The sequence below is a fragment of the Rhodococcus sp. OK611 genome (genome assembly GCF_003050885.1).
In the GTDB taxonomy this organism is placed as follows: Bacteria; Actinomycetota; Actinomycetes; order Mycobacteriales; family Mycobacteriaceae; genus Rhodococcus_G; species Rhodococcus_G oryzae.
Map to the genome: position 1 here is coordinate 57,205 of NZ_QAOZ01000012.1, position 55,973 is coordinate 113,177.

Annotated in this window: 55 protein-coding genes and 1 riboswitch (2 of these 56 only partly in view); of the genes, 29 read left to right on the top strand and 26 right to left on the bottom strand. The window is 69.0% G+C overall.

The features are described from left to right. Window positions 1-347, top strand: the 3' portion of a protein-coding gene (locus tag C8K38_RS16210) for a D-arabinono-1,4-lactone oxidase (RefSeq protein ID WP_097212470.1). The gene continues 967 nt to the left of window position 1, outside the view; only the last 347 of its 1,314 coding nucleotides appear in the window; its start codon lies off the left edge, out of view; the stop codon is at window positions 345-347. A gap of 59 nt (window positions 348-406) precedes the next feature. On the opposite strand, the gene C8K38_RS16215 is transcribed toward C8K38_RS16210, so the two are convergent. From C8K38_RS16215 to C8K38_RS27730, 5 genes are read right to left on the bottom strand one after another with little or no spacing between them, the layout of a single operon-like run. After that, window positions 407-1,369 carry an adenosine deaminase gene (locus tag C8K38_RS16215; protein WP_097212471.1) on the bottom strand — a complete coding sequence of 321 codons (963 nt, stop codon included), beginning with the start codon at window positions 1,367-1,369 and terminating at the stop codon, window positions 407-409. Between the two features lie 39 nt (window positions 1,370-1,408). After that, complete coding sequence (locus tag C8K38_RS16220) at window positions 1,409-2,764, bottom strand: DUF1254 domain-containing protein (RefSeq protein WP_306455736.1); 1,356 nt, start codon at window positions 2,762-2,764, stop codon at window positions 1,409-1,411. A 2-nt stretch (window positions 2,765-2,766) separates the two neighbouring features. Next, window positions 2,767-3,528 (bottom strand): crotonase/enoyl-CoA hydratase family protein, encoded by a 762-nt coding sequence (locus C8K38_RS16225; protein WP_097212609.1) that lies wholly within the window; start codon window positions 3,526-3,528, stop codon window positions 2,767-2,769. Window positions 3,529-3,575: 47 nt separating this feature from the next. Further along, the gene (locus C8K38_RS16230) at window positions 3,576-4,397 is read right to left on the bottom strand and encodes an enoyl-CoA hydratase/isomerase family protein (RefSeq protein WP_097212472.1); all 822 of its coding nucleotides are present in this window, start codon (window positions 4,395-4,397) and stop codon (window positions 3,576-3,578) included. A gap of 33 nt (window positions 4,398-4,430) precedes the next feature. Further along, window positions 4,431-4,562, bottom strand: coding sequence for a hypothetical protein (locus C8K38_RS27730; protein WP_257017532.1), 132 nt, complete (start codon window positions 4,560-4,562; stop codon window positions 4,431-4,433). A 12-nt stretch (window positions 4,563-4,574) separates the two neighbouring features. On the opposite strand from C8K38_RS27730, the gene C8K38_RS27210 reads away from it, so the two are divergent. Genes C8K38_RS27210 through C8K38_RS16240 form a run of 3 tightly spaced genes read left to right on the top strand, consistent with a single transcriptional unit; the run spans window position 4,575 to window position 6,124 of the window. Continuing rightward, the gene (locus tag C8K38_RS27210; protein WP_179800601.1) at window positions 4,575-4,727 is read left to right on the top strand and encodes a hypothetical protein; all 153 of its coding nucleotides are present in this window, start codon (window positions 4,575-4,577) and stop codon (window positions 4,725-4,727) included. Between the two features lie 45 nt (window positions 4,728-4,772). Next, a complete protein-coding gene (locus C8K38_RS16235) occupies window positions 4,773-5,156 on the top strand; it encodes a MerR family transcriptional regulator (RefSeq protein WP_097212473.1) in 384 nt (127 codons plus the stop codon). Next, window positions 5,153-6,124: an aldo/keto reductase gene (locus tag C8K38_RS16240; protein ID WP_097212474.1), complete on the top strand. Its 972-nt coding sequence runs from the start codon at window positions 5,153-5,155 to the stop codon at window positions 6,122-6,124. The genes C8K38_RS16235 and C8K38_RS16240 overlap by 4 nt, the downstream gene beginning before the upstream one ends. Before the next feature lie 387 nt (window positions 6,125-6,511). On the opposite strand, the gene C8K38_RS16245 is transcribed toward C8K38_RS16240, so the two are convergent. Continuing rightward, window positions 6,512-7,978: an MFS transporter gene (locus C8K38_RS16245; protein WP_097212475.1), complete on the bottom strand. Its 1,467-nt coding sequence runs from the start codon at window positions 7,976-7,978 to the stop codon at window positions 6,512-6,514. A gap of 1 nt (window position 7,979) precedes the next feature. Beyond that, window positions 7,980-8,588, bottom strand: a complete 609-nt coding sequence (locus tag C8K38_RS16250) for a PadR family transcriptional regulator (RefSeq protein WP_097212610.1) — start codon at window positions 8,586-8,588, stop codon at window positions 7,980-7,982. Between the two features lie 115 nt (window positions 8,589-8,703). Here C8K38_RS16250 and C8K38_RS27735 point away from each other — a divergent pair, with 115 nt between their 5' ends. The 3 genes from C8K38_RS27735 to C8K38_RS16265 are packed head-to-tail and all read left to right on the top strand — an operon-like array spanning window position 8,704 to window position 11,118. Further along, complete coding sequence (locus C8K38_RS27735) at window positions 8,704-9,543, top strand: phosphatase PAP2 family protein (RefSeq protein ID WP_257017533.1); 840 nt, start codon at window positions 8,704-8,706, stop codon at window positions 9,541-9,543. Further along, window positions 9,494-10,042 carry a GNAT family N-acetyltransferase gene (locus C8K38_RS16260; protein ID WP_257017534.1) on the top strand — a complete coding sequence of 183 codons (549 nt, stop codon included), beginning with the start codon at window positions 9,494-9,496 and terminating at the stop codon, window positions 10,040-10,042. Before C8K38_RS27735 ends, C8K38_RS16260 begins: the two co-directional genes overlap by 50 nt. Before the next feature lie 32 nt (window positions 10,043-10,074). After that, on the top strand, window positions 10,075-11,118 hold the full coding sequence (locus C8K38_RS16265) for a glutathione S-transferase family protein (RefSeq protein ID WP_097212478.1): 1,044 nt from the start codon (window positions 10,075-10,077) through the stop codon (window positions 11,116-11,118). Here C8K38_RS16265 and C8K38_RS16270 read toward each other — a convergent pair. Together C8K38_RS16270 and C8K38_RS16275 are read right to left on the bottom strand one after the other, a co-directional pair. After that, window positions 11,088-11,501, bottom strand: coding sequence for a VOC family protein (locus tag C8K38_RS16270; protein WP_097212479.1), 414 nt, complete (start codon window positions 11,499-11,501; stop codon window positions 11,088-11,090). The genes C8K38_RS16265 and C8K38_RS16270 overlap by 31 nt on opposite strands. Continuing rightward, window positions 11,498-12,346 (bottom strand): AraC family transcriptional regulator, encoded by an 849-nt coding sequence (locus tag C8K38_RS16275; RefSeq protein WP_097212480.1) that lies wholly within the window; start codon window positions 12,344-12,346, stop codon window positions 11,498-11,500. Before C8K38_RS16275 ends, C8K38_RS16270 begins: the two co-directional genes overlap by 4 nt. 132 nt (window positions 12,347-12,478) lie before the next feature. Here C8K38_RS16275 and C8K38_RS16280 point away from each other — a divergent pair, with 132 nt between their 5' ends. From C8K38_RS16280 to C8K38_RS16290, 3 genes are all read left to right on the top strand, one after another. After that, window positions 12,479-13,156, top strand: a complete 678-nt coding sequence (locus C8K38_RS16280) for a hypothetical protein (protein WP_097212611.1) — start codon at window positions 12,479-12,481, stop codon at window positions 13,154-13,156. Between the two features lie 23 nt (window positions 13,157-13,179). Next, on the top strand, window positions 13,180-13,671 hold the full coding sequence (locus C8K38_RS16285; protein ID WP_097212481.1) for a DUF6153 family protein: 492 nt from the start codon (window positions 13,180-13,182) through the stop codon (window positions 13,669-13,671). A 66-nt stretch (window positions 13,672-13,737) separates the two neighbouring features. Beyond that, complete coding sequence (locus C8K38_RS16290; RefSeq protein WP_097212482.1) at window positions 13,738-14,361, top strand: DUF305 domain-containing protein; 624 nt, start codon at window positions 13,738-13,740, stop codon at window positions 14,359-14,361. Window positions 14,362-14,425: 64 nt separating this feature from the next. Here C8K38_RS16290 and C8K38_RS16295 read toward each other — a convergent pair whose 3' ends face one another. After that, window positions 14,426-16,312 (bottom strand): HNH endonuclease signature motif containing protein, encoded by a 1,887-nt coding sequence (locus C8K38_RS16295; RefSeq protein ID WP_179800602.1) that lies wholly within the window; start codon window positions 16,310-16,312, stop codon window positions 14,426-14,428. Between the two features lie 115 nt (window positions 16,313-16,427). Here C8K38_RS16295 and ccsB point away from each other — a divergent pair, with 115 nt between their 5' ends. After that, the gene (gene ccsB / locus C8K38_RS16300; protein ID WP_097212484.1) at window positions 16,428-17,402 is read left to right on the top strand and encodes a c-type cytochrome biogenesis protein CcsB; all 975 of its coding nucleotides are present in this window, start codon (window positions 16,428-16,430) and stop codon (window positions 17,400-17,402) included. On the opposite strand, the gene C8K38_RS16305 is transcribed toward ccsB, so the two are convergent. Further along, on the bottom strand, window positions 17,399-18,577 hold the full coding sequence (locus C8K38_RS16305; RefSeq protein WP_179800603.1) for a YbfB/YjiJ family MFS transporter: 1,179 nt from the start codon (window positions 18,575-18,577) through the stop codon (window positions 17,399-17,401). The two genes, ccsB and C8K38_RS16305, sit on opposite strands and share 4 nt — an antisense overlap. Window positions 18,578-18,689: 112 nt before the next feature. On the opposite strand from C8K38_RS16305, the gene C8K38_RS16310 reads away from it, so the two are divergent. The 6 genes from C8K38_RS16310 to C8K38_RS16335 all read left to right on the top strand — a co-directional run bounded on the left by C8K38_RS16310 (window position 18,690) and on the right by C8K38_RS16335 (window position 29,837). Further along, window positions 18,690-19,547 (top strand): LLM class F420-dependent oxidoreductase, encoded by an 858-nt coding sequence (locus tag C8K38_RS16310; RefSeq protein ID WP_097212486.1) that lies wholly within the window; start codon window positions 18,690-18,692, stop codon window positions 19,545-19,547. Between the two features lie 72 nt (window positions 19,548-19,619). Beyond that, window positions 19,620-20,573 (top strand): ABC transporter ATP-binding protein, encoded by a 954-nt coding sequence (locus C8K38_RS16315; protein ID WP_097212487.1) that lies wholly within the window; start codon window positions 19,620-19,622, stop codon window positions 20,571-20,573. Next, complete coding sequence (locus tag C8K38_RS16320; RefSeq protein ID WP_097212488.1) at window positions 20,570-21,331, top strand: ABC transporter permease; 762 nt, start codon at window positions 20,570-20,572, stop codon at window positions 21,329-21,331. Before C8K38_RS16315 ends, C8K38_RS16320 begins: the two co-directional genes overlap by 4 nt. Window positions 21,332-21,375: 44 nt before the next feature. Then, window positions 21,376-25,203: an ABC transporter ATP-binding protein gene (locus C8K38_RS16325; RefSeq protein ID WP_097212489.1), complete on the top strand. Its 3,828-nt coding sequence runs from the start codon at window positions 21,376-21,378 to the stop codon at window positions 25,201-25,203. Between the two features lie 109 nt (window positions 25,204-25,312). Beyond that, complete coding sequence (locus tag C8K38_RS16330; RefSeq protein ID WP_097212490.1) at window positions 25,313-29,113, top strand: multifunctional oxoglutarate decarboxylase/oxoglutarate dehydrogenase thiamine pyrophosphate-binding subunit/dihydrolipoyllysine-residue succinyltransferase subunit; 3,801 nt, start codon at window positions 25,313-25,315, stop codon at window positions 29,111-29,113. A 22-nt stretch (window positions 29,114-29,135) separates the two neighbouring features. Continuing rightward, window positions 29,136-29,837 (top strand): AAA family ATPase, encoded by a 702-nt coding sequence (locus C8K38_RS16335; protein ID WP_097212612.1) that lies wholly within the window; start codon window positions 29,136-29,138, stop codon window positions 29,835-29,837. On the opposite strand, the gene C8K38_RS27740 is transcribed toward C8K38_RS16335, so the two are convergent. Both C8K38_RS27740 and C8K38_RS16345 read right to left on the bottom strand, forming a co-directional pair. Then, on the bottom strand, window positions 29,796-30,815 hold the full coding sequence (locus C8K38_RS27740; RefSeq protein ID WP_257017535.1) for a hypothetical protein: 1,020 nt from the start codon (window positions 30,813-30,815) through the stop codon (window positions 29,796-29,798). The genes C8K38_RS16335 and C8K38_RS27740 overlap by 42 nt on opposite strands. Window positions 30,816-30,927: 112 nt before the next feature. Then, window positions 30,928-31,536, bottom strand: coding sequence for a TetR/AcrR family transcriptional regulator (locus C8K38_RS16345; protein WP_097212613.1), 609 nt, complete (start codon window positions 31,534-31,536; stop codon window positions 30,928-30,930). A gap of 71 nt (window positions 31,537-31,607) precedes the next feature. On the opposite strand from C8K38_RS16345, the gene C8K38_RS16350 reads away from it, so the two are divergent. From C8K38_RS16350 to C8K38_RS16360, 3 genes are read left to right on the top strand one after another with little or no spacing between them, the layout of a single operon-like run. Beyond that, window positions 31,608-33,218, top strand: coding sequence for a flavin-containing monooxygenase (locus C8K38_RS16350; protein ID WP_097212491.1), 1,611 nt, complete (start codon window positions 31,608-31,610; stop codon window positions 33,216-33,218). Next, on the top strand, window positions 33,215-34,045 hold the full coding sequence (locus C8K38_RS16355) for an SDR family NAD(P)-dependent oxidoreductase (RefSeq protein WP_097212492.1): 831 nt from the start codon (window positions 33,215-33,217) through the stop codon (window positions 34,043-34,045). The genes C8K38_RS16350 and C8K38_RS16355 overlap by 4 nt, the downstream gene beginning before the upstream one ends. Before the next feature lie 7 nt (window positions 34,046-34,052). Beyond that, a complete protein-coding gene (locus C8K38_RS16360; protein ID WP_373560266.1) occupies window positions 34,053-34,952 on the top strand; it encodes an alpha/beta hydrolase in 900 nt (299 codons plus the stop codon). An 87-nt stretch (window positions 34,953-35,039) separates the two neighbouring features. Here the strand turns inward: C8K38_RS16360 and C8K38_RS16365 are convergent, their stop codons facing one another. Further along, window positions 35,040-36,977 (bottom strand): vWA domain-containing protein, encoded by a 1,938-nt coding sequence (locus tag C8K38_RS16365; RefSeq protein WP_097212493.1) that lies wholly within the window; start codon window positions 36,975-36,977, stop codon window positions 35,040-35,042. Between the two features lie 154 nt (window positions 36,978-37,131). Further along, a complete protein-coding gene (locus C8K38_RS16370) occupies window positions 37,132-37,710 on the bottom strand; it encodes a glycine betaine ABC transporter substrate-binding protein (RefSeq protein WP_108168840.1) in 579 nt (192 codons plus the stop codon). 90 nt (window positions 37,711-37,800) lie between these two features. Beyond that, window positions 37,801-37,891, top strand: a riboswitch (SAM riboswitch). 111 nt (window positions 37,892-38,002) lie between these two features. On the opposite strand from C8K38_RS16370, the gene C8K38_RS16380 reads away from it, so the two are divergent. Genes C8K38_RS16380 through C8K38_RS16395 form a run of 4 tightly spaced genes read left to right on the top strand, consistent with a single transcriptional unit; the run spans window position 38,003 to window position 41,484 of the window. Then, complete coding sequence (locus tag C8K38_RS16380) at window positions 38,003-38,956, top strand: ABC transporter substrate-binding protein (RefSeq protein ID WP_097212496.1); 954 nt, start codon at window positions 38,003-38,005, stop codon at window positions 38,954-38,956. Between the two features lie 10 nt (window positions 38,957-38,966). Further along, the gene (locus tag C8K38_RS16385) at window positions 38,967-40,112 is read left to right on the top strand and encodes an ABC transporter ATP-binding protein (RefSeq protein WP_097212497.1); all 1,146 of its coding nucleotides are present in this window, start codon (window positions 38,967-38,969) and stop codon (window positions 40,110-40,112) included. Next, entirely contained in the window at window positions 40,112-40,804 is a 693-nt protein-coding gene (locus tag C8K38_RS16390) for an ABC transporter permease (RefSeq protein WP_097212498.1), read from the top strand. Before C8K38_RS16385 ends, C8K38_RS16390 begins: the two co-directional genes overlap by 1 nt. Continuing rightward, complete coding sequence (locus tag C8K38_RS16395; RefSeq protein ID WP_097212499.1) at window positions 40,801-41,484, top strand: ABC transporter permease; 684 nt, start codon at window positions 40,801-40,803, stop codon at window positions 41,482-41,484. The genes C8K38_RS16390 and C8K38_RS16395 overlap by 4 nt, the downstream gene beginning before the upstream one ends. Window positions 41,485-41,581: 97 nt before the next feature. On the opposite strand, the gene C8K38_RS16400 is transcribed toward C8K38_RS16395, so the two are convergent. The 4 genes from C8K38_RS16400 to C8K38_RS16415 all read right to left on the bottom strand — a co-directional run bounded on the left by C8K38_RS16400 (window position 41,582) and on the right by C8K38_RS16415 (window position 44,915). Beyond that, a complete protein-coding gene (locus C8K38_RS16400) occupies window positions 41,582-42,778 on the bottom strand; it encodes an NAD(P)-dependent malic enzyme (RefSeq protein ID WP_097212500.1) in 1,197 nt (398 codons plus the stop codon). A 335-nt stretch (window positions 42,779-43,113) separates the two neighbouring features. Next, window positions 43,114-43,428, bottom strand: coding sequence for a hypothetical protein (locus C8K38_RS16405; RefSeq protein WP_257017537.1), 315 nt, complete (start codon window positions 43,426-43,428; stop codon window positions 43,114-43,116). Between the two features lie 4 nt (window positions 43,429-43,432). Further along, window positions 43,433-44,047 carry a MarC family protein gene (locus C8K38_RS16410; protein ID WP_077042423.1) on the bottom strand — a complete coding sequence of 205 codons (615 nt, stop codon included), beginning with the start codon at window positions 44,045-44,047 and terminating at the stop codon, window positions 43,433-43,435. A 13-nt stretch (window positions 44,048-44,060) separates the two neighbouring features. Next, window positions 44,061-44,915 carry a PHP domain-containing protein gene (locus C8K38_RS16415; protein WP_097212501.1) on the bottom strand — a complete coding sequence of 285 codons (855 nt, stop codon included), beginning with the start codon at window positions 44,913-44,915 and terminating at the stop codon, window positions 44,061-44,063. A 120-nt stretch (window positions 44,916-45,035) separates the two neighbouring features. On the opposite strand from C8K38_RS16415, the gene corA reads away from it, so the two are divergent. After that, window positions 45,036-46,109 carry a magnesium/cobalt transporter CorA gene (gene corA, locus C8K38_RS16420; protein ID WP_097212502.1) on the top strand — a complete coding sequence of 358 codons (1,074 nt, stop codon included), beginning with the start codon at window positions 45,036-45,038 and terminating at the stop codon, window positions 46,107-46,109. Here corA and C8K38_RS16425 read toward each other — a convergent pair whose 3' ends face one another. Together C8K38_RS16425 and C8K38_RS16430 are read right to left on the bottom strand one after the other, a co-directional pair. After that, window positions 46,110-46,697: a suppressor of fused domain protein gene (locus C8K38_RS16425; RefSeq protein ID WP_097212503.1), complete on the bottom strand. Its 588-nt coding sequence runs from the start codon at window positions 46,695-46,697 to the stop codon at window positions 46,110-46,112. A 36-nt stretch (window positions 46,698-46,733) separates the two neighbouring features. After that, on the bottom strand, window positions 46,734-48,140 hold the full coding sequence (locus C8K38_RS16430; RefSeq protein ID WP_257017538.1) for a cellulase family glycosylhydrolase: 1,407 nt from the start codon (window positions 48,138-48,140) through the stop codon (window positions 46,734-46,736). Between the two features lie 83 nt (window positions 48,141-48,223). On the opposite strand from C8K38_RS16430, the gene C8K38_RS16435 reads away from it, so the two are divergent. Then, the gene (locus C8K38_RS16435) at window positions 48,224-48,847 is read left to right on the top strand and encodes a hypothetical protein (protein ID WP_097212504.1); all 624 of its coding nucleotides are present in this window, start codon (window positions 48,224-48,226) and stop codon (window positions 48,845-48,847) included. On the opposite strand, the gene C8K38_RS16440 is transcribed toward C8K38_RS16435, so the two are convergent. The 3 genes from C8K38_RS16440 to C8K38_RS16450 form a co-directional block, all read right to left on the bottom strand. Beyond that, window positions 48,831-49,958 (bottom strand): winged helix DNA-binding domain-containing protein, encoded by a 1,128-nt coding sequence (locus tag C8K38_RS16440; RefSeq protein WP_097212505.1) that lies wholly within the window; start codon window positions 49,956-49,958, stop codon window positions 48,831-48,833. The genes C8K38_RS16435 and C8K38_RS16440 overlap by 17 nt on opposite strands. Before the next feature lie 81 nt (window positions 49,959-50,039). Beyond that, window positions 50,040-50,954: a serine hydrolase gene (locus C8K38_RS16445; RefSeq protein WP_097212506.1), complete on the bottom strand. Its 915-nt coding sequence runs from the start codon at window positions 50,952-50,954 to the stop codon at window positions 50,040-50,042. Further along, window positions 50,951-51,844: a LysR family transcriptional regulator gene (locus C8K38_RS16450; protein WP_097212507.1), complete on the bottom strand. Its 894-nt coding sequence runs from the start codon at window positions 51,842-51,844 to the stop codon at window positions 50,951-50,953. Before C8K38_RS16450 ends, C8K38_RS16445 begins: the two co-directional genes overlap by 4 nt. A gap of 147 nt (window positions 51,845-51,991) precedes the next feature. On the opposite strand from C8K38_RS16450, the gene bla reads away from it, so the two are divergent. Next, a complete protein-coding gene (gene bla / locus C8K38_RS16455; protein ID WP_097212617.1) occupies window positions 51,992-52,951 on the top strand; it encodes a class A beta-lactamase in 960 nt (319 codons plus the stop codon). Window positions 52,952-52,988: 37 nt separating this feature from the next. Here the strand turns inward: bla and C8K38_RS16460 are convergent, their stop codons facing one another. Together C8K38_RS16460 and C8K38_RS16465 are read right to left on the bottom strand one after the other, a co-directional pair. Next, window positions 52,989-53,483 (bottom strand): general stress protein, encoded by a 495-nt coding sequence (locus C8K38_RS16460; protein WP_077042429.1) that lies wholly within the window; start codon window positions 53,481-53,483, stop codon window positions 52,989-52,991. 61 nt (window positions 53,484-53,544) lie between these two features. Beyond that, the gene (locus C8K38_RS16465) at window positions 53,545-54,501 is read right to left on the bottom strand and encodes an HpcH/HpaI aldolase/citrate lyase family protein (RefSeq protein WP_077042430.1); all 957 of its coding nucleotides are present in this window, start codon (window positions 54,499-54,501) and stop codon (window positions 53,545-53,547) included. A gap of 32 nt (window positions 54,502-54,533) precedes the next feature. Here C8K38_RS16465 and C8K38_RS16470 point away from each other — a divergent pair, with 32 nt between their 5' ends. Together C8K38_RS16470 and C8K38_RS16475 are read left to right on the top strand one after the other, a co-directional pair. Next, complete coding sequence (locus tag C8K38_RS16470; RefSeq protein WP_077042431.1) at window positions 54,534-55,805, top strand: magnesium transporter MgtE N-terminal domain-containing protein; 1,272 nt, start codon at window positions 54,534-54,536, stop codon at window positions 55,803-55,805. After that, window positions 55,798-55,973, top strand: the start of a protein-coding gene (locus C8K38_RS16475; protein WP_097212508.1) for a DUF1003 domain-containing protein. The gene runs 355 nt beyond the window's last position; the window shows 176 of its 531 coding nt (coding positions 1-176); its start codon is at window positions 55,798-55,800; the stop codon falls past the right edge of the window. The genes C8K38_RS16470 and C8K38_RS16475 overlap by 8 nt, the downstream gene beginning before the upstream one ends.

A 55,973-nucleotide genomic window follows, 5' to 3' on the forward strand; every position in this document is an offset into this window, starting at 1 on the left:
GCGAGATCGACGGCTGGCTACAGAAGTCCGACTTCCGGGTCGCGTTCCCCGTCGAGGTCCGGTTCGCCGCGGCCGACGATGTCTGGATGTCGACCGCGAACGGCCGCGACACCGCCTACATCGCCGTGCACCAGTACCACCGCCGCGATCACAGCGAGTACTTCAACGCCGTGGAGTCGATCGCCCGCGCCGTCGACGGACGGCCGCACTGGGGCAAGCTGCACTCGCGCACCGCGGCGGATCTGCAGCCGACCTACGCGCACTTCGACGAGTTCCGGTCCGTGCGGGACAAGTACGACCCGGCCCGGGTCTTCGACAACGCCTACCTGCGCCAGGTGCTGGGATAACGGCGCTCCGCGCCCCGTGAGTGATTTGCACCCCGCTTGGGGTGCAAATCACTCACAGCTCAGCCGAGCAGCGCCGCCTTCCGCTCGGGCGAGGCGAACGAGGCCCGGATGGAGTTGCGGGCCAGGGTTTCCCGTTCCTGCTCGGTGAGCCCGAGCTCCGCCTGCAGGCGGGCGAAGTTGTCGTCGACGTACCCGCCGAAATAGGCGGGGTCGTCGGAGTTCACCGTGACCAGCAGTCCCGCTTCGAGCATGCGGCGCAGCGGATGCTCGGCAAGGGTGTCGACCACCTTCAGCCGCACGTTCGACAGCGGGCAGACGGTCAGGGGGATCTGCTCGTCCACGAGCCGAGCGATCAGCGCCTCGTCCTCCAGGCACCGCACGCCGTGGTCGATCCGCTCCACCTCGAGCAGATCCAGCGCCTGCCAGATGTAGTCGGGCGGGCCCTCCTCCCCCGCGTGTGCCACGGTGTGCAGCCCGTTAGCCCGCGCCCGCGCGAACACGTCCACGAACAGCGACGGCGGATAGCCGACCTCGGCGGAGTCCAGGCCGAGACCGAGGACCGGGACGTCCAGCCTGAGCACCTCGTCCAGCATCGCCTCGGCCTCGGGCACCGGCCGGTCCCGCAGCACGGCCGCGATCAGGTCGCTGGACACCCCGAACTCGGCCTCGCTGGCGCGGACGGCATCGGCCAGCCCGTCGAGGACCGCGCGCAGCGGCACCCCGCGGGCCGTGTGCGCCTGCGGGTTGAAGAAGATCTCCGCGTGCTGGACGCCGCCCGCCGCCGCGCGCGCGAAATAGGCGCGGGCCAGGTCGGCGAAGTCCTGCTCGGTCCGCAACACCGCCATGTTCGCGAAGTAGAGGTCCAGGAAGGACTGCAGGTCGCTGAACTCGTAGCGGCCGCGCAGGTCATCGAGGTCCCGGTAGGGCAACTCCACCTTGTTGCGCTCGGCAAGCGCAAAGATCAGCTCCGGCTCGAGGGATCCCTCGATGTGCATGTGCAGCTCGGCGAGCGGGGTCGACACGGTGTCCTCCTGAGGTCGTCAGGCGTCCAGTATCCCGCGTCAGCTCGCCGGTTCCGGCGCCGGCGGCGTCCACGACTGGTCGGTCGGCAGGTAGGAGCGCAGCATGAGGACGAACTCGCCGGGCGGGGCGGGCAACCAGTTCGAGGGGCCGGACGCGGGCGGCTGGGCCCCGATCCAGAGGTCGAGCGAGCCGTCGGCGCCCCGCACCAGTCCGGGGGTGCGGTCACCGATCGCATAGCGGCCCAACGGGTTCGCCACGAAGAACATGTCCGGTCCGTACAGGGTGACGGACCAGAAGCCGCGCTCGTCGATGGGCGGCAGCCCGCCTGCCGGGAAGTGCAGCCGATAGCCGCCACCGTCTCCGCGCAACGCGGCGCCGCCCGAGTCGGTCCTGGCGACGTAGTACATCGACTCCTCGGGCACGTTCGCCCCGAGCCCGATCTTCGCGACCCCGGCGCGGTGCAGGTAGTCGGTGCCGTACCGGCCCGCGTCCTGCAGCGAGCTCCACGGCCCGTCGCCACCGAACGAGGTGTTCGCGAGCCCGACGATCTGCTTGTCGCCCCGGACAACCCCCGCCGCCATGGCCGCGACGTCGTCCGGCTCGCCGCCGCTGGGGGTCGCGCCTGGCGTCACCCCGAGGGTGGCGAGGTGCTCGAGCATCGGTGCGTCCGCCGCGGGCGGCGGGTTGGCCGCGAGGATCGCGGACAGCTCGTCGAAGACCTTCGGCCCGGAACCCGCGATCGCCTGCGGCGCCGGGTTGTTGCCGCAATCGGTCGGGGGCAGCGGCGGCGGCGCGTCCGGGACCGGAGAGGTGAGCACGGTCATCTTGTACTGCTGCTGGGCGGCACGAGCCGCGGCGAGGTCGGCGTCGGACTCCACCAGGGTGCGCCCGATCATCCAGGCATCCCAGGTGGGCGACTCGATCACCGCGGCGCCCGCGGGCGTCTCGCCGTGCCACCCGGGCGGCACGATCACGTGCGAGCCCGCCGCCTGCCCGGTCTCCCTGGTGCCGATGTTGCCGAACACGTTGGTGTACATGTCGAGCAGCTGGAAATCGAAGTACCGCTCCCCCATCTCCGGATGGGTAAGCAGCACCGGGCCGGACCGCAGGTCGAGCCAGGCGATCGAGTACAGGGTGTCCGCGTTCGGGGCGACGACCACCCTGGTCTCCGGCCCCGACATGGCGGCCTGGCTGTAGAGCTGGTTGACCGGCAGCAGACAGATCATGTTGGCCCTGGTCCGGGCCAGGGCGATCGGCGCGTAGCCGTAGACGTAGCCGTCGGCCGCGACGTCTGCCGGCGCCGTCGCCGAATCCTCTTCCTGCGAGGCGCACCCGCCGAGCAGTCCGGCCACCACGACGAGTGTCGACAGCGCCGCCACCCGACGTCGGCGCACCCCTATCGGCCCTTCCAGACCGGGGCGCGCTTCTGCGCGAAGGCGATCGCCCCCTCCTGCGCGTCCTCCGAGGCGAAGACCGGTCCCATCAGCTCCAGCTGCCGCGTAAACGCCTCCTCGTCGGTCCAGCCGGACGACTTGACGATCACCTCCTTGGTGGCGGCGACCGCGAGCGGGCCGTTGGCGGTGATCCGCTCGGCCAGCTCCAGCGCGCCGTCGAGCGCCTTGCCGGGTTCGGTCAGCCGGTTGACGAAGCCGTAACTGTGCGCCTCCTCCGCGGTGAAACTGTCTCCGGTGAGCGCCAATTCGAGCGCCTTCTGGTACGGAATCCGCTTCGGCAGCCGCAGCAGGCCGCCACCCGCCGCGACCAGTCCCCGCTTGACCTCGGGGATGCCGAACCTGGCCTCCGAGGACGCGACCACCAGGTCCGTCGCCAGCACCAGCTCGGTGCCGCCCGCGAGTGCGTATCCCTCGACGGCGGAGATGATCGGCTTACGGGGCGGCGCCTCGGTGAAGCCGAGCCCCTTGCCGGGGGCGATCACGTTCTCGCCCGCGACGAACGCCTTGAGATCCATGCCCGCGCAGAAGTTGCCCCCGGCGCCGGTCAGGACGGCGAGCGACAGGTCCGCATCGGCGTCGAGTTCGTCGACCGCGGCCGCGAGCCCGTTGCTGACCGCGGCGTTGATCGCGTTGCGCGCCTCCGGGCGGTTGATGGTGATGACCAGGATGCGGCCACGACGTTCGAGCAGCACTTCATCAGACATGCCGCCCACCCTAGGCGCTGCCGCGCCGACGCGAGCCGACTCCGCGCTCAGCGCCCCGTGTAGGTGGCCTTGCCCGGTCCGACGTCGAGGAAGCTGCGGACCGCGCCCGCGAGGTCCTCGGTACCGAACAGCAGGCCCGAGACTTCCGGGGTGATCGAGTCCGCGTGTGCGACACCGCCGGAACGCCAGGCCTCGATGATCTGCTTGGTGGCGTGGTGTGCACGGGTCGGACCGTCCGCGAGCCTCACGACCAGGGCGCGGGCGGCCGCGTCGACATCCTCGTGCACCGCGTTGACGACCCCCCAGGAGGCCAAGGTCGCGGCGTCGTACAGATCGCCGGTCATGACCAGTTCCCTGGCCCGGCCGGAACCGGCACGCTCGGCGAGCCGCTGCGGGCCGCCCATCGACGGCGTCAACCCGACCACCGTCTCGACGAGACCGAACTTGGCCTTGGGTGCGGCGAGGATGATGTCGCAGGCGAGCGCGATCTCGAACGCGGCGGTGAGCGTCAGCCCGTGCGCGGCGTACACCACCGGGCAGGGCAATGCCTCGATCTGGTGGATGATCTCCGCGAACAGGGTCCGCCACAGCTCGGCGCCCTGCTCGGCGCTCAACCCCCCGAAGACATGCACGTCCACGCCGCCGGAGACGACCTTGCCCTCGGCGCGCAGCAGCACCGCACGCGGCGGGGCCGCGCTCAGCGAATCCACGTCGGCGGTGATCGCGTCGAACATGGCCTGGTCGAACAGGTTCAACGGTCCGTGCGCGAAGGTCAGCACGGCGATCTCGGCGCCGGCGTCCGTGGTGATGCGCTCCAGCCGGGTCGGCTGGGCGGGCTCGGAACCGGCAGGCGGGAACGAGGCAGTCATGGCGTCAGCCTGCCACACCCGAGCCCGCGCGGCCTAGGCCTGGACGCGTTGCTGTTCGGCGTCAACCGCGGGCTTGTCGCCTTCCCGGATCGGCCGCGAGAAGTACAGCGACGCAACGAAACCGATCAGCAGCACACCCGCGGGCAGCAGCACCGCCTGCGCCATCGAGGTGCTTTGGTGACGTGGAAGGGCGCGCCGTGCGGGCGCACCGGTTCCGACGGACCGAGCCACCACGGCGTGAGGGACCTCGCGATCCTGCAGGCGTGCCTGGCATCCCCATTGCCGCCCCTCGACTCGGTGCGCCTCGCCGAGGAGTTCGGCGATGCCTGAGTCGGGGTTGACTTAGAGCGCACTCGAAGTCTTATCGTGGGGCGCGTGAAGCCGGTCGAACACTCCTTGTCCATCGCCGAAGCCGCCGAACGTACTGGTCTCAGCACGCACACCCTGCGGTACTACGAACGCGCCGGGCTCATGCTGACGGCGGTCGATCGCGCCTCGTCGAGGCATCGGCGATACAGCGATGACGACATCACGTGGGTGGGGTTCCTGACGAAGCTCCGATCCGCGTTGATGCCGATCGCACAGGTGCGCGAGTACGTCGACCTCGTCCGGCTCGGCGAAGCGACCAGGGTGGCACGGCTCCACATGCTCCAGCGGCATCGCGTCAGCGTCGTCGCGAAACTCGATGACATCTCGCAGGCTCTCACCGCCATCGACGCGAAGATCGCCATCTACTCGAAGGGAAGCGGAAACGAATGAAGCACATCGCACTCGGAACGCTCGACGTCTCACGCCTCGGCCTCGGCTGCATGGGCATGTCGGCGTACTACGCGGGGGCCGGAACCGACGACGCCGAGTCCATCCGCACGATCCATCGCGCGATCGACCTGGGAGTCACGTTCTTCGACACGGCCGAGATCTACGGGCCCTACACAAACGAGGAACTGCTCGGGCTCGCACTCCGGAACCGACGCGACGACGTGGTGATCGCCACCAAGTTCGGCTCAATCCGCCATCGCACCGACGGTGCACATGGACTGGACGGCAGCCCCGAGAACGTCCGGCTCTCGATCGAGGGCTCGCTGACGCGACTCGGTGTCGATCACCTCGACCTGTACTACCAGCACCGGATGGATCCGGCGACACCGATCGAGGAGACCGTAGGCGCCCTGGCCGAGCTGATTGGCGAGGGCAAGATCAGGGGTTACGGCCTCTCGGAAGCGGCACCGGCGACGATCCGGCGCGCGCACGCGGTGCATCCGGTGACCGCAGTGCAGACCGAGTACTCGCTCTGGACCCGCGATCCCGAGCTGGAGGTGCTCCCGACGGTGCGCCAGCTCGGCATCGGGTTCGTGCCGTACTCGCCGCTCGGCCGCGGCTTCCTCACGGGGGCGATCCGCTCGACAGACGCGCTCGAGCCGGGCGACTCCCGGCGCGACACCCCGCGCTTCGAGGGCGAGAACCTCGACCGGAACCTCCGCATCGTGGAGGCCGTCGAGTCGGTTGCCGCCGAGGTGGGCGCGACTCCCGCTCAGGTTGCGCTCGCGTGGCTCCTCGCCCAGGGCGACGACATCGCACCCATCCCAGGGACGAAGCGGGCGAGCCGCCTCGAGGAGAACGTCGCGGCCGACGACATCACCCTGACCTCCGACCAGCTCGCAGCGCTCGACGCGGTGCCCGCCCCGTCGGGCGACCGGTACAGCGACATGTCGCCGGTCAACCGCTGAGTCGCCCCTCCCACACGGAAATGGCCGCCGGTTCTGGCGGTTTCAAGGGGTCATCGCAACACTTGGTGTGGCTGGTCCTGTACGGCGAGCTTATGCAAAAAGCTGGGCCGGGGTTTCCCGGCCCAGCGTTTTGCGTGGTCTGCGGTTGAGCATCCGAGCGACGGTTGCGACAACCCTGCCAGCAGGCCATTACCGGCAGCTGAGCGGAAGAACACCGCTGTGGTTCCCGACTCGAGCGCGTAGTCAAAATCTGCGAAGCAATCCTGCAGACTGAGCTCGGTCATGCCGCCAGAGCCTTCTCGAGATGCGCAAGACAGCGGGCAAGCTCATCGCAGGCGGGAACGACGCAGTCATGGCGTCAGCCCGCCACACCCGAGCCCGCGCGGCCTAGGCCTGGACGCGTTGCTGTTCGGCGTCAACCGGGGGCTTGTCGCCTTCCCGGATCGGCCGCGAGAAGCACAGCGACGCAACGAAACCGATCAGCAGCACACCCGCGGGCAGCAGCACCGCCTGCGCCATCGAGGTGCTGAACCCGTCGACGATAAAGCTCGGCATCGCACCGCCCGCCTCGTGCTCACCGCCGGTGGGTACCCCGTTGGCGGTCAGCCGCGAGGTGATCAGGGCACCGATGCCTGCGCTACCGAGCACCGCACCGACCTGGCGGGTGGTGTTGTACACACCCGAGCCCGCGCCTGCCGCATTCATCGGCAGGTTCCTGGTGGCGGTTGCCGCCAGCGGCGACCAGATGAAGGCGTTCGCGACGCCCATCAGGGCGATGGGCAGCAGCAGCTCCCAGATCGCGACGTCCGGCTTCATCACCAACGCGAGCCAGCCGAGGGAGATCGAGAGCATCAGGAAGCCGGGCGCGGCGATGTAGCGCGGGTGCACCCGGTCCACCAGCTTGCCGACGTTCGGCGCCAGCGCGCCGGTGAGCACCGCCATCGGGACCATCAGCAGCGCCGAACCGGTCGGCGAGAGCCCACGGACGGCCTGCGCGTAGAACATCAGCGGCACCACCATCGCGGTGATCGAGAAGCCCATCGACGTGATCGCGATATTGGCCAGGGAGAAGTTGCGGTCCTTGAACAGTCCCAGCGGCAGCAGGGGCTCGTTCTTGTTCCACGACTGGTACCAGATGAAGACCGCGAGCAGGATCAGGCCGGCGACGATCGACAGCCAGACCAGCCCGGACCAGTCGTAGGTGTTGCCCTCCTGCAGGCCGAAGACCAGGAAGAACATGCCCGCGGCGCTCAGGATCACCCCGGGGATGTCGAAGCGGTGCTGATGGGTCTCGAGCGACGGCACGAACCGCCACGCGGCGAAGAAGGCGATGATGCCGACTGGGACGTTGACGATGAAGATCCACTGCCAGCCGAGTCCGTCGACCAGGACGCCGCCCGCGAGCGGGCCGACCAGGGTGGCGACACCGGCGACGGCACCCCACAGCCCCATCGCGGTACCGCGCTTGTCCGGCGGGAAGATCCGGGTGATCACGGCCATCGTCTGTGGGGTCATCAGCGCGGCACCGAAGCCCTGGAACACGCGGGCGACGATGAGCATCTCGATGTTGCCGGACAGACCGCACCAGAGCGAGGACGCGGTGAACAGCGTGAGCCCGATCAGGTAGAGGTTCTTGGGACCGAACCGGTCACCGAGTCTGCCCGTGACGAGCAGGGGGACCGCATAGGCCAACAGATAGGCGCTGGTCACCCACACGACGCTGTTGATGTCGGTCTGCAGATCCTCCATGATCGCCGGGTTCGCGACCGCGACGATGGTGGAGTCCACCAGGATCATGAAGAACCCGAGGCACAGCGCCCAGAGCGCCGGCCATTGCTTGATCTCGGTTTGCATGTCAATCCTTCGCAAGTTGGGGATTGCGCTTACTGATGAGTTCCTCTGTGAGCCAAGGTAGTTCGCCGCTCTCGATCTCCACGATCAGGCCCCGCAGCCAGTCGGCCTCGGCCTTGGCAACTGCCCGCAGGTAGTCCATCCCGAACCAGAAGACCCGCGGGATGTCCTCGGCCACCACCGCCTGCCGCATCCCTTCGAGTTCCCGGATGTCCTCGTCGATCCGGGACACCCGTTCGCCGAGCAGCTCGCAGACGGTGTCCGCGTCGAGATTGTGCGCCTCCGCGAGGGCCACCGGGAACTGCGGGTACTCACTGACCGGGGTGGCCAGGATCTCGCGGATCCGCACGGTCAGCGCCGCCCGGCCCGCCTCGGTGATGGCGTAGGTGGTGCGCTCGGGACGGTTGCCCTCACGCTCCGTGCCGAGCACTGCGACGAGTTCCTGCCGCTCCAACCGGTCGACGGTGTGATAGAGCGAGCCCGGCCGGATCTTCACCAGCCGATCATCGCGCCGCTGGATGAGCAGTTGGTACATCTCGTACGGATGCATGGGCCGCTCGAACAGCAGCGCCAGCACCGTGATCCCGAGGGGAGTCAACGCCGTTGCCGCCACGTCCACGCCTTCCTATTCCGCACCAATTAATCCAGATGGAATATACGGCGCGGAGGGATGGTTCGGCAACAGCTTTCTCATGAAGCTCTCATCTGGGCGCGGCATCCTGATCCGAATGGGGATCCAGAAGGCGAAGGCCCGTGGCCGCGTATCGCGGTTCATGCCGGGCGCGACGATCGCGGCGACGTGCGCGATCGCGTTGATGCTCGTGCACTCGGTGTTCGTCACCACCGAAGGCGGCCAGCTCCTCGACCAGCAGATCATGCGCACCGCGAACGCCGCACCCGACTCCTGGCACGAGGCGGGCTTCACCCTGCTCGGAGCGGTGAACGCGACGGTCATCGCCGCGGCGATCGGCGCGATCGTCCTCATCGGGCTGATCCGTCGTCGACCTCGCTCGATCGTGGTCGCGCTGGCGGTGATCGCCGGCGCGAACCTCACCACGCAGGCGGTCAAGGTGCTGCTCGACCGGCCGCATCTCGGCTGGGGCGCGCAGAACACGCTCCCCAGTGGGCACGTCACCGTGATCACCTCGCTGGCGGTCGGGCTGGCGATGGTCCTGACCCCGGGCTCGCGGTCGGCGGCCGCCGCGCTGATGTGTGGGGCCGCCGCCGCGGCCGGGTCCGCTGTGATGATCTGCCAGTGGCACCGGCCGAGCGACGTGATCGCCGCGGTGCTCGTCGTCGTCGGCTGGGCGGCGATGCTGTGGCCGGCGTGCGCCGCGCGCCGGGACCGATACCGTGACGAGGGTGGACGCCCATCAGATCGACATCATCGCCCTGGCCTGGGCCAGGGAACTGGGACTGCCGGACCTCGGCCTGGTGCGGCCGGATACCCGTCACATCCGGGTGGACCAGAGCTCCGACCGGGTCCGGTTCCTCCGGTTGGCTGGAGCGAGCGCGCTGGTGGGCCCGGACTGGGCGATCGAGCGGGCGGAGCGCTACAGCGACGATGAGCTGACCGACGGCGCGACGATGCTCACGATCACCAAGGACCACGGCGGCAGTTGTTCGGGCCCGCGGCTGCTGTCCTTCGCCGCCGACGTGGGCACCGAGATCGGCCGCGAGGACCCACTGATCTCGCACGACCTCGAACACGTGCTTGCCCTGCAGTCGGCCTGCCCGCCCGACGACACGGCGGAGGCCGATCTCACCGGCAAGCGGAACTGGTTCACGCTCGTCGATGCCGCCGGGACGCCGCTGTCCTCGTCCGGGTACGCGGAGTGGCAGGGCATCCTGGCCCACATGGGCACACTCACGTCGCCGGACCATCGCAGGCGCGGACACGGAGCCGTTGTGGCCCGGCTGACGACGAACGACGCGATCGACGTGGGCCTGATCCCGCAGTGGCGCAGCCACCCCGGCAACACGGCCTCGCGCCGACTGGCCGCGTCGCTTGGCTACGAAGAACTGGGCGTCCATACCGTGGCCACGCTCCCCCGAAGTACCGTGTGATTGTTGCCCACTATCGACGGAGTTGATGAACAGTGACCGACGAGAACAGCACCGCGGGGTCGTATGTCGAAGCGGGCCAGGAGTTCACCCGCGACACCCGCTACATCACCACCCGGATCACCGCGGACGGCCGTGACGGCTACCCTGTCGAGCCCGGTCGCTACCGACTCGTCGTCGCGCGGGCCTGCCCCTGGGCGAATCGGGCCATCATCGTGCGGCGTCTACTCGGCCTCGAGGACGTCCTGTCGATGGGCATCTGCGGGCCGACCCACGACCAGCGGAGCTGGACCTTCGACCTCGATCCCGGTGGGGTGGACCCGGTGCTGAAGATCCCGCGCCTGCAGGACGCGTACTTCGCCCGCTTCCCCGACTATCCGCGTGGGATCACGGTGCCCGCGATCGTCGACATCCCGACCGGTCAGGTGGTGACCAACAACTACCCGCAGCTCACCCTCGATCTCTCGACCGAGTGGAAGCAGTTCCACCGCGAGGGCGCACCCGACCTGTACCCCGAGGCGCTGCGACCGGAGATCGACGAGGTCGCCGAGCTGGTGTTCAAGGACGTCAACAACGGCGTGTACCGCTGCGGATTCGCCGGCACCCAGGGGTCGTACGAAGAGGCCTATGACCGTCTCTTCGCGAGGCTGGACTGGCTGACCCACCGGCTCGCGACGCAGCGATTCCTGGTGGGCGACACCATCACCGAGGCGGACGTCAGACTGTTCACCACCCTGGTCCGGTTCGATCCGGTCTACCACGGGCACTTCAAGTGCAACCGCAGCAAGCTCACCGAGATGCACGTGCTGTGGGACTACGCGCGGGACCTGTTCCAGACGCCGGGCTTCGGCGACACCATCGACTTCGCGCAGATCAAGAAGCACTACTACGTGGTGCACTCCGATGTGAACCCGACCCAGATCATCCCCAAGGGGCCGGATCTCGCCAACTGGCTCGAGCCGCACGGGAGGGAAGCGTTGGGCGGCAGACCGTTCGGCGACGGCACGCCGCCCCATCCGCCGAAGCCCGACGAGGTGGTCCCCGCCGATCACTGGGTCCTGGGCGGCTCGCCTGCGTAGGTGCCGAAACTCCAGTACACGCCTTCGGGATCGCGGCAGGTGAACCCGCGGGAGCCGTAGTCCTCGTCGGTGAGCCCCTTCACGATGGTGGCCCCGCCATCGACGGCACGCAGATACAGCGCGTCGGGGTCCGGGACGACGATGTACACCGAACCGACCCCCGTCGGCAGGTCCCCCACCGCGGAGTCGGGGCGTTGCGACCCGAGCATGACGCCGCCGCCGCCCGGCCAGTCGAGCTGGGCGTGGTCGACCCGCTCCCCCTCGCCGTAGACGGCGGTCTCGATGAATCCGAAGGCGTCCACGAGGAACGCGATGGCCCCTCGCGCGTTCGCGTAGCTGAGCGTGGGCCAGATCGTGGTGGTGTTGATCGTTTGTGTGCTCATACCCTCGACACTGCTCCTTCCGATGTCTGGTCCGCTTGGATGAATGAGAACAGCTCCTCGGCCCGCCACCTCGACGGCGGGATCCCGACGATGTCCCGCCAATCGCGCGCCAGGTGGGCCTGGTCGTAGAAGCCGCACCGGGCGGCGGCGTCGGCGAGGGAGATGGACGGCCGGCTCCGCAGGAGTTGATGCGAGCGGTGGAAGCGAGCAAGCTTGGCCGCCTCCTTGGGGCTGACTCCGAACTCCGCGGCGAACCGGCCGACCAGGTGCCTTCTGCTCCAACCGATCTCGCGGGCCACCTGGCCGACCCGGACCACACCGTCGGCGGCCGTCAGGAGCTGCCACGCGTGCTCGAGGTGCGGATCGATCTCGGCGTCGGCGAGGCGGCGGGACAGCACCTCGTCTAGCACCGCGAAGCGGGCCTCCCAGGAGTGCTGCGCCGCGATCCGGTCGCTCAGCTCGGCGGCGTCGGCGCCGAGCAGGTCCTCGAGCTCGACGACCCAGGCACCGAGCTCGGCGGCGGGCACACCGAGCAGCGCCCTTGAACCGGCCGGGGTGAGGGCGAGCTGCACACCGTGCTGGTTGCCGTCGTGCCGGATCGTGACCGGCGCGGTGGACAGGCCGCTTGCGAGGGTGCCCCAGGCGCCGGGCTGCTGCCGCGGATCGGACATCCGTGCGAGTTCGAGCGGGGCGTCGAGCGCGATGATCACCGTCAGGTACGGCGAGGGCAGGCCCAGATGCGAGCCGGGCTCGAACCCGGTCAGTCGATAGCCCTCGTAGGGGCCGACGAACGGGCGCAGGGCCTGCGCGGGCGATGTCCGTCTACCCTCCGAGTGCCCGGTCATGATCTCAGCGTAGGCAGTGATCTGCGTCGCATCCAGGGATGACGTGCCCGGGCCAGGAACAAACACGATGAGGCCGACCGTTGGACAGGAGTTCGGCCGCGGACGGTGCTGGCCGTGAGGGAGGGGAAGACCATGGCGGACAAGCTGGGACGCATCGAGCAGGTCATCGTGTCGCTGCTCGACAACGGCGCCAAGCTGCAGGGACCCGCGATCCAGAAGTACGTGGACCGGGTTCGCCGGGCCCATCCCGACGAGAATCCCCAGCAGATCGTCGAGCGGATGGAGAAGATCTTCCTCACCGCGGTGACCGGTAGCGGCGGCGCGGTGGGCGCCGCCGCGGCGGTGCCCGGCATCGGCACGGTCGGCTCCATCGCGGCGGTCGGCGCGGAGTCGGTGTTCTTCCTGGAGGCCTCGGCCCTGTTGACGCTGGCGATCGCCTCGGTGCACGGCATCTCGGTGCAGCAGCACGAGCAGCGCCGGGCGCTGGTACTCGCGGTGGCGCTGGGCGCCTCGGGCATGGAGATCGTGGAGAAGGCCGTCGGCGCGACCACGAAGAACTGGGGCTCACTCATCACCAATCGGCTCCCGGCGCAGACGATGACCGGGATGAACCGGACGCTGATCCACAAGTTCGTCACCAAGTACGCGGCCCGCCGGAGTGCGCTGATCCTGGGCAAGCTGGTACCCGCGGGCATCGGAGCGGCGATCGGCGGCACCGGCAACCGAGTGATCGGCAAGGGCGTGATCAACAACGCGCGCGACGCCTTCGGGCCCGCACCAGCGCGGTGGCCGCTGGAGCTCACTACCTGACCCCCGCAGGGTATGGTCTAGGCATGGACCGGCTCCGCCTCGCCCCGCAGCGCGCCGCACTCTCGTGCGCGCTGCTGCTCGGCGCGCTGGTGTTCGGCCTGCTGGCGATGCATCACGTGGCGGCGGCAGTGAAGGAGACCGGGCAGGCGCACGGTTCGCGGGTGGCAGTCAGCGCGCCTGCGATGGACATGCATGGGGCGATGGTTCGATCCGCGTCCACCGACATGGCAGCCGATCGGCAGCCATCACATGCCGAGACCTCAGCCCCTGCGGCCGCGCCCTCGGACCAACAGCCGGCCGACCACACCGGCGGCCACCACATGCTCAACGCGTGCGTCGCCGTCCTGCTCTCGGCGGTGCTGCTGGCGATGTCCCTCATCGCGTTCGGCCTCCCGTCGGGCGCGGGCACCCGGATGCGCCGCGGCCGGTCCGCGGTCACCTATACCGGTCGCGGGCCACCGTTTGCCGTGCCCACCTCGAATCGCCTTGCCACCTTGTGCCTTCTGCGGGTCTGACAGGGCCACTGCGTCGTGCTCGACGCAGTTCGGCCACTGTCCCACTCGAAAGACCAAGGAAGAACGATGAACACACGTACCAAGACCACCGGCATGATCGCAGCGGCCGCTGCCGCCGTCGCACTGATCGCGGGCTGCTCCAACGACGACTCCGGATCCGGCCACTCGATGGATTCGATGGGCTCGATGTCGATGACCTCGAGTGCGGCGCAGTCCGCGTCGTCGGGCACGCACAACAACGCCGATGCCATGTGGGTGCAGATGATGATCCCGCACCACCAGCAGGCCGTGGAGATGGCGGCGCTGGCCGAGGGCCGCACCGAGAATGCGGAACTGCTGGCGCTGGCCGGCCAGATCAAGGCCGCCCAGGACCCCGAGATCGTGCAGATGACGGGCTGGCTCGCCGAGTGGGGCGTGCCGACGATGGCAGCCGACATGAGCCACGCCGATATGGGCCACGGCGACGGGATGATGACCGCGGAGCAGATGACGCAGCTCGAGCAGTCGTCGGGAGCCGATTTCGACCGGGCCTGGCTGGAGATGATGATCGCCCACCATCAGGGCGCCGTGGATTCCTCGTCCGCGATCCTGACTGACGGACAGAGCGAGCAGGTGCAGGAGCTCGCGAAGAAGATCATCGCCGGCCAGCAGGCCGAGATCACCCAGATGAAGACGATGCTCGGGCAGTAGTCGCGCGCGAGCCTCACCGCGAACGTCCCCGTGGTCACCCTGGTGGCCGCGGGGACATTCGCGTTCAGAACGGTGGCGGCACTGGTGGTGTTTCCGGTTTCGGCAATGGGGTGTGGCCGCGGTGGCCCGTGATCCGTGGCGCCGGAGTGTGCAGGGTGTGGCTGCCGTGGGCGCCCGCGGGAAGGGTCAGGGCGGTGGTGCCAGCGCGGGAGGTCCAGAGCATTGCGTGGCCGGGTAGTGCGGTGACGGTCCAGAGGCCGAGGGTTTTGAGTTGGTGGTGGAACTGGCAGAGGCAGTGCAGGTTGGTGGCGATGGTCCAGCCGCCGGTGATCGGGTCGTGGGGCCGGTATTCGATGATGTGGTCGAGTTGGCATCCGGCGGCGGGGCGGGTGCAGCCGGGGAATCGGCAGTGTCCGTCGCGGGCGTGGACGAGTGCGGTGGTGGCGGCGTCGGGGCGGTAGGTGAGGGCACCGTCGGGTGGGGCGGTCAGGCCGCCGTGTCCGTCGGGGTGTTCCGGTCGGGCGAGGGTGGGGTCGGCTTCGATGGCGGCGAGGATCGCGTCGGTGATGGTGCCGATGCTGGTCGGGACCGATGGGTCGGGCGGCATCGGTGAGGCGCTGCCGTCCGGCGGTGTCGGGTGCTGATGCTCGCTGCTCGGTGGTGATGCGGTGCAGGGTCGCGGCACGGGGAGCGTCCCGAATTCAGGGCTGTAGCCGGCCTTTCGGCGACTGCCGCGGGCGAGGTACGAGCGCACGCAGAACCGCGGCGGTAGCGGTGGTGGCGGTGCATCGGGGCCAGGTGGTTCGGCTTTGATGCGGACAAACTTCTCGCTATGCGTTTCGGTTTCGGGTTTCTCGTCGGTGTCGGCGACTGACTCCGGCACCGGTTCCGGCGCAATGTTTTTGACAGTTCCTGTGGCCGAGCGTTCGCCGTCGCCGTCGACATCACTGGCGGCGGCCTCGTCATGGGCGATCAGGCCAAGCTCCTCGGCCAGGTTCAGTGCCTCGGTGAGCAGCGCCTGCCACGTCCCATCCGCGGCCAGCCTGCGGGCCAGCTCCGGATCGATCAGCCCATGCCCATGCAGATACGCCGGCTCGGACAACAACCCCACCAACGTCGCGACGTCCATGGTGACCTGGGTCAGTGGCGCCCGCCGCCCCGGCAACGCCGCCCTGCCCGCCTGCGCGCAGTCGACGCGCTCGCAGCTGCACCGCAGATACGGCTCGCCATGCATCATCGCCAACACCGCATCCACCAACCGGCACCGCTTGCCGCGCTTGTCATGCGGACAGACCGTGGCCGCGAACTCGGCGACCAATTGCATCACCTGCTCGGCCTCCTCCGGCGACACATTCACCTCGATGGTGGAGATGGTGCCGCGGGAACGCTTGACGATGCGGCGCCCCAACTCCTGTGCGGTTTCCCGCTGCGCGGCCGCCTCCTCCGCCGAGAACTCCGAGACGAGCCGGCCGATCTCCCCGGCGAGTGGGCCCGGCGTCAGCTGCCGTGCGGCCGCCACGATCCCCGGCTCCAACGCGGCCACCGTCTCCGGCTTCAGCCCCGTCGTCTCGCGACTGATCGCCCGCACCCGAGGCAGATCCAACTCACCGGATTCGAATGCGGCACGCGCCAGGGGCAGCCGCGACCGCAGGTCCATCCCCAGTGAGGCGTGAGACTCCGCGACCGTCTTCGAGCAGCCCATCCGCACCGCCAACTCGGCGACCGCACCGTTGCCACAGTCCACGATGTCACCCGACCCCAACCGGACATCGCGCTCGATCCACGACTCCCAGAACCGACCCGCCGCCAACACCTTCCGCGCCGCGAACCGATTCTCCGCCCGACACGACCTAACGACCTCGTCGAGGGCGGCGACGTCGGCCAGCAGCGAGGCGGCCTCCGCCTCCACACCGGACCTCACCTCACCGACCCCGCCACCGTTCTCGAACATACATTCGATTATACGCCGAGGGTCCGACATAGATCAGGACTTGCACGAAGCCAAACCCAGCGCGCCCAGTCGTCTACTATCCACCGTAGTAGCCGATGAGTTGCGAGGGGGCTTCATGCCGGTCAACACCACACTGGCGCAGTACAGCGATTTCGCATTCGCGTCCGCGTTCGCGATCTACGTTCTTGCTCTGGGTCTTTCGGCATTCGAATTTGCGGGCACTTCCGTTCGCCCCCGCACCGCAGCGGACGCCCTTTTGCGGGCTGTGGCCACTGTCGGCGCATCAGCCCCGGATATGCCTGGGCGAATCTCGACCTCGGACAGCACCCGCCCGCCCAGCGAGAGAGCTGGACGTGCCGCCATCGCCCTCACGCTCGTTGCCCTGACACTGAACGTGGCCGCGATCGTCCCGCGTGGCCTGGCGACCGATCGCTGGCCGCTGGGCAACCTCTACGAGTACGCACTGTTCCTGTGCGCAGCGACTGTCGTGTGCTGGCTGGTCGCCGTACGGAAGTACCCGATCCGCAACCTGACGGTGTTCGTACTCGCTCCGGTGGTCGTACTCCTGTTCATCGCAGCATCGGCGATGTACAACGACGCCGCTCCCCTCGTGCCGGCGTTGCGCTCCTACTGGATCGCCATCCACGTGACAATCATCGTGTCCGCCTGCGGGATCCTCACGTTCGCCAGCACAGCCAGCCTGCTCCACATCGTCGCCGTCCACGGACACGCCAACGACCGCGGCCCGAAAGCCTGGATCGCCAACCGACTTCCATCCGCAGAACTGCTCGATCGGGTCGCCTACCGCACGACCATCGTCGGCTTCCCGCTCTACTCCATCGGAGTCATCTGCGGCGCGATCTGGGCCGAAGCCGCATGGGGACGCTTCTGGGGCTGGGATCCGAAGGAGACCGTTTCCTTCATCGCGTGGGTGCTCTACGCCGCCTACCTACACGCGCGAGCTACTAGCGGGTGGGGGACCCTTCGCGCGTCGTGGATCAACGTCGCAGCCCTCGCCACCACACTGTTCAACATGTTCGCCATCAACTTCGTCGTCTCGGGCCTGCACTCCTACGCAGGACTCAACTAACGCGCGACCACCTGCTCCGACTCCGGCACCTCCACCCGGGCAGAACGGAGCAGCGGCACCAAGAACGCCAACCCGAGCACCAGGATTCCTGCCGCCACGGCGAGCGACCGTGAGTACCCGGTGTCGAGCAACGGGGCCACCATCAGCGGGCCGAGCACCTGGCCGAGCCCGTACAGCGCCGTTCCGATCGCGGGGGCACGCGGGCCCACCAGCTCGGTGCCCTCCGCGAGCGTCAGCATCACGATCCCCATGAAGGTGCCGCCGAAGGCCAGCGCCGCCAGCAATTGCACCGCCGTCGCATCGAACAGGGCCGAGGCCGCTACCCCGATGATCTGGACAACGAACGCCACCGCGAGCATCGCTACCCGGGAGTGCCTGCGTGACAGCCTGATCCACAGCACGCAGGACGGGAGCCCCGCAAGCCCGACCGCGATCCACACCGCGCCGCCCAGCCAGGTCGCCGTGCCGATGGAGGCCACCGCGGCGACGATGAAGGTGGCGGACACGATGTAGCCGATGCCCTCGCAGAAGTAGGCGGCCATCAGCCAGGCGAATCGCGTCCGGTCCCGGCGCGATACCGGCGACTGTCGGCCCACCGAGGTCGCGGTCGCGGGGTCACCGCCGGGCAGCGACCACGCGAACAGGGCCAGTACCGCCGCCAACGCGGCCACCACCAGCCAACTCACCCGCCACGACCCGCCGGACCCCAACGCGAGAAGCGCGCAGCCGGACAACGCGATTCCGGCCCCGATGCCACCGAACACCCAGCCGACACCGTCCCCGCCGCCCCTGACCTGCTGGTGCGCCACCCGCGCGGTGAACACGAACAGCACCGCGCTGGCGACGCCGGCCAGGAACCGCAACGTCAGCCACAGCGACATCGACTCTGCCGCCGGCATCAGCGCAAGCGTCGCGATCAGCAGGACAAGCGAGACCCGCAGCGCCGCCCTGCTCCTCGGAATCCAGTGCGCGAAGATCGCCGCCACCGCACCCACCAGGTAGCCGAGGTAGTTCGCCGTCGCCAGCGTGGCCGCGGACTCCGCGGTCAGCTCCGTCTGACCCACCATCAACGGCAGGATCGGCGTGAACGCGAACCGGCCCAGCCCCATGGCGACGGCCAGCGTGAGGCTCGCGCGCAGCACGAGCAGCCGATCCTTGCCCCCGGTAACCACCATGACCAGCAGGTTACGACCCTCCGAGAATCGCCGAATCAGCTGCCGGAATGAACTCCGGCGACGCGGGGTTGCGCAAAGCACCCCTATGGCAAGCCAATCGGACGGAGAGCCCATGAGCGTCATCGAAGAAACCCCCGACCTCGGCCGAATCGGTGTGTGGCAGCCCGCATACTTCGCGACTCCCGAGTTCGGTCAGGCGCTGGAACGGCTGGGTTACGGCACCATCTGGCTCGGCGGCTCCCCGCCCGCGGACCTGAAGACCGCAGAGTCCCTGCTCGACGCGACCACCGGTCTCACCGTCGCCACCGGGATCACCAACATCTGGGTCTCCCCCGCCGCCGAGGTCGCCGCGTCGTTCCACCGACTTGAGGCGCGCCACCCGGGCAGGTTCCTGCTCGGCATCGGCGCCGGTCATCCCGAGCACTCCGGACAGGTCTACGCGAAGCCCTATCAGGCACTCGTCTCCTACCTCGACGAGCTCGACGCGGCCGGAGTCCCCGCCGGGCGCCGCGTCCTCGCGGCCCTCGGGCCGCGCGTGCTCAGGCTCGCGGCGGACCGCACCGCGGGCGCGCACCCCTACCTGACCACCCCGGAGCACACCCGCGAGGCGCGCGAGTTGCTCGGCCCCGAACCACTTCTCGCACCCGAGCACAAGATCGTGCTCGACACCGACGCCGCGGCCGCAAGGGCGATCGGCCGCCCCGTCGTGGAGAACCCGTACCTGCACCTACAGAACTACATCGCGAACCTCACCCGGCTCGGATTCACCGAGGCCGAACTCGCCGACGGCGGCAGCGACCGGGTGATCGACGCCCTCGTCGCGCACGGCGATGCCGCCGCGATCGCCGCCCGGCTCACCGAACACCTCGACGCGGGCGCGAACCATGTCGCCATCCAGGCGCTCCCCGTCGACGGCGACCAGCTGCCCGCCCTCACCGCGCTCGCCGTCGCGCTCGGCCTGCAGAACTGAAACCACGCGGGAGATCCACCCACCCCTCCCTCCGCGGATAGGCTGGCGCCCATCACGGAGGGAGGGCACGGCATGAGCGCAGGGGGACACCCGGCGGCACTCGAGGCGATCGGACTGTCCAAGCAGTTCAAAACCGTTGACGCCGTATCGGATCTGAGCTTCACCGTGCCGCAGGGATCGATCACCGGGTTCCTCGGCCCGAACGGCGCAGGCAAGACCACCACGCTGCGCATGTTGCTAGGCCTGGTGCGGCCGACCGCGGGCACCGCCACCATCGCCGGCGTGCCGTTCGCGGCGCTCACACAACCCGCGCGCGTGGTCGGCGCTGTTCTCGATTCGCTTAGCCTGCACCCGAACCGCACCGCGCTCGGCCATCTCCTCGTCTACACCGCCGCGACCGGGCTCCCCGATTCGCGCGCCCGACAGGTCCTGGCGCTGGTCGGGCTCGAACAGGCCGCACACCAGAAGGCAGGCACCTTCTCGCTCGGCATGCGGCAGCGGCTCGCGCTGGCCACCGCCCTGCTCGGCGACCCCCAGATGCTGGTCCTCGACGAACCCGCGAACGGCCTCGACCCCGAGGGCATCGCCTGGCTGCGCGAGTTCCTCAAGGCATTCGCCCGGTCCGGCCGCACGGTCCTGGTCTCCAGCCACATCCTGCGCGAGGTGGAGCAGACCGTCGACCGCCTGGTCATCGTGAGCGAGGGCCGCCTTGTCTACCAGGGCGGCATCGATGACCTTCGGCGTTCTCGCCAGGGCCGCATCCTGATCGCGGGATCCGATCCCGCCACCCTTGCGATCGCCCTGGCCGCCAACGGGATCACCGACGCGCAGGTGCTGCCCGACGGCCGCCTGGCCGTCACCGGCGCCGAACTCGACACGATCGCCGCCATCGCACAGCCCGCAGGCGTGCGCATCTTCGGCGCCACCGCCGAGCCGGTCGACCTCGAGCAGGTGTTCCTGTCGATGACATCCGGCCGGTACGCGGCCGACTACCAGCCGGGCCAGCACTACGGAGGTCCCCGATGACCGCGCTGCTCACCGCGGAACTCCGCAAGGTCACCACCCTGCGCTTCTGGTGGGCCCTGGCGATCGCACCGCTGGCGGTCGCCCTGTTCGCCGGAGCGATCTTCGCGGCGGTCGACGACACCCTCACCACCATGGACGCCGAACTCACCACCAGCGCGGCGAACGTCGGGCTCTTCATCACCATCGGCTGGGTGGCCCTGTTCGCCGGCCTCTTCGGCGCGGTGAACGCGGGTACCGAATTCCGGTACAGCACACTGACTCCCACCTTCCTCATGGCCTCGGACCGGGACCGGGTGCTCGCCGCGAAACTGATCGTGACGGCGGCCTTCGGCGCGCTGTACGCGATCGCGGCCATGGCGCTCGCGGCGATCTGCCTGACGGCGTTCGGCGGCGCACTGGAATTCGACGGCTCGTTGGCGGAACTGTTCGCCGCCGGGGTGCTGACGTCCATCGCCTGGTCGCTGATCGGGGCCGGGCTGGGACTGGCGTTCGCCTCCTCGATCGGCGCGGCGATCGCGCTGCTGGCCTGGTACCCGGTCGGCGAGATGATCGTCGGCGCGATACTCGCCGGGTTCGGTGCGGGATCGGTCGCGGCGTGGTTGCCGGGCGCGCTCACCCTGTCCACCGTGCTGGGCGCGGCCACCGACGGGCTCTCGGACACCGCGCCGTGGCCGCTCGCGCCGATCGTGCTGCTGGCCTGGGCCGCACTGTCGGCCGGCCTCGGCTGGTGGCTGACGCGAGCCCGCGACATCACCTAGCCCTGAGGCGTCCGCGTCGGACCCCGGGGCTACCGTGGATTTCGATGGTGACCTCGGAGAGCAAACGCGGCTGGATACGTCGGCTGACGGCCGAATGCTGGGCCCACCGGACCGTCGTGCTCGGCGCACTCGCGGTCACGGTGATCGCCGCGATCATCGACATCTCGTTCCCGCTCCTGACCCGGATCGCGATCGACGACGCCACCAGCGGCGCCACCGAGATGATCGCGACCGTGGCCGCGAGCATCGCGGCGCTGGCCGTGGTCCGGTTCGGATGCCAGTTCGGCCGCCGGATGCTCGCCGGCCGGCTCTCCATCGATGTGCAGCACGACCTCCGCCTCGGTCTGCTCAGCTCGCTGCAACGCCTCGACGGCGCGGGCCAGGACCAGATCCGCACCGGACAGGTGGTGTCCCGCTCGATCACCGATCTACAGCTGGTGCAGGGCCTGCTCGCCATGGTCCCGCTGTCCGCGGGCGCGCTGATCCAGTTCCTGCTCGCGGTCGTGGTGATGGCCTACCTCTCCCCCCTACTCACCGTCGTCGCGCTGCTCGTGGTGCCTGCGGTCTCGCTCGTGGTCTGGCTGATCCGACCCAAGCTGTACGCGGCCACCTGGTCCGCCCAGCAACGCGCAGCCGACCTCGCGCAGCACGTCGAGGAGACCGTCACCGGCGTCCGGGTGGTCAAGGGGTTCGGCCAGGAGGCCAGGGCGGTGCAGCGCCTCGAGGGCCTCGGCCGCGACCTCTACGCCGAACGGATGCGGGCCGCCCGGATCAACTCTCGCTTCGCTCCGACCATGGCCGCGCTGCCGCAGCTCGGGCTGGTCGGGGTGATCGCCCTCGGCGGCGCGTTGGCGCTGCAGGGCTCGATCTCGGTGGGCACCTTCCTGGCGTTCGCGACCTACGTGGCGACGATGTCGAACATCAGCCGCCTGCTGTCGTCGGTGGTGATCATGGCCCAGCTGTCGCGGGCGGCGGTCGAACGCGTCTACGAGGTGATCGACACCGAGCCCTCGGTCGCGGACCCGGCGCACCCGATCCCGTTGCCCGCCGGGCCGATCGGGGTCCGGCTGCGCGGGGTCACCTTCGGCTTCGAGTCCGGCCGCGAGGTGCTTCGGGACCTGGATCTCGACATCGCTCCCGGCGAGACGGTGGCCGTCGTTGGCCGGGCCGGATCCGGCAAGACCGCGCTGTCGCTGCTGCTCCCCCGCTTCTATGCGCCCACCGAGGGCAGCGTGGGACTCACCTCGGACGGACAGGCCATCGACGTGGCGGACCTGCGGGCCGATCAGCTGCGCGAGGCCGTCGGGTTGGTCTTCGACGAGCCGTTCCTGTTCTCCGACACCATCTCCGCGAACATCGCGCTCGGCCGCTCCGACGCCAGCGCCGAGGAGATCGCGATCGCCGCGAAGATGGCGCAGGCCGACGAGTTCATCGAGGCGCTGCCCGACGGCTACGACACCGTCGTCGGCGAGCGTGGTCTCACCCTCTCAGGCGGCCAGCGCCAGCGGGTCGCACTGGCGCGCGCGCTGCTGGTCGATCCGCGGCTGCTCATCCTCGACGACGCCACCTCCGCCGTCGACGCGGCCACCGAGGCCGCGATCTTCGACACCCTGCGCTCCCAACGCGACCGGACCACGCTGATCCTGGCGCACCGGCGCTCGACGCTGACCCTGGCGGACCGGGTCGCCGTCCTCGACGAGGGCCGGATCATCGACAGCGGGACGATCGCCGAGCTCGACGAGCGCTGTCCGTTGTTCCGGGCGCTGCTCGCCGACCCGGACCCGGAAGGCGCGCACTCGGACCCGACGCCGGTGCCGACGGGGCCCGAACCCACCGACACCCAACTGTGGCCCGAGACCGTGCCGTCCACCGAGTTCGACGCGATCGTCTCCGAGAACCCGGCCGCGTCCGCGGGGCACGGCGGCGCCCCCGGCCGCGGCGGAGGGGGTGGCGGAGGCGGAGGGCCGATGGCGGGCGCCCTCGGCGATGTCGCGGCGACCCCCGAGCTGCGGGCCGCGGTCGAGGCGCTGCCGCCAGCGGTCGAGAACCCCCGGATGGACGACGCCGGCCTCCGCAGGCCCGATCCCGACTTCCGGTTGTCCTCGCTGCTGCGGCCGGTCCGCTGGATCCTCGCAGCGGTGGTCGTCAGCCTCGCGCTCGATTCGCTCGCGGGTGTGCTGTTCCCGTCGATCGTGAAGTTCGCCATCGATCACGGCGTGGTCCCCGACCAGCCGTCGGCGCTGTGGTGGGCCACCCTCGCGGGGGTCGCGCTGGTGGCCACCAACTGGGTGGTGGTCGCGGTGATGACGGTGATCACCGCCCGCGCGGGCGAGAAGGTCCTCTACGGCCTGCGCGTGCGCAGCTACGCCCACCTGCAGCGGCTCGGACTCGACTACTACGAGCGCGAGCTGTCCGGCCGGATCATGACGCGGATGACCACCGACGTCGACGCGCTGTCGTCGTTCCTCCAGACCGGCCTGTCCACCGCCGTGGTCAGCGTGCTGACCGTCGTCGGCATCTCGGTGGCGCTGCTGCTCACCGATGTCGTCCTCGCGCTCGTCGCCCTCGCCGTGGTGCCGCCACTGATCGTCGCCACCCTGATCTTCCGGCGGGTGTCCTCCGTCGCGTACTCGGTCTCCCGCGAACGCATCTCCATCGTGAACGCCGACTTCCAGGAGAACATCGCCGGCCTGCGCGCCGCCCAGGCGTATCGCCGTGAGGACTTCGCGGCGGAACGGTTCGCCGCCAGGGCGGACAGCTACCGCCACAGCCGGATGCGCTCGCAGCTCGCGATCTCGATCTTCTTTCCGTTCATCACGCTGCTCTCCGACCTGGCACTCGCCGCCGTGGTCCTTGTCGGTTCGCGCGAGGTCGCGAGCGGCGACGCCACCGCGGGGACGCTCGTCGCGTTCGTCCTCTACCTGGGGCTGCTGTTCGGTCCCATCCAGCAGCTCTCGCAGGTGTTCGACGGCTACCAGCAGGCGAGCGTCGGCCTCACCCGCATCGGCGACCTGCTGCGCACCTCGAGTTCCATCGAGACCGCCAACCAGCCCGACACCGTTCCCATCGAAGGCCACCTGCGCGGCGACGTCTCCTTCGGCGCCGTGAGCTTCCGCTACAGCGGTGCCGAACGGGAGGCGCTGAGCGGGGTGGATCTGCGGATCGAGTCCGGCACCACCGTCGCTCTCGTCGGCAAGACCGGCGCGGGCAAGTCGACGGTGGTCAAGCTGCTCGCCCGGTTCTACGACCCGAGCACCGGTTCCGTTCGCGTCGACGACGTCGACCTGCGCGCCTATCCACTGCACCGATACCGCGGCCGCCTCGGTGTGGTCCCACAGGAGGCGCACCTCTTCTCGGGGGACGTGGCGAGCAACATCGCCTACGGGAAACCCGACGCCACCCGTGACGAGATCGTCGCCGCGGCCCGCGCGGTCGGGGCGCTGCAGACCATCGCCGGATTCCGGGGCGGGATGTTCCAGCCGATCGGGGAACGCGGCCAGGGGCTGTCGGCCGGGCAGCGACAACTGATCGCCTTGGCCCGCGCCGAGCTGGTCGACCCCGACCTCCTGCTGCTCGACGAGGCCACCGCGACGCTCGATCCCGCGACCGAGCGGACCGTGCTGGAGGCGGGCCGACTGCTCACCCGCAGGCGGTCCGCGGTCATCGTGGCGCACCGCCTTGCCACTGCCGCCCAAGCCGACCTCGTGGTCGTGATCGACGACGGGCGGATCGTGGAGAAGGGACGGCATCGCGATTTGCGGCGTGCCGGTGGTCACTATGAGCGGCTCTGGGATGCAGCGCAGAGCCAAGAAGGGAATAATTCGCGGGGACTAACCGTCATCGATAGTAGTGAACCCGGCGGCCTGAAGTGATGTACTTCACTCGGCGGGCGCCCGGTGCGCGCTCGTCACAGATGGGGTCTAGCCTCAGGTCTATCCGCGCTGATCTGGGACCAAGAGAGAAACGAGGCGAACACCTGCCGTGAGCAGCAGTTCTACGTCACAATTCGGACAGAACCAGTGGCTGGTCGACGAGATGTACCAGAGGTTCCAAAAGGACCCGGCATCAGTCGACGCGAGTTGGCACGAATTCCTCACCGATTACACGCCAGATGCTTCCGGAGCCGGCAACGGCGTGAGCAGCCCCGCTGTTCCCGCGGCGCCCGCCCCGACGAACGGCACCGCCGCACCCGCAGCGACGAACGGCACGCCGCCCGCCCCGGCCGCCGCCGCACCGCCTGCCGCCGCACCCCCTGCCCCCGCCCCGGCAGCCCCGGCGCCTGCCCCCGCAGCAGCCACACCGGCAGCAGCGCCCGCGCCCGCAGCCCCGGCCCCCGCTGCCAAGCCCGCGGCCGCGGCCCCGGCTCCCGCAGCCAAGCCCGCGCCCGCAGCCCCGGCTGCCAGCACCGACGAGTCCAAGGTCCTGCGTGGCGCCGCGGCCTCGCTCGCGCGCAACATGTCCGCCTCGCTCGCGATCCCGACCGCCACCAGCGTGCGCGCCATCCCGGCGAAGCTGATGTTCGACAACCGCGTCGTCATCAACAACCACCTCGCCCGGACCCGCGGCGGCAAGATCTCGTTCACCCACCTGCTGGGCTACGCCATCGTCCAGGCCGTCAAGGCCTTCCCGAACATGAACCGGCATTTCGCCGAGGTCGACGGCAAGCCGAACGCGATCACCCCCGCGCACACCAACCTCGGTCTTGCCATCGACCTGCCCGGTAAGGACGGCAGCCGCTCGCTGGTCGTCGCCGCCATCAAGGGCACCGAGTCGATGAACTTCGCCCAGTTCCACGGCGCGTACGAGGACATCGTCCGCCGCGCCCGTGACGGCAAGCTCACCGCGGAGGACTTCGCCGGCGTCACCATCTCGCTCACCAACCCCGGCACCATCGGCACCGTGCACTCCGTGCCGCGCCTGATGCAGGGCCAGGGCGCCATCATCGGCGCGGGTGCGATGGAGTACCCGGCCGAGTTCCAGGGCGCCAGCAACGAGAAGATCGCCGAGATGGGCGTCGGCAAGCTCATGACGCTGACCTCGACCTACGATCACCGCATCATTCAGGGCGCGGAGTCCGGCGACTTCCTGCGGACCATCCACAACCTGCTGATCAGCGACGACTTCTACGACGAGCTGTTCCACGCGCTGCACATCCCGTACGAGCCGGTGCGGTGGCGCCAGGACATCTCCGCGACGGACATCGACAAGAGCACCCGTGTTCTCGAGCTGATCGCGGCGTACCGCAACCGCGGACACCTGATGGCGGACACCGATCCGCTGCAGTTCGTCAAGGACAAGTTCCGCAGCCACCCCGACCTCGACGTCACCACCCACGGCCTGACGCTGTGGGACCTCGACCGCCAGTTCAACGTCGGCGGCTTCCACGGCAAGCAGCGGATGAAGCTGCGCGACGTGCTGTCGATCCTGCGGGACGCGTACTGCAGGCACATCGGCGTCGAGTACACGCACATCCTCGACCCCAAGCAGCAGCAGTGGCTGCAGGAGCGCGTCGAGGCCAAGCACGTCAAGCCGACCGTCGCTCAGCAGAAGTACATCCTGAGCAAGCTCAACGCCGCCGAGGCCTTCGAGACCTTCCTCCAGACCAAGTACGTCGGCCAGAAGCGGTTCTCGCTCGAGGGCGCCGAGTCGGTCATCCCGATGATGGACGCCGTCATCGACCAGAGCGCCGAGCACGAGCTCGACGAGGTCGTCATCGGCATGCCGCACCGCGGTCGCCTCAACGTGCTCGCCAACATCGTCGGCAAGCCGTACTCGAAGATCTTCACCGAGTTCGAGGGCAACATGAACCCGGCGGCCGCACACGGCTCCGGCGACGTGAAGTACCACCTCGGCGCCGAGGGCACCTACATCCAGATGTTCGGCGACAACGACATCAAGGTCTCGCTCACCGCGAACCCGTCGCACCTCGAGGCCGTCGACCCGGTCCTCGAGGGTCTCGTCCGCGCCAAGCAGGACATCCTCGACAAGGGCGAGGAAGGCTTCACCGTGCTGCCGCTGATGCTGCACGGCGACGCCGCCTTCGCCGGTCAGGGCGTGGTCGCGGAGACGCTGAACCTGTCGCTTCTGCGCGGCTACCGCACCGGTGGCACCGTGCACATCGTCGTCAACAACCAGGTCGGCTTCACCACCGCCCCGGAGCACTCGCGCTCCTCGGAGTACTGCACCGACGTCGCGAAGATGATCGCCGCACCGGTCTTCCACGTGAACGGCGACGACCCCGAGGCCTGTGTCTGGGTCGCGCAGCTCGCCGTGGACTACCGCGAGGAGTTCGGCAAGGACGTCGTCATCGACATGATCTGCTACCGCCGCCGCGGCCACAACGAGGGCGACGACCCGTCGATGACGCAGCCGGCGATGTACGACCTGATCGACACCAAGCGCAGCGTCCGCAAGAGCTACACCGAGGCCCTGATCGGCCGTGGCGACATCTCGCTCAAGGAAGCGGAAGACGCGCTGCGTGACTACCAGGGTCAGCTGGAGCGGGTGTTCAACGAGGTCCGCGAGCTGGAGAAGTTCAAGCCGGAGCCGTCGGAGTCGGTCGAGCTCGACCAGACCCCGCCCGCCCGCCTGACCACCGCCGTCGAGCCGGCCGTCCTCGAGCGGATCGGCGACGCGTTCGTCAACGTGCCCGAGGGCTTCACGGTGCACCCGCGCGTCAAGCCGGTCATCGAGAAGCGCCAGGAGATGTCGCGCGACGGCAAGATCGACTGGGCGTACGCGGAGCTGCTGGCGTTCGGTTCGCTGGTCGAGCAGGGCGCGCTGGTGCGCCTGACCGGTCAGGACTCGCGCCGCGGCACGTTCACCCAGCGCCATTCGGTGCTCATCGACCGCAAGACCGGCGGCGAGTACAACCCGATCTCCGCGATCGCGGCGAACGCGGGCAACGGCGGCAAGTTCATGGTCTACGACTCGGCACTGACCGAGTACGCGGGTGTGGGCTTCGAGTACGGCTACTCGGTGGGCAACCCCGACGCGCTGGTGCTGTGGGAGGCGCAGTTCGGCGACTTCGTCAACGGCGCCCAGACGATCATCGACGAGTTCATCTCCTCCGGTGAGGCCAAGTGGGGCCAGCTCTCCGACGTCGTGCTGCTGCTGCCGCACGGCCACGAGGGCCAGGGCCCGGACCACACGTCCGGCCGCATCGAGCGCTTCCTCCAGCTGTGCGCGGAGGGCTCGATGACCGTGGCGGTGCCGTCCACCCCGGCGTCGTACTTCCACCTGCTGCGTCGTCACCACCTCGACGGCATCCGGCGTCCGCTGGTGGTCTTCACCCCGAAGTCGATGCTGCGCAACAAGGCCGCGGTCAGCGATCTCGCGGACTTCACCACCGGCAAGTTCCGCTCGGTGTTCGAGGAGCCGGAGTACGAGACCGGTGGTGGCGAGCGCGACAAGGTCAAGCGCGTGCTGCTGGTCAGCGGAAAGCTGTACTGGGAGCTGCTGGCCCGCAAGCAGAAGGACAACCGCGAGGACATCGCGATCGTGCGGATCGAGCAGCTGTACCCGCTGCCGAGCCGGCGCCTGCGCGAGACCCTCGACCGGTACCCGAACGCGACCGAGTTCCGTTGGGTCCAGGAGGAACCAGCGAACCAGGGTGCCTGGCCGCTGTTCGGCCTGGCGCTGCCGGAGCTGATCCCCGACAAGCTGACCGGCATCAAGCGGATCTCTCGCCGCGCCATGTCGGCCCCGTCCTCAGGCTCGAGCAAGGTGCACGCCGTCGAGCAGCAGGAGATCATCGACGAGGCGTTCAAGCCGATCGCATAGCTTGACCGCACCCGATTTGCCACTGAGCCGGGTCGAATTCACTCGCAGGAGCGGATTCGACCCGGCTTCGTGGTATCTCGACCTGCCCTCGATCGGCGAACTGTGCAGGGACGGACTCGATTTCACCAGCCCGGTGACGGTCGTCGTTGGCGAGAACGGTGTCGGCAAGTCGACCTTGGTCGAGGCCGTCGCCGGCGCCTGGCAGAACGGATTCCGCGGCGCCCAGGACCGGCTGTGGTCGGCGGGCGGCAGCGCCGAGGACACGGACCTGCCCCGTCATCTCACCTGCATCGGGGCGCAGCCCAGGCCATACGGCGGCTGCTTCCTACGGGCCGAGTCCATGCACTCGCTCTTCGACCGGGCCGACACCGATCGCGTCCGGGACACCGATCAGGGGCTCAACGAACTCTCCCACGGCCAGTCGTTCCTGCGCTACGTGGCGGACCGGCCGATCGGTGTCGGCCTGTGGATCCTGGACGAGCCGGAGGCCGCGCTCTCGTTCCAGTCCTGCCTGGCGCTGCTCGGGGTGATCAAGGACCTGGCGGCCGAGGGCTCCCAGGTGATCATGGCGACCCACTCCCCCGTGCTCGCCGCCTGTCCCGGCGCCGAGATCTGGGAGCTGACCGAGGACGGCATCGAGCACCCGCGGTGGGACGAGCTCGACCTGGTCCGGAACTGGCGCTCATTCCTGGACGGCCCCGACCGGTTCCTGCGGCACCTGTAGCGGCTGCGCCGCCCGTGCGCGAGTCGTTCCCCTACCGGGGTGAAACGCGCGCACGGCAGCGACCCCGAACACCGTGGCTGCGATCAGGGCGCCGCCCGCCGCGAGGGTGAGCGCGTCGGGGTCGGTGAGCGGCTGTCCCCGCAGCGCCTGCCACGACAGCAGCGCCAGCAGGCCCGTGTAGCCACCGGCGAGCACCCCCATCACCGCGGCCCGTGTGCCCTCCTCCCGGAGCCACGCGACGCGCGGGGCGAGCGCAGCCAGCACAACCGCGGCCAGCAGCAGGACCTGCAGCGCGTGCAGCCCGACGAAGTGAGGGATGCGCAGGTCCCCACCGGTGGTGCTCCAGTTGGTGATCGGCATGCCGGGTCGGTCGTCGGTAGCTCCGACGGTGTGCCTGGCGCCGAGCTCGACCATGCGACCGTTCGCGTCGCGCGCCGTTTGATCGCCCTGGAAGCCCACCATGTACGCGATCGCCATTCCGGCCAGCGCGAGCCACAGCCCGGCCTTGATGGCCCTGGTGGTCGGGCGGTCGGCCAGCCGCTGCCGCAGCAGGATCACGGCAATCACGAGGTTGGCGGCGAACAGCCCCAGCACGCCGAACCCGAAGATCGTCTGCCCCACCGAGTTGACGATGTCGTCGGAATTGTTGAAATGGCTGAAGGTTCCGCGTGCCGCCTGGACCGCGATGAAAGCGACATCGGTGAGGCCGGCCACCGCGAAGACGAGAGCCAGCAGGCGCGTCCAGCGACTCCCCCGGTGCGGCAGGTTCAGCAGCCACGCCAGGGTCGCGCCGTAGAGCGCGAAGGCGATCGCGAACTTGAACGGTTTCACCCAGACCGACACCCCCAGCAGTGTGCGGTCGTCGACCACCATGCCGACGGCGCAGGCGAACGCGAGCAACATCATCGCGGTGACCATCACCATGAGGGGCCGCTGCCGGGCGAACAGGGAGCGAACCTGCGATCCGAGGGTGTCCATGCACCGACGGTATGGACGCGGACCCGATCGGCGCGTCCCGCTGCGGAGTGAGATCGGATCCCATACCCAGGTATGAGGGCACGTCGCGGATCTCCCGGGCGAGATCTGCCCGTCACGCGCCCAGCAACGCCGCCGCCTCCGAGCTCAGCGCCACCGCGGGCAGGGCGGTGACGATCAGGTCGATCAGTTCCTCGCGGGCGATCTCGGGATCCTTGAGCCAGCTGATCGTGGCCTCCTCGACGAACGCGATCCAGCCACGGACCGCGAGGGTGATCCTGGGTCCCGGTTCGATGCCCAGCTTCGGCAGCTGCAGGGTGATCCGTTCCGCCATGATCGCCCGGGTCCGCTCGAACTCGTCGCGCATCTCGGGGTCCCCGCTCGCGGTGCCGCGGAGCAGCGAGACGTAGGTGTTCCGGTTCTCCGAGACGTAGTCGACATAAGAGGTGATCGCGGACCTCAGGATCTCGAGCGGCTCCAGGCTGAGGTCTGGTTCGGTGTGGGCGAGCATCTCGACGTTGGTGTGGCGCACGATGGCGAGATGGAATTCGCGCTTGGACGCGAAGTAGTGGAAGAGCAGTCCGCGGGAGACGCCGGCCTGGTCCGCGATCTCCTCGACCGAGACCTGCTCGAGGGGTCGCTCCGCGAGCATGCGCGCGCCCAGGTCGATGAGCTGAGCGCGCCTCTCCTCCGGGCTGAGCCGGGTGCGCTTGGTGACCGCCATGACCATCAGCTTACTGAATTTTTGTCAATAAGCTATTGACTGCGACTCAACAAGCCCCTACTGTGTGGTACATGAGTCTTCCAGTTACAGACACCGCCGTGAAGCCGGGTGGAGCTCCGCGACACGTCGACACGCTGATCATCGGCAGTGGCTTCGCGGGCCTCGGCGCCGCGATCAAGCTGGTACAAGAGGGCAAGCGGGACTTCGTCGTCCTCGAGCGCGGCAGTGAGGTGGGCGGCACCTGGCGCGACAACACCTACCCCGGCGCGGCCTGCGACGTCCCGTCGCATCTGTACTCATACTCCTTCGCGCTGAATCCGACCTGGACCCGGTCGTTCTCCAAGCAGCAGGAGATCCAGAACTACATCAGCACCGTCGCTCGCAAGTACAACGTGCTCGACAAGCACGTCTTCGACTGCGACGTGCAGGAGGCGCGCTGGAACGACGTCAGCGCCCGCTGGGAGGTACAGACCTCGCAGGGCGCCTTCACCGCCAAGATCGTGATCTCGGCCGTCGGCGCGCTGTGCGAGCCGTCGCTGCCGGACATCAAGGGCATCGACGGCTTCGAGGGCGAGATCTTCCACTCCGCACGCTGGAACCACGACGCCGACCTGGCGGGCAAGCGCATCGCCGTGATCGGCACCGGCGCCTCCGCCATCCAGATCGTCCCCCAGCTCGCCGCGAAGGCCGGCCGGCTCGACGTCTACCAGCGCACCGCGCCGTGGGTCCTGCCCCGCGCGGACCGCGAGTACACCACGCTCGAGAAGCTCGCGTTCAAGTACGTGCCCGGGTTCCAGAAGCTCTCCCGCACCGGCATCTACTGGATGCGCGAGACCCAGGTCGTCGGCCTGGCCAAGGCCCCGATCTTCATGAAGCCGCTGCAGTTCGCTGCCGAGCGCCACCTGCGCATGCAGATCAAGGACCGGGACCTGCGCGAGAAGGTCACCCCGAACTTCCAGATCGGCTGCAAGCGCATGCTGATCTCCAACAACTACTACCCCGCACTGACCCAGCCGAACGTCGACCTGGTCACCGACGGGATTTCGGAGGTCACGGCCAACGGCATCGTCGACCGCAACGGCGCCACCCGCGAGGTCGACGCGATCGTGGTGGCCACCGGCTTCCACGTGACCGACTCCCCCACCTTCGCAGGCATCATCGGCAAGGACGGCCGCTCCGCCGCGGAGGTCTTCGAGGCCAGCGGGCAGCAGGGCTACAAGGGATCGGCGATCGCCAACTTCCCCAACATGTTCTTCCTCGTCGGCCCGAACACCGGCCTTGGCCACACCTCGATGGTCTTCATGATCGAGTCGCAGCTCAACTACGTCATCGACGCGATCAACACCATCGAGCGCAACGGCATCGGGACCATCGAGGTCCGCCAGGACGTGCAGGACGCCTACAACAAGGACCTGCAGGACAAGCTCGCGCGCAGCGTCTGGAACAACGGCGGCTGCGCCAGCTGGTACCTCGACAAGCACGGCAACAACACCACGCTGTGGCCGGGCTTCACCTTCCAGTTCCGCAACACGACAAAGAAGTTCGACCTCGCTGCGTACCGCAGCGTGGCCACCAAGGACCTGCCCGCGATCACCGGCGACGAGATCGCCGCCGAAATCGAACGCGGGACGGCATCCACTGTCGGCACCGCCGACGACGATGAGAAGGTTGTTGCACAGTGAGCGATTTCGCAGGCAAGGTCGTCGTCATCACCGGAGCGGGATCCGGCATCGGTCGCGCGCTCGCGCTGAACCTGGCCAAGAAGGGTGCGCGGCTCGCCCTCTCCGACTTCGACAGCGTCGGTCTGGCCGAGACCGTGCGCCAGGTTGAGGCGCTCGGCGCCGAGGTCAGGTCCGATCACCTGGACGTGACCCAGCGCGAGGCCGTGCTGCAGTACGCCGAGACGATCGCGGCTCACTTCGGCAAGGTCAACCAGATCTACAACAACGCGGGTATCGCGTACCACGGCGAGTTCGAGAAGTCCGAGTTCAAGGACATCGAGAAGATCATGGACGTGGACTTCTGGGGAGTCGTCAACGGCACCAAGGCATTCCTGCCGCACCTGCTCGCCTCCGGCGACGGTCACGTGGTGAACGTCTCCAGCCTGTTCGGCCTGCTCTCGATGCCCGGCCAGTCCGCATACAACTCCGCGAAGTTCGCGGTTCGCGGCTTCACCGAGTCGCTGCGGCAGGAGATGCTGATCGCCAAGCACCCGGTCAAGGTGACCTGTGTGCACCCCGGCGGCATCAAGACCGCCATCGCCCGCAACGCGACCGCCGGGCCAGGGGAGGACCTCGCCGCCTTCTCCGAGTTCTTCGACAAGAAGCTCGCGCGCACCACGCCCGAGCAGGCCGCGAAGGTCATCGTGAACGGCGTGCAGAAGGGCAAGGCGCGGGTGCTGATCGGCGCCGACGCCAAGTTCCTCGATGCCTGGGTCCGCCTGGTCGGCTCGAGCTACCAGCGTGTGGTCGCCGAGATCGCCGGCCGCGTGATGCCGAAGGGGAAGTAGCCCAGTGGTGTTCCTGCCCCGACCGCTGGTCGCCGCCAACCTCGGCGCGTTCTACCGGGTGGCGCTGCACGCGAAGATGCCGGTACCCGCGGCGCGCGCGCTGCTCGACGCCGGATCCCCGCTGCAGCGGCTCCCGCGCGACACCGTCGTGCGCGAGCTGACCCTGGCAGGCCGCAGGGCCGAGCGCATCACGGTCGGCGCCAGCGAGCGCCGCACCGCCGTGCTGTACCTGCACGGCGGCGGCTACACCCTCGGATCGCCCGCCACCCACCGGTCGCTCGCCGCGTACCTGGCACGGGAGTCCGAATCCGCGGTGTACCTGCTCGACTACCGTCTCGCCCCGGAGAATCCGTACCCGGCCGGGCTGGAGGACGCGGTCGACGCGTACCTCGAGCTGCTGGTCGAGCACGGGTACACCGCCGATCAGGTTGCCATCGCAGGGGATTCGGCGGGCGGCGGACTGTCGCTGGCCACCGCGCGGCGCCTGATCGACGCGCACGACGTGCACCCGGCGGCCCTCGGATTGATCGCGCCCTGGGTCGACCCCGGCGCCCGCGACGCCCCGAAGGATCGCGATCTCGTGGTCAACACGGCGTGGTCGTTCGTCGCGGCCGAGGCGTACCTCGACGGGGGCGACCCGACCGACCCGGGCTTCGCGCCGCTGCATGCCGACATGGAAGGCCTGCCGCCGACCATCGTGCACGTCGGCACCTCCGAGGTGCTGTACCCACAGGTGGTGGAACTGGTGGGCAAGCTGCGCGCCGCCGACGTCACGGTTCGGTTCACCGAGTACCCGAAGCTGTGGCACGTCGCGCATCTGCAGGCGTCGATCCTGCGGGAGGCCAACGACGCCGTGCGCGAGCTCGGCGGCTTCCTACGCGAGGCGCTCGAACGCACCAGGGTCTAGCTCACGCATCGAACGGGTGGTTACCGGGACGATTGCCGAGACGCGAACCCGGTAACCGCCCGTTCGTGCGTCACCGCCGCCAGCCGTCTACCTTCGGCGCCTGCGCACGGCGACCCAGCCGATGAGCGTGCCGCACAACACGACTCCGGCCACCGCCACGGCGATCACGGCGGTCGACGAACTCGAGTCCGAGGTGCCTGCCCCGCCCGCCGCCTCGACCACCACGGTGTCGGCAGCAGGACCGCCGGTGGGCGGGGCGTTCACAGCCTGCGTCGTCGCGTTCTCGCCGAAGATCCCGTTCGCAACCCCGGACGAATACGAGGGACCCTCCTCAACCTTCCCCCCGACAGTCAGGTCCAGCCGGATCGGCACCGGACGCTTCTCGCCCTCCGCCGCAGTCGAGCCCACCTTGACCGCGATGTAATACGACCCGGCCACGGCTTCCTTGCGGGTGTCCAGGACATCGGATGTGCGGTTGTTGTAGCGGATCGGCACCGTGGCGAATGCCCCGTTCGACGGCAGCATCCGGTCGGTGCCGGTGTACGACCCGGTATCCAGGTCGATCTCCTCGCGGACCGGGGAGTACACGGCGGTCTGGATGTTGGAGATGTTCTCCACGCCTCGGCCGCCGTTCTCCCCGTAGTGCACCCGATACGCGAGCCCCTGCCCCCAATCCAGCGGAACCCGGTAAAACACGAACTCGCCGGGCTGCAGGGTGTCGGTGTACCGACCACTGCCGTCGAGCTCGGTGGCCACATTGAAGGACCCGCCGCCGACGACCGGGGTACCCGGACCGGCCTGCTCGGTAGAGGCGATCGGCGGAGCCACGGCGATCGGCCCGGGATCGGTTGCGGCGGGCTCGATGCCGATGAGCAGTTCGATCGGCAGCCGTTCCGGCACACCGTGGGACACCGTGGCCCAGGTCGGCGCGAAGTAGTAACGCCCGCCGCCCCTGCACTTGTCGGCACCGCTGCCGTCGTCCGCGCGCTTCTCGGTCGCCCCGTCGAAGGTCTCGGCCACCGTCAGTGCCGCGCCATCGCTCGAACTCGTCACCTGTTCGAACACGAACTCGTTGCAGTCTCGGCCGTCCCTGCCGTAAACCCGCAGGTTGAGAACATTCATGTCCTCGGTGCTCGAGATGTCGGGCAGGCGGGGAAAGGAGATCGTGCCGCTGAAATAGGCGGTGGCCCCGTCGGGAACATCGACCGCGTAGTAGCGCGTCTCCTTCTGGCCCATGGTGTCGAGGTATTGACCGGGCTTCGCCACCGGGGCGGTCTCGTACGTGGGCGTTCCGGCGATCGGTGCCCCGGCCGCCGTGTAGTTGCGCAGCGCAGCGGCCGTTACCCGTGGCAGCGTCCGCTCCAGCGCGGGTCCGTCGGCGGCGTCGGTGTAGGTGCCGCCGGTGGCCTGCGCCATGCAGGTGAGCTGGGCGCGGGCCTTTCCGTCCACCGCGAAGCCGATCGCGTGCATCACCAGGTCGACGCCTCGCTGTTTCAACTCCCTGGCGACCTCACACGGATCCGGTGGGGAACAGGTGTCGTCGCCATCGGAGACGAGCACGATCGAGCGCGGTCCCGAGTCCGGGAGGGCGGCGGCCGCCTGGCGCATTGCGGTGCCCATCGGCGTCCACCCGCTGGCCTTGATTCCGTCGACCGCATTGGTCAACGCGGCACGGTCAAGGGTGTCGGGCTTGTGCAGCACCTGCACGTCACGACATCCTGCGGACTTGTCCGCCTCGGTGTTGCCTGTGCCGGTGCCGTACACCGTCAGTCCTACCTTCGATTCGGCAGGCGCGGCGCCGACAAAGGTGCGGACGGCGTTCTTCGCGGCGTCCATCATCGTGCCCGCCGGATCGGGACGTTGCATGGATCCGGACGCGTCGAGAATGAGCATGGTCGGCGCATACTGCGGAGCCGACTCGGAGCTCGCCTGCGCTTGGACAGGTGGTGCGGCAATCGAAAGGCCGATCAAGGCCAGCGCCAGCCCTGCGATCAGCTTGGTCGGTAACTCGGCAATCCTCGGCATTGGCCCCCGCCTGCTTTGTGTGCTCTGCTGCATCGGGGTTCGACATTACAGACGCGATTCGGGCGGCCACATTGCCCACCGATCACCGACAGAGCCGATCCGCCTGGTTGCCGGATCCGCTTCCGCGGCAGCTCACTACGTGCAGGGGATCCTCTCAGCGAGCCGCCCGCCATTCGTCCGCGGCCTGCTCGGGGGTGAGCTCGCCTACGCGAACCCGCTCCGCCATCGACGCCAGGTCGTCCGAGGTCAGCTCGCCCGCAACGACGTTGAGCGCCTTGACCTGATCCTCGGTGAGCACGCCGTTGCGCATGAGGGGCACCACGTTCTCCGCGGGTGCCGAATCATCGGCCTCCAGCTCCGCCTCGCTGTAGTCGGAGACCGAGAGCCCCTCCGGCAGAGACCTGTTCAGCTCCTCGAAGACCTCATCGGGATCGGTGAGCGCCGAGTCCGGCTGGAAGTAGTGCAGGAGCTGCCCGGTGAAGTCCGGCACCAGCGTGATGTCCGCCGCCCCGAGTCCCTCCACGTACTCCGCCCTGGTCTCCGGTGAACCCACCTCGACAGGGGATCCGGTGCCACGCAGGATCCCCGCGTAGATCTCCGCGACGACCTGTGACTCCGCGCTCTCCCCGGATCCGACGGTGATCGCCGCCGGTGCCTGCGTCTGGTCGAGCCGGGAATTGTCCACCGTGCATCCGGCGAGCGCGCACACAACGGCCGCGGACATCGCTGTCATCGCGGCCTTCCTCCACCGAGCCGTCATGGCGCGCCACGCTCCCTCTCCTCACCCAGCGAATGTCCTCCCTATCGTTACACTCGGTGGCCAGCACCATCTCGAGCGGCCGAGAGATCCGGCTTGTCGACGCCGCAGCAACCAGTCCGAAGGGGACGGGTGCTACCGCCGGAACCGATGGAAGGACGCCATGAGGTTCTCAGCTCTCCGCTCCGCCCGCCTGCGCTCGATGGGCATTCCGCAGGCTCCACGCCTGCGCTCGATGGGCATTCCGCAGGCTCCACGCCTGCGCTCGATGGGCATTCCGCAGGGTCCACGCCTGCTCCCCTTCGCCGTCGTCGCGGCGGTCACCTCCCTTGCCCTCGCCGGCTGCGGCGGTGACTCCGACCCGCTCAGCAGCAGCGGAGGCACCAGCTCGGACCCGAACGCGATCATCGTGGGGTCGGCGAACTTCCCCGAGTCCGAGACCGTGGCGAACATCTACGCGGAGGCACTGCGTGCCAACGGCTTCGACGTGCAGACCAAGCTGAACATCGGCAGCCGGGAGACCTACATCCCCGCGGTCAAGGACGGGTCCATCGACGTGATCCCGGACTACACCGGCAATCTGCTGCAGTACCTCGACAAGGACACGACCGCGACCAGCGCCGCCGAGGTGGACGCGGCCCTGCCCGCGGCGCTCGGCCCCGACCTGGCGATCACCACGCCCGCGCCAGGTGAGGACAAGGACGCGGTGGTTGTCACCCGCGAGACCGCCGACAAGTGGCAGCTGACCTCGATCGCGGATCTGGCGCCGCACTCCGCCGAGGTGAAGTTCGGCGCACCCGCCGAGTTCCAGGAGCGCGCGGGAGGGCTGCCCGGACTCGAGGCCGACTACGGCCTCGTCATCAGCCCGCAGAACTTCGTGCCGATCGCGGACGGCGGCGGACCGGCCACGGTGGCCGCCCTCTCCTCCGGCCAGGTCACCGCGGCGAACATCTTCACCACCTCGCCTGCCATCGCCAAGAACAACTTCGTGGTCCTCCAGGACCCGAAGTACAACTTCCCGGCGCAGAACGTGGTGCCGGTGCTGCGCGCCGACAAGCAGTCCGAGAAGCTGGCAGCGGTCCTGAATGCGGTGTCGGCCAAGCTGACCACCGACGAGCTCATCGCACTGAACACCTCGGTCTCCGGCGACTCGAAGACCGAACCGGACGCCGCCGCCACCGAGTGGGTGTCGGCCAAGGGGCTCGACAAGCCGGTGTCGTAGGCGGCAGGCCTTGATCTCTTTCGAGTCGGTCACCAAGCGCTATCCGGACGGCACCACCGCTGTCGACGATCTCGACCTGGTCATCGAGCCCGAGTCCTTCACCGTGTTCGTCGGGCCGTCGGGCTGCGGTAAGACCACGTCCATGCGGATGATCAACAGGATGATCACGCCCACCTCCGGCAAGGTGATCGTGAACGGCCAGGACGTCACCCGCACGGACGCGGTCAAGCTCCGCCTCGGCATCGGCTACGTGATCCAGAGCGCGGGCCTGTTGCCGCACCGGACCGTGGTCGACAACGTGGCCACCGTGCCTGTGCTGCGCGGCGATTCGCGGCGCGCGGCCCGCAAGGCCGCGCTCGAGGTGCTCGAGCGGGTCGGGCTCGACCCCGCACTGGCCACCCGCTACCCGTCCCAGCTCTCCGGCGGCCAGCAGCAGCGCGTCGGCGTCGCAAGGGCGCTGGCGGCCGACCCGCCGATCCTGCTGATGGACGAGCCGTTCAGCGCGGTCGATCCGGTGGTCCGCGAGGACCTACAGGCCGAGATGCAGCGCCTGCAGGCCGAACTGCGCAAGACCATCGTGTTCGTCACCCACGACATCGACGAGGCGGTCCGGCTCGGCGACCGCGTCGCGGTGTTCGGCCCGCACGGCAGGCTCCAGCAATACGCCGATCCGCAGACCGTGCTCGCTTCCCCCGCAACGGATTTCGTCGCCGACTTCGTGGGACGCGATCGCGGGTACCGCGGGCTGTCGTTCCGACCCGCCGACGAGGTGCCGGTACACGAGATCCGCACCGCCGTCGAGTCCGAGCTCGCCGCGCTTCGCCTCGACCAGGGCGAGTGGGTGCTCGTGGTCACCGAGGACGGCGCGCCGCGCGGCTGGATCGACGTCACCGGCGTCGAGGGCATCCGGGCAGGCAACACACTGGCCGAGAGCACATCCGCGGGCGGTTCGTTGTTCACGCGGGGCGGGGACCTGCGGCAGGCGCTGGACGCTGCGATCTCGTCGCCGTCCGGAATCGGCGTCGTGGTGGACGAATCCGGCTCGGTGGTGGGCGGGGTCAACGGATCCGAGGTGATCCGCAAGCTCGCGGACCAGCGACAGGCCGAGGACCGGGCCAGGAACCGGCACTTCTTCAACGGCGAGACGGCCGGCTGATGCGCTGGTTGATCGACAACTTCTCGCAGGTTGTCGACCTCGCGAAGACGCACCTCTACCTGGCGCTGCTGCCGCTGCTGATCGGGCTGGTGATCGCGGTGCCCGCCGGCATCGCCATCCGAAATGTCCCGTGGCTGCGCAAGACCACCATGACGCTCGCCTCGCTCGCGTTCACGATCCCCTCGCTCGCGCTGTTCGTCACCATCCCGCCCCTGCTCGGGCTGAACATCCTCGACGAGATGAACGTGGTGATCGCGCTGTCGATCTACTCGACCGCGCTGCTGGTGCGCGCGGTGCCCGAGGCGCTCGACTCGGTGCCAGAGTCGGTGATCGACTCGGCCACCGCGATGGGCTTCACCCCGCTGCGCCGCGCGCTGACCGTCGAACTGCCGCTTGCCGTCCCGGTCCTGATCTCCAGCATCCGGGTCGTCGCCGTCACCAACATCTCGCTGGTGTCGGTCGGCTCGCTGATCGGCATCGGCGGACTAGGTGAACTGTTCACCAAGGGCTACCAGCGCGACTACCCGGACCAGATCCTGGCGGGGATCATCGCGATCGTCTTCCTGGCGTTGGTGATCGACGGCCTGCTCTACCTCGCGGGTCGCGTGCTGACGCCCTGGACCAGGACCGCCCGCAGCCGCAAGGCCGAGGAGCCGGCCGCGGTCCTGCGCGCGACGGAGGGCCCCGCATGAACCTCTTCGGCTCCGCCTTCGACTTCATCGCCGACCCGTCGAACTGGTCCGGCCCAACCGGCATCGGCGCCCGCATCGTCGAACACCTCTGGTACAGCCTGCTCGCGGTGGCCGTCTCCGCGGCCATCGCGATCCCACTGGGCCTGCTCATCGGGCACTTCCGCAAGGGCGACGCCATCCTGGTCGGTCTGGTCAACTCGCTCCGCTCGCTACCGACCCTCGGCATCCTGACGTTCCTGGTGCTGCTCCTCGGGCTCGGCCTGATCCCGCCGATCATCGCGCTGGTCCTGCTCGGCATCCCGCCGATCCTGGCAGGCACCTATGCGGGCGTCGCGAACGTCGACCCTGTCGTGGTCGACGCCGCGCGGGCGATGGGGATGACCAGGGCACAGGTGCTCGGCCGGGTGGAGGTCCCGAACGCGCTGCCGCTGATCGTCGGCGGGCTGCGCAATGCGACGCTGCAGGTCATCGCCACGGCCACGGTCGCCGCCTATGTCAATCTGGGCGGACTGGGGCGGTACATGTTCGACGGCTTGGCGCTCGGTGACTATGCCCGCGTCCTGGTGGGTGCGATCCTCGTCGCGGCGCTGGCCCTGATCCTCGACGGCATCCTCGCGGTCGCGGTGTGGGCCTCGGTACCCGGCACCGGGAGGCTGCGCCGCACGCCGACGCTGAGCTGAGCCCGCGTCCGGCAAGACCGGACACCCCGAACGCGAAGGGGCCCCATCGTGCGGTGTCAACCGCACGACGGGGCCCCTCGAGCTCTGGGCTGGAGGCTCAGGCCTGGGCGACGCCCTCGGCCTTGGCCGCGGCCGCGACGGCCTCGGCGACCGCGGGGGCGACCCGCGGATCGAGCGGGCTCGGCACGATCTTGTCGACGGCCAGCTCGTCGGCGACGACGGACAGGATCGCCTCCGCCGCGGCGAGCTTCATGCCCTCGGTGATGCGGCGGGCGCCTGCGTCGAGCGCGCCCTTGAACACGCCGGGGAAGGCGAGCACATTGTTGATCTGGTTCGGGAAGTCGCTGCGGCCGGTCGCGACGATCGCGGCGTGCTTGCGTGCGATGTCCGGGTGGATCTCCGGGTCCGGGTTGGACATCGCGAAGATGATCGCCTCGGGGGCCATCGTCGCGATGATCTCCTCCGGCACGGTGCCCGCGGACACGCCGAGGAACACGTCGGCGCCGTCGAGCGCCTCGACGATGCCGCCGGTGCGGCCTGCCGGGTTGGTGCGGGCGGCGAGGTCGGCCTTGATCTCGTTCAGGTCGCCGCGGTCGCTGGACACGATGCCCTTGGAGTCGAGGACGGTGACGTCGGCGATGCCGGCCGCGAGCAGGATGTTCGCGCAGGCGACGCCTGCCGCGCCCGCACCGGAGATCACCACGCGCAGCGCGGTGATGTCACGGTCCTGGACCTTGACCGCGCCCTTGAGCGCGGCGAGCGCGACGATGGCGGTGCCGTGCTGGTCGTCGTGCATGACGGGGCAGTCGAGGGCCTCGATGACCCGCTTCTCGATCTCGAAACAGCGCGGGGCCGAGATGTCCTCGAGGTTCACGGCGCCGAAGCTCGGGCGGAGCCGGATGAGGGTCTCGACGATCTCGTCGGGGTCCTTGGTGTCGAGCACCAGCGGGATCGAGTTCAGGCCCGCGAATTGCTTGAACAGCGCGGACTTGCCCTCCATCACCGGCAGCGAGGCGCGCGGTCCGATGTCGCCCAGTCCGAGCACCGCGGTGCCGTCGCTCACGACGACGACGAGACGGCTGGTCCACGTGTAGCGGTCCGCGAGCGTCTCGTCCGCCGCGATCGCGCGGCTGACCTGTGCCACACCGGGCGTGTATGCGATCGACAGGGCGCGCTGAGAATCGAGGGGGGCGGTCGTCTCGACAGAGAGCTTGCCGCCGACATGGCCCGCGAAGATCTCTTCGTCGGTCAGCTCAACCTTTTTCGGTGTGGTTGCTTCAGACACAAGAGACACGATTGCACTCCTACTCATGCCGCTCCCACTCGGGGGCGGGTTACTGGGAAGTAGCAGCGCCGAGGTGGAAATCGACGCAGCCGCAGGTTTTTGGTCGAGATGGGGGTGAGGCTAACCGAGGGTGCACGATCAATTCCCGATTGGTCTACGGGCCGCTGCACTCAACTCGGAAGCGCGAAGGCGCCAGGCGGGGTGAGCCCGGGCGCGAAATCTGCCGCTGGTGAATCCGACTCTCGCTCCGTTACCGGGGGGTAGCACCGGCGCGAAGTGCAACAAGTGTGCCACCGCGGCCTCACCGCACGCAAATCTCACCGGTGAGTAGCTTTTTTGGTGAGCTAACGCCACCACTGGGTCCACAGCAACAGGCCTGTGACCAAGAACACGCCCACCGAGCCGAAGACGGCCGTGACACCCCGCCGGTGATCGGCCACCCGCTGCGCCAGCAACACCAACACGACCGCGACGATGTGCGCGCCGACCGAGACCTTCCCCGGCCCCGGGAACCCGCGCTGGCCGCCGAGATACGACGTGCCGAGGACGACCACCGCCAGCACCACAACGCCCGCCGCCATGGCACCGCTCAGCGCCCGCAGTCCGCGGGCGACTCCCCCGCTGCTCTCTGCGTGGTCCTCGTACTCGTCGACCGACACGTCCCTACCCACCTGCGATGAATCCGCGGACCGAGTCCGCAATGAGCTGCACCGCGATCGCGGCCAGCAGGAGTCCGGCGATCCTGGCCAGCAGCGAGATTCCGCTCACGCCCAGCAGCCGGATCAGCACCGTGGAGAACCGCAGCACCACGAACAGGATGAGGTGAATCGTCAGAATCGCCAACCCCACGGCCAGCGGGGCACCCGAATGCCCCTCGGCCTGGTTCACGAAGACGATCACCGCGGCGATCGCGCCGGGCCCCGCCATCAGCGGCGTCCCGAGCGGCACCAGCGCGACGTTGACGTCCTCATTGCCCTTCGGCTGATTCGCGTCCCGGCCGGTCAACAGCTCCAATGCGATCAGCAACAGCAGCAGGCCGCCCGCGCCCTGCAGCGCGGGGATCCCGATGTGCAGGTAGTTGAGGATCGCCTGGCCGCCGATCGCGAACACCGTGATGACGGCAAGCGAGACCGCGGGCGCCTGCCATGCGGCCCGGTTGCGCGCCTCCTTGCTCTTGCGGCCGACCAGGGACAGGAAGACGGGGATGGCGCCCGGCGGGTCCATGATCACGAAGAGAGTGATCACGGCCGTCATGTACAGGGTCGTGTCGAAGGACATCAGCACTCCTCCCTCATGCCGAGATCACGTCGATGCCGGTGGCCCTGGCCACGATCCGTTCGAACTCGCTGGGCGCGGTGAGAAATTCGCCGAGCTTCACCGCCTTGTTGACGCCGTGATAATCCGAGGACCCGGTCACGATGAGTCCGTGTTCGCGGGCGATCCCGGCGAGGATCTCCCGATCCGCGGGCAGGTGGTCGTGATGGTCGATCTCCACCCCTGCGAGACCGTCCGCCACGAGTTCGCCGATCTGCTCCATCGCGAGCAGGCGGCCGCGGCTCGCGGCCCGCCCGTGCGCGATCACACTCACCCCGCCCGCGTCGGACACCATCCGCACCGCCTCGGGCAGCGGCGTATCCGCCTTGTGCACGTAGTAGCGGCCACCGGTCTTGAGCAGGTCACCGAACGCCTCGTCGACGGATCCGACCACCCCCGCCGCCACCAGCGCCCGCGCCAGGTGCGGGCGACCGGCCGCGGGCCCCGCCGCAGCCATCACCTCGTCCGGGTCCACCGGCAGGCCGTCGAGTGCCATCCGCTCGGCCATCGCCCGCAGCCGCGACGTCCGCTCGGATCGCAGCCGTCCACGTTCCGCGGCGAAGGCCGCGTTCGTCGGGTCGAAGAGGTAGGCGAGCAGGTGAACCGCGACCGGCCTGCCGTCCTCGCCGCGGCCCTCGCACGACATCTCCATGCCACGGACCAGGCTCAGCCCGGCCGGCAGCGCGGCGGCGGCCTCCGCCCAGCCGGCGGTGGTGTCGTGGTCCGTCAGGGCCACCACGTCGAGCCCGGCGTCCGCGGCGTGCCGCACCAGGTCAGCGGGGCTGTCCGTCCCGTCCGAGGCAGTTGTGTGAGTGTGGAGGTCGATGCGCACCGAGCCATTGTCTCAGGCTGTGGGAAGCGGTTCGACACCTCGCAGCTCAGCGTCCGCCCGATTCCACCGGGGCTAGGATTGACCCCAGATCATCGCCGGGCTCGAGAGGGAGTGGCTGCTGTGCCGTCCATGCCGTCGCTACGCCCGACCCGCAGGTCGCCCGGCATCACCCCGGCACGGATCCCCGTCCCGACCGCAAGGGCCATCGTGGACTGCGCCGTGTACATCGACGGCGAGCGACTGCCGGGGAAGTTCACCCACTCCGCCGCCCTCGCCGAGGTCCGCGCCCGCGGCAAGGGCTTCGCCTGGGTGGGCTTGCACGCCCCCGACGAATATCAGATGGGCAGTGTCGCAGAGGTTTTCGGCTTGCACGAGCTGACAGTCGAGGACGCCGTGCATGCCCACCAGCGGCCCAAGCTCGAGCTATACGACGATGTGCTCTTCCTGGTACTGAGGACCGTGAATTACGTTGAGCACGAGTCGATCACCACGGCCAACGAGGTGGTCGAGACCGGCGAGATCATGATCTTCCTCGGCGCCGACTTCGTGGTCACCGTGCGGCACGGCGAACACTCCGGCCTGGCCGGTGTCCGGGCGCTGATGGAGGCCAACCCCGGTCGGCTCGCGCTGGGTCCGTCGGCCGTGTTGCACGCGATCGCCGACCACGTGGTGGATCAGTACCTCGCAGTCACCGAATCCGTCGAGAAGGACGTCGATCTCATGGAGGAGGAGGTCTTCAGCCCCCGCACCCGGGTCCCGATCGAGCAGATCTACCTACTCAAGAGGGAGATCGTCGAGCTACGCAAGTCTGTGAACCCGCTCGCCAGTCCCCTGCAGCGGCTGAGCCAGGACACCACCACCGGGGTGCCGAAGGAGGTCAGGCGCTACCTACGCGACGTGCAGGACCACCACACCATCGTCGCCGAGCGGATCGCCGAGTTCGACGAGGTGCTCAGCACCCTCGTCGAGGCCGCCCTGGCCAAGGTGGCCGTGCAGCAGAACACCGACATGCGCAAGATCTCGGCCTGGGTCGCGATCGCCGCGGTGCCGACGATGATCGCGGGCATCTACGGGATGAACTTCGACCACATGCCGGAGCTGCGCTGGAGCTACGGCTATTACGGTGTTGTCGCGGTGATCGTGATCGCGTGCGCCGGCCTGTTCGTCACGTTCCGCCGCAACAACTGGCTCTGACTAGAGCGAGGCCGCCCCGCGCGCCGGGTCGCGCACGTCGATCCCGGCCTCCGCCCACGCCTCCCGCAGCGCCGCGGCTCCGCGCAGCCGCACCCAGGCGGCCTCGGTCCCGGTGATCGGCACCGCGGCGAGGAAGCGCACCGGATCGGCCGGCTCGGGCAGCTCGAGGTCCTCGACGTCGCTCTCCCCCAGCAGCACCGCGGTGAACGGGGCGCCCTTCCACAGCGGCTCGCCCACGTCGAGCAGGCCGTCGACCGTGAGGACCACGCCCTCCACCGCGGGCGCGGCGGCCAGGATCGCCAGCGTCTTGTGCACGCCCGAGGCGACGCCGACGCCGCCGCGCAGGGTCAGCATCAGCTCCGCGCGTGGCCCGCGCACCGGGTCCGCGATGGCGTCGCTCGGATCACCCATCGGATGCCGCGAACAGCCGAGCGAGACGTACCGGACCAGGTCGTCGGAGTCGGCGGGAAAGCGGAGTACCTCCAGCGGTTCCAGCCCGAGGAAGGTTACGGAGGCGGCGGAGGGCGCGGGCCCACCGATCCGCTCGGTGAGGTGCGCACGGACGGAGGCGATGACGCTGTCACTCACCCGTTCATCTAACACCCCACGCCCGTCAGGCACCGATCAGGGCGCCGGGGTGAGCGTCACGGTGACGTCCTCGTCCGCCTGCGGCTGCCGGAGGGTGAGCAGCCGGGATTGCTGATCCCAGGCCAGCACCTCGCCGCCGTCGACCGCCACGCCCGCGGGGAAGCCGCGCTGCGGCAGGTAGATCTCGGTGGGCGCCGAGATGTCGCGGTCGGGCCGGAAGGTCAGCTGGAGCCGGTCCGCGGACGCCTCCCACGAGATCGGCGTGCCCGCGACCGCGCGCGGGTACGGCGTGTCGAGTGCGGTGACGAGGTTGCGGGCGGTGCCGTCCTCCCCGTACGGACCCCACGGACCCGGATCGCGCGACCAGTAGCTCACGCCCGCACCGATCTCCGCCGCCGTGGCGTAGATCCGGTCCACGTAGTCGAGCGCACCGGGGAGCGTGGTGTCGAGCCCGAACTCCCCCAGGATGATCGGGGCGTCGCCGAGGGCGGCCGCGGTGCGCACGGTGTTGTCACGCCAGGAGGCGACGGTCGCGTCGACCAGGTCGCGGGAGGTGCCCTCGTAGCCCCCACCGAGGTCCATCGGCAGCGGATAGATGTGGGGGCAGTAGGCGATCCGCGCGTCGCCCTCGCGGCTGTCGGTGATCGCGCCGAGGCCGCTCGGGGTGCCCCAGTTGTTGCCCATCGCCTGCGGCGCCACACAGACCCAGCTGTCCTGGTCGACGGTGCGGATCGCGTCCGCCGACTTCTGGTAGAGCGACGTGAGCGGCCCTGACTCGAAGACGGGGCCCTGCAGGGTGCCGCCGTAGGGCTCGTTCATCAGGTCGTAGGCGACGACGGCGGGATGGTCGGCGAATCGCTCGGCCACCGCCCGCCACGCATTCGCGTAGTGCTCGGAGAGTTCGGGGTGCGCTCCGGTGGTGTTCCAGAAGTTGTCGAAGGCGCGGATCACGCCTGCGTCGAGGTAGTACTGCTCCCACATGTCGTGCGATCCGACCGGCAACCCGTCCATGTACGTGGCCCACGCGGGGGCACCGTTGCCGGCCTTGCCGCCCGGGGTGATCGCGGCCCCCCAGGTGTCCTGGTGCATATCGAGCATGACGTGATAGCCGCGGTCCGCGTACCAGTCGATGCGGTCCTCCACCCGGTCCAGGTATTCCTGGCTGTAGACGCCGGGCTCCGGCTCCACCGAGCGCCAGGAGATCAGGAACCGGACGAAGTTGGTGCCCATGTCGGTGTGTTCCCGCTCGAGGTCGGCCTCGGTGAACTCCGGCATGCCGTCGGGGGTGCTCTTCGCGCTGGATGCCGTGTTGAATCCGCGGAGGACGAGCGAACGTCCCTGGCCGTCGGTGAGGTACGACTCGGCAGGCGCCGGATCTGATCGCAGCACCGCGCCGACACCACCGGCGAGGACGAGCGCACCGGCCGCAACGAGGGACACCACTCTGGTTCGCCGCACAGGACTCACACCCAACTTTCTGCATGATTCTGGACGCTTGGTCCATTCGATCCCGTTAATGTTGCGGCATGTCTGACGCCAGCGCTGCTGTTTCGGTGAATCCGCAGGTCGATGCCGGTTTCCGCGCCCCGTGGCCGGCTGTCGCGACGCTTGCGGCGATCTCGGTCCTGTTCGGGGTCTGGTCGATCACGGGCGCCGTGCTCACCCGGATCCCGGAGCTGCTCGTCCCGAGCGCGATCGGGCTGCCCTTCGGCATCCCGGCGCTGCGGTTGTTCCCGCTGGGCGAGACGACCACCACCAACTGGCTCGTCGATTGCGCCGCGGCACTGGTGATGCTCGCCGTCGTCTGGATGCGGCTGACCGACTCGGCGCGCAGGCACCCCGGCGGCGGGGTCGGGCGCGCCTTCTTGGCGGGCCTTGGCGCCACCGTGACCGGCGTCCTCGCAGGCAACCTGATCCGCACGGTGTACCTGAGCTTCGTGCTGCAGGAGGGACCGGGCGCCTACCTGGCCTCGCTCGTCGGCGGCGCGCTCGTGTCGGCGGTCTGGGGCGCGATCGTCGGGCTGTTCGTTGGCGCGGCCCACGCGCTCGCGCGGCGGATCTCGCGGGGTACGGCGGCGGCGGAAGCGGGCAACGACCTTCCCGCAGCGGGCGAGTCGTCGATGGCGGAGGCGGCTACCGCGCGTCGGTGAACCGGATGTCGTGATCGTCGGCGTCGGGGTGCGCGAACGTCAGCAACCGCTGCGCCTCGGCCTCGAGCGCCGACGTGGCGCCCTTCGCGACCGGGGCGAATGTCGCGATCTCGACTGCCGCCGAACGCTTCTTGGCGGTGACCGTGACGAACCCGGCAACCTGGCCGCCCACCAGGACCGTCGGCTTGATGATCCCGTTCACGGTGAACACCACCTTGCGGTGCTCGTCGGCGATCACCCGACTCCGGTTCGCGTGGCCCAGCAGGACGCTGTCGTAGGGCGCGAGGATCCGTGGCGGCAGGCTTCCTGCCGGGTCAGGCCGCGGGGCGTCGGGCAGATCGAACAGTTCGGCACCGTCCTCATCGACGAACACCCGCAACCTCGGGCGAAGTCGGTCGAACACCTCCCCCAGCCTGGTCAGGCCGGACCAGGCCTGTGCGTCCGCCGCCGACGCCGGGCCGTAGGCCGCCAGGTAACGCAGGATGATCTCGTCCGGAATCGGTTCGGACAGTGGCGTGTCCGTCCACCGCTCCAGGGTGGTGCAGACCGGCTGACCGGACCTGCCCCAGATCCCCCGCGGGGGCACCTGCACGAGCGGGAGCAGGGCCCGGACCGCATGTGCGAGGGCCACCGGGTCGCGGTCCGGCCAACGCTCGGCCAGCAGCGGCCGAAGGTCGGCCAGGCTCAGCGGGGTGCCCTCGAGGGTCGCCCGACTCCAGTCCGTCAGCGCCGCGAGGTCCATCCCGACGAGGGCGGCCTTGTGCTGGGTGTTCGTTCGCAGGTCCGCGTCCATGATGGGCCGCACCCACGGCCGCAGCGAGAGGGCATCGGCCGCGGTGACGGCGTGCACCGTGCCGCGCATCAGGGCGATCCGTACGACGTCCCGGTTCTCGATCGGCGCGGACAGGTCGGCGGGCCGAAATCCCTTGAGCCGAGCCCACAACGCGAAGTACGGCGCCATCGGCGCCTGCGCCTGCAGGCCGAACAGGTGGCCGACCAACTCGAGCGCGGTGCCGCTCGTGCGGCGCAGCAGGTGCTGACGGTCGAGCGTCGCGCGGCTCAGGGCCCTGCGGGACAATCGTTCTCGCCTGGCCTCGAGCCCCGCTGACATTGCACTCCCCTACCGCCGAAAGACTTCCGTCGCCGCACCAAGGGTAGGACATCGCACCACGAAACCCTCGGCACCGCGCACTCACGCGATGCGGCCGGAACGAAGTTCGGTCACCGCGATGTGAGCGGCCCGTCCGATCGCCCGGTCGACCACGGGCAGCACAGGATCGGCGCGCGCCGCCCGTGTGAAAATGGCTACGGCAACCGGAGTCTCGCCAGGGAAACCCACGACTGCCACCTCGTTGCGGATGGCCCCGATCGTCCCGGTCTTCCCCGCCACGGTCACCCCCGCATAGGGAAATCCCGAGCGGATTCGATGCGGCCAGATCTGTCCCGCCATGACCTCCCGGATGAACTGACCCTGATCCGCAGACACCACACCGTCGGTCCAGATCGCGTCGAGTAGCGACGTCATCTCTCTCGGGGTCGTCGCGCTCGTGAACGCCGGATCGTAGGCGGAGCCCGCCCACGCCTCGTCATTGTCGGCGAGTACCTCGAACGCTTCCCTCGTCGTGTGCGAATTCGCCTCCTCGAGCATGGTCCGATGGATATCCGCTGTGCCGCCGACGATTCGCGTGCGGAGCAGTCCGAGTTCGGCGAGCACCCGATCGATGCCGTCGAGTCCCACTCGTCCGAGGATGAGGTCCGCGGCGGCGTTATCGGACACCGTCATCATCGACAGGGCCAGATCGCGCCAACTCATCACCACCGGGTCCCGGAAGGTCGACACCCCGGTCGGCCCCGGCGTGCAGTCCGCGGGATTGATACGTACCGTCGCTGTCGGGGAGAGGGACCCCACGTCGAAAGCCCTGCACAGGGCAACCAAGAGTGGGAGTTTGTAGACGGACGCCGTCACGACGAGTTCGTCGGCACCGACCGAGACGGCGTCTTCGTCGTCGTCCGCTCGCCGCGTTCCGATGCGCCTGGCGTGAAGCCAGCCGGTGCAGCCGGCGTCGGCGAACACGTCGCGGATCCGCTTCTCCGCGGTCGTGCTCATCGTCCCGCCTTGAGGAGCACCCGGTCCAGTGCGCCTGCCGACAGCGCGAGATCGGCACCCGCCCGCCAGACGATACGAAGGCGCAGCGCAAGTTCCTCTCGCACCATGTCGACCCAGGACACGCCGGGCATCGTTGTCGGCGGAGTCGTCGTCACCCCGAAAGTGCCACCGGCCGCCACGCGGGCGAGCAGGTCTCGCGGCCCCGTCGAGACGACCACGTCCGGGTCAAGGCCACGGGCCCGCCACATGTCCACGAACAGGTCGTGAGCGGGGGGATTGTCCGATCGTGGACCTGTCGACAACGTCAGTCCCCGAAGCATCCGGACCTGCGCCTTCTTCGCGATCGCGGCCGGATGGTCGTCCGGCACGACCACCCAACGCCGAATCTTCAGGATGGGCCCACTATCGAGACCCGTGAGCAGCGCCGGGTGTTCGACCACAGCGACGTCGAGACTCCCTGTTCGGACGCTCTCCACCAGTTCGGTGGTGGTCGCAGTGGTGGTGACGACCCTGGTGGGCCTTGCCTTGTCGGCGTCGCGGAGCGCGCGGACACACCGCACCACCACGTCGTCGCCAAGCGAGTGCGTGACACCCCATCTCACCGCTGCGTCATGTCCGCCCGTGATGCGCCGAGCCTCGTCCTCGAATCTGGCAGCGTCGGAGACCAGGAGCCGTGCTCGCGGAAGCAACTGTCGCCCAGCGTCCGTGAGCCCGACGCCACGAGCGCTGCGGTGGACGAGCTCGGTGCCCAGCCTCTGTTCGAGACGCCGCAGGCCCTGCGACAACGGCGGTTGTGTCATTCCCAATCGTGCCGCGGCATTTCCGAAATGCCCCTCTTCCGCAACTGCGACAAAGAAATTCAAATGGCGGACCAGATCCATGGCCACCATTGAATCAGCCGATCAGGGGGCGTCAGGGGCGCGCGACGAATTGCTCCACACAGAATTGCCTCCTGAACTGGCGAGATAGCATTCTCGACTCGTCTCGACGCTGTGACCGTCTTTGCGCACGGCGGCGCCGACCCCGACATTGGGGTCATGACCAGAAATCGAGTTCATCCGAAATCGAAGCGGGGCAGCATCGGACATCACGGTGCCCGCACCCTCGCTCTCACTCTTCCGCTGCTTCTTGGCGCGTGCACGGCCGCCGCGGATCAGACCGTCCAGGACACTTCGGTGGCCGTGACACCGGAACTGCCCTCACTCGACACGAAACTCGACGCGCTGGAGGCCCGCTACTCCACGCGAATCGGGGTCACCGCAATCGATCCCGCGACCGGCCAGATCTACCAGCATCGGGGCGACGAACGATTCGCCCTGTGTTCGACGTTCAAGACGTACGCGGCCGCCGAGGTACTCCGCCGGACGCGGGCGGGCACATCGTCACTCGACAAACCGGTCCTGGTCGAACCCGGTGACCTCGTGGAGAATTCACCCGTCACCGCGGCCGCCGTCGGCACCCCGATGACACTGCGGCAGATTGCCGAAGCGGCGCTGACCCGGAGTGACAACACGGCAGGAAACTATCTACTCGAGGAGATCGGCGGGCCGCCCGCGATCACCTCACTCGCCCGCGAGATCGGAGACGAGAGCACCCGCCTGGACCGGTGGGAGACCGAACTGAACAGCGCGCTCCGCGGGGACCCGCGGGACACCTCCACACCGAAAGAACTCGCGGACGGCTACCAGGCACTGCTCCTGGGGGACGCGCTCAGATCTCCCGAACGCGCGCAACTCGTCGACTGGATGCGGGCGAGCAAGACGTCGGACAAGCGAATTCGCGCCGGTCTGCCGGACGGGTGGACCGCTGCGGCAAAATCCGGCGCAGGCCGGTTCGGGACCGTCAACGACGCAGGCGTCGCCTGGGACCGGGACGGCAACCCCCTGGTTCTCGCTATCCTCACCGACAGCCTGACCAATCAGGAGGATGCACAGGGGAACAATCAGGTGGTTGCCGACACCACCGCTGCGGTGGTCGAGGCCGTGACTTCGCCGTGAGTCACCCGTGTGGAGACCCCTGGTGCGGCGGGAACCGTCAGATGGCCAGCTTGGCGAGCAGATCCCGCGCCCGCTCGGCGGTCTTCGGCTCGCACAGCACGTCGTAGCGGCCGGCCACCAACTGCATGGTGGACGCGAAATCACGCTGACCACGCGTGGCGGCGTACGGGATGGTGGTGGAGATCAATCCGAAGATGATGCCGCCGATGATGCCCGCGACCAGCGGGCCGAGGAGGCTGTCGGTGAAGAGTCCGAGCAGCAGGCCAAGGAACACACCCAACCAGGCTCCCGAAACGATTCCGCCACCAATCACTTTCGCCCAGGTGAGCCGTCCGAGAACGCGCTCGACCTGCATCAGGTCCACGCCGACGATGGTGACGTCCTCGACCGGGAAGGCCTGGTCCGACAGGTGATCGACGGCGCGCTGCGCCTCGGCATAGGTCGGGTACGAACCGATCGGCCAACCGGTGGGAGGGGTCGGCAGCGGCCCGCCGCGTCCGGTCCGATTCGGCTGTGCGAGCGGATTGGTCATCGTCTGTGCTCCCTCATCGGTGATTCAGCTCGTGAGAACTGCACTCTCGTCGATGTCCATCTTACTGAGAGTTCGGGTCGAACCGTGTGGTCCGCACCATGCCTGCCGCGCGCCCCTTGCCCGCGACGACCAGCGCCATCTTGGCGCTCGCCTCGTCGATCATCTCGTCACCGAGCATCGCGGCGCCGCGCCCGCCGCCCGCCGCCGAGGTGTGGAACTCGTACGCGTCGAGGATCATCTCGGCGTGGTCGTAGTCGGCCTGACGCGGGCTGAAAACCTCGTTGGCCGCATCGATCTGGCCGGGGTGGAGCACCCACTTGCCGTCGAAACCGAGCGCCGCGGTCCGCCCGGCGGCGCGCCGGAAGGCCTCGACGTCGCGGATCTGCAGGTACGGCCCGTCGATCGCCTCGAGCCCGTGCGCCCGCGCCGCCATCAGGATCGTCATCAGGATGTGGTGGTAGGCGTCGCCCGGCTCGTAACCCTCCGGCTGCTCGCCGACGACAAGGGTGCGCATGTTGATGCTCGCCATGAAGTCGGCGGGCCCGAAGACCAGCGTCTGCACCCGCGGGCTGGCGGTCGCGATGGCGTTGATGTTGGTCAGGCCGATCGCGTTCTCGATCTGCGCCTCGATGCCGATCCGGCCCACCTCGAGCCCATTGGCCCGCTCGACCTGGGTGAGCAGCAGATCGAGTGCCTGCACGTGACTCGCGTCGGTCACCTTCGGCAACAGGATGGCGTCGATCCGGGCACCTGCGCCGGAGACCACCTCGATGACGTCGGCGTGGGTCCACTCGGTGGTCCAGTCGTTGACCCGGACGACCCGGATCTGCTCACCCCATCCGTCGGAGTTCAGCGCATCGACGATCTCGGCCCTGGCCTGTGCCTTGGCGATCGGTGCGACGGCGTCCTCGAGATCGAGGAAGATCTCGTCGGCCGGCAATCCCTTGGCCTTGTCGATCATCTTCCTGCTGCTGCCGGGAACGGCAAGAATCGACCGACGCGGACGCGCGACCTGCATGTGGACCTCCAGTGTGAATTAGCCTGGCCATCATGGCAGCAGTGAGCAAGGTCTTCGTAGCCAGGCTCGCCGGCCTGGTGGTGCTCGGGCCCGACGGAGAATCGATCGGTCGCGTCCGCGACGTCGTCATCACCATCCGGGTCGGCCGACAACGCCCCCGAGTCCTCGGCCTGGTCGTCGAATTGCTCACCCGGCGAAGGATATTCATCCCGATGCTGCGGGTGACGGCCATCGAGCCCGGCTCGGTGACACTGACCGGCAACGTGAGCCTGCGCCGGTTCACCCAGAAACCCGGCGAGGTGTTGGCCCTGGCCCAGATACTCGACAGCCGGGTGCGTGTCGACGACCCCGAACACGACGACCTGGCCGGTCAGGAGGTTCTGGTCGCGGACCTGGGCATCGAGCTGACCAGGACGCGGGACTGGGTGGTCTCCCGCGTTGCGGTCCGCAAGCCCCGAGGCAGGCTCGCCCGCCGCACCGCGATGCAGATCGTCGACTGGCAGCACGTGCAGGGGCTGACGCAATCCCAGCTGGCCCTGCCGGGACAGGGCGTCTCGCAGCTGTTGGCACAGTTCGAGGGCATGCGTCCCGCCGACGTCGCCGAGGCCATCCGCGAGCTTCCCGACAAGCGCCGTCACGAGGTCGCGGTCGCGCTCGACGACGAGCGGCTCGCGGATGTGCTGCAGGAGTTGCCGTCCGACGATCAGACCGACCTGCTCACCCACCTCGAGGTGGAACGCGCGGCCGACGTGCTCGAGGCGATGGACCCCGACGACGCCGCGGACCTGCTGGGCGAGCTGCCCGACGCCGAGGCCGAGTCGCTGCTGCAGCTGATGGATCCCGAGGACTCCGAGCCCGTGCGCCGGCTGCTCGAGCACTCCCCCGACACCGCGGGCGGCCTGATGACGCCCGAACCGGTGATCCTCACGCCCTCGACCACCGTCGCCGAGGCGCTGGCCCGGGTCCGGAACCCGGATCTGACGCCTGCGCTGGCCAGCCTGGTGTTCGTCGTCCGGCCGCCGATCTCGACGCCGACCGGCCGATATCTCGGTTGCGTGCACCTGCAGCAGCTGCTGCGGGAGCCGCCCGCGACCCTGGTCGGCGGGGTGCTGGACACCGACCTCACCCGGCTCGACCCGGACGAGTCGCTGACGGCGGTGACCCGCTACTTCGCGAGATACAACCTGGTGTGCGGACCGGTCGTCGATGACGAGGAACACCTGCTCGGCGCCGTCACCGTCGACGACGTGCTCGATCACCTGCTCCCTGAGGACTGGCGCGAACAGGAAGTGGCCGATGAGTGAGAAGCGGACATCGTCGGAGAAGACGACTGCACTGAGCGCACGTCAACGGCTCGACACACCGCGCGGATCCCGGCTGTTCAATTTCCAGATCGACGTCGAAGCCGTCGGCCGGGTCGGCGAGCGGTTCGCTCGGTTCCTCGGAACCGGGCGGTACCTGGCCATCCAGAC

Bases quoted from the DNA above. Each gene is read 5' to 3' on its own strand.
- C8K38_RS16225 (WP_097212609.1), bottom strand. From the start codon at position 3,528: ATGTCTGATGAAGTGCTGCTCGAACGTCGTGGCCGCATCCTGGTCATC.
- C8K38_RS16230 (WP_097212472.1), bottom strand. From the start codon at position 4,397: ATGACTGCCTCGTTCCCGCCTGCCGGTTCCGAGCCCGCCCAGCCGACC.
- C8K38_RS27730 (WP_257017532.1), bottom strand. From the start codon at position 4,562: ATGGCGCAGGCGGTGCTGCTGCCCGCGGGTGTGCTGCTGATCGGTTTC.
- C8K38_RS16240 (WP_097212474.1), top strand. From the start codon at position 5,153: ATGAAGCACATCGCACTCGGAACGCTCGACGTCTCACGCCTCGGCCTC.
- C8K38_RS16245 (WP_097212475.1), bottom strand. From the start codon at position 7,978: ATGCAAACCGAGATCAAGCAATGGCCGGCGCTCTGGGCGCTGTGCCTC.
- C8K38_RS27735 (WP_257017533.1), top strand. From the start codon at position 8,704: ATGGGGATCCAGAAGGCGAAGGCCCGTGGCCGCGTATCGCGGTTCATG.
- C8K38_RS16270 (WP_097212479.1), bottom strand. From the start codon at position 11,501: ATGAGCACACAAACGATCAACACCACCACGATCTGGCCCACGCTCAGC.
- C8K38_RS16275 (WP_097212480.1), bottom strand. From the start codon at position 12,346: ATGACCGGGCACTCGGAGGGTAGACGGACATCGCCCGCGCAGGCCCTG.
- C8K38_RS16280 (WP_097212611.1), top strand. From the start codon at position 12,479: ATGGCGGACAAGCTGGGACGCATCGAGCAGGTCATCGTGTCGCTGCTC.
- C8K38_RS16285 (WP_097212481.1), top strand. From the start codon at position 13,180: ATGGACCGGCTCCGCCTCGCCCCGCAGCGCGCCGCACTCTCGTGCGCG.
- C8K38_RS16290 (WP_097212482.1), top strand. From the start codon at position 13,738: ATGAACACACGTACCAAGACCACCGGCATGATCGCAGCGGCCGCTGCC.
- C8K38_RS16295 (WP_179800602.1), bottom strand. From the start codon at position 16,312: ATGTTCGAGAACGGTGGCGGGGTCGGTGAGGTGAGGTCCGGTGTGGAG.
- ccsB (WP_097212484.1), top strand. From the start codon at position 16,428: ATGCCGGTCAACACCACACTGGCGCAGTACAGCGATTTCGCATTCGCG.
- C8K38_RS16305 (WP_179800603.1), bottom strand. From the start codon at position 18,577: ATGGTGGTTACCGGGGGCAAGGATCGGCTGCTCGTGCTGCGCGCGAGC.
- C8K38_RS16310 (WP_097212486.1), top strand. From the start codon at position 18,690: ATGAGCGTCATCGAAGAAACCCCCGACCTCGGCCGAATCGGTGTGTGG.
- C8K38_RS16315 (WP_097212487.1), top strand. From the start codon at position 19,620: ATGAGCGCAGGGGGACACCCGGCGGCACTCGAGGCGATCGGACTGTCC.
- C8K38_RS16320 (WP_097212488.1), top strand. From the start codon at position 20,570: ATGACCGCGCTGCTCACCGCGGAACTCCGCAAGGTCACCACCCTGCGC.
- C8K38_RS16325 (WP_097212489.1), top strand. From the start codon at position 21,376: ATGGTGACCTCGGAGAGCAAACGCGGCTGGATACGTCGGCTGACGGCC.
- C8K38_RS27740 (WP_257017535.1), bottom strand. From the start codon at position 30,815: ATGGACACCCTCGGATCGCAGGTTCGCTCCCTGTTCGCCCGGCAGCGG.
- C8K38_RS16345 (WP_097212613.1), bottom strand. From the start codon at position 31,536: ATGGCGGTCACCAAGCGCACCCGGCTCAGCCCGGAGGAGAGGCGCGCT.
- C8K38_RS16350 (WP_097212491.1), top strand. From the start codon at position 31,608: ATGAGTCTTCCAGTTACAGACACCGCCGTGAAGCCGGGTGGAGCTCCG.
- C8K38_RS16365 (WP_097212493.1), bottom strand. From the start codon at position 36,977: ATGCCGAGGATTGCCGAGTTACCGACCAAGCTGATCGCAGGGCTGGCG.
- C8K38_RS16370 (WP_108168840.1), bottom strand. From the start codon at position 37,710: ATGACAGCGATGTCCGCGGCCGTTGTGTGCGCGCTCGCCGGATGCACG.
- C8K38_RS16380 (WP_097212496.1), top strand. From the start codon at position 38,003: ATGGGCATTCCGCAGGGTCCACGCCTGCTCCCCTTCGCCGTCGTCGCG.
- C8K38_RS16390 (WP_097212498.1), top strand. From the start codon at position 40,112: ATGCGCTGGTTGATCGACAACTTCTCGCAGGTTGTCGACCTCGCGAAG.
- C8K38_RS16395 (WP_097212499.1), top strand. From the start codon at position 40,801: ATGAACCTCTTCGGCTCCGCCTTCGACTTCATCGCCGACCCGTCGAAC.
- C8K38_RS16410 (WP_077042423.1), bottom strand. From the start codon at position 44,047: ATGTCCTTCGACACGACCCTGTACATGACGGCCGTGATCACTCTCTTC.
- C8K38_RS16435 (WP_097212504.1), top strand. From the start codon at position 48,224: ATGTCTGACGCCAGCGCTGCTGTTTCGGTGAATCCGCAGGTCGATGCC.
- C8K38_RS16440 (WP_097212505.1), bottom strand. From the start codon at position 49,958: ATGTCAGCGGGGCTCGAGGCCAGGCGAGAACGATTGTCCCGCAGGGCC.
- C8K38_RS16445 (WP_097212506.1), bottom strand. From the start codon at position 50,954: ATGAGCACGACCGCGGAGAAGCGGATCCGCGACGTGTTCGCCGACGCC.
- C8K38_RS16450 (WP_097212507.1), bottom strand. From the start codon at position 51,844: ATGGTGGCCATGGATCTGGTCCGCCATTTGAATTTCTTTGTCGCAGTT.
- bla (WP_097212617.1), top strand. From the start codon at position 51,992: ATGACCAGAAATCGAGTTCATCCGAAATCGAAGCGGGGCAGCATCGGA.
- C8K38_RS16460 (WP_077042429.1), bottom strand. From the start codon at position 53,483: ATGACCAATCCGCTCGCACAGCCGAATCGGACCGGACGCGGCGGGCCG.
- C8K38_RS16465 (WP_077042430.1), bottom strand. From the start codon at position 54,501: ATGCAGGTCGCGCGTCCGCGTCGGTCGATTCTTGCCGTTCCCGGCAGC.
- C8K38_RS16470 (WP_077042431.1), top strand. From the start codon at position 54,534: ATGGCAGCAGTGAGCAAGGTCTTCGTAGCCAGGCTCGCCGGCCTGGTG.